The sequence below is a fragment of the Phenylobacterium zucineum HLK1 genome, assembly GCF_000017265.1.
In the GTDB taxonomy this organism is placed as follows: domain Bacteria; phylum Pseudomonadota; class Alphaproteobacteria; order Caulobacterales; family Caulobacteraceae; genus Phenylobacterium; species Phenylobacterium zucineum.
In genome coordinates, this window is the sequence record NC_011143.1 from 1 (window position 1) to 53,268 (window position 53,268).

General features: G+C 67.9%; 63 protein-coding genes (1 of these 63 only partly in view). 36 read left to right on the forward strand and 27 right to left on the reverse strand.

What is annotated here, in order from left to right; translation table 11 throughout:
- The 3 genes from PHZ_RS19525 (at position 1) to PHZ_RS19535 (ending at position 4,597) form a co-directional block, all read left to right on the forward strand.
- Positions 1-1,086: a replication initiation protein gene (locus tag PHZ_RS19525; protein WP_012520244.1), complete on the forward strand. Its 1,086-nt coding sequence runs from the start codon at positions 1-3 to the stop codon at positions 1,084-1,086.
- Between the two features lie 1,191 nt (positions 1,087-2,277).
- A complete protein-coding gene (locus PHZ_RS19530; RefSeq protein WP_012520245.1) occupies positions 2,278-3,483 on the forward strand; it encodes an AAA family ATPase in 1,206 nt (401 codons plus the stop codon).
- A gap of 94 nt (positions 3,484-3,577) precedes the next feature.
- A complete protein-coding gene (locus tag PHZ_RS19535; RefSeq protein ID WP_012520246.1) occupies positions 3,578-4,597 on the forward strand; it encodes a ParB/RepB/Spo0J family partition protein in 1,020 nt (339 codons plus the stop codon).
- Positions 4,598-4,606: 9 nt separating this feature from the next.
- On the opposite strand, the gene PHZ_RS19540 is transcribed toward PHZ_RS19535, so the two are convergent.
- Complete coding sequence (locus PHZ_RS19540) at positions 4,607-5,092, reverse strand: thermonuclease family protein (RefSeq protein ID WP_187149130.1); 486 nt, start codon at positions 5,090-5,092, stop codon at positions 4,607-4,609.
- A 137-nt stretch (positions 5,093-5,229) separates the two neighbouring features.
- Between PHZ_RS19540 and PHZ_RS19545 the strand changes: the two genes are divergently transcribed.
- The 9 genes from PHZ_RS19545 to PHZ_RS19580 all read left to right on the forward strand — a co-directional run bounded on the left by PHZ_RS19545 (position 5,230) and on the right by PHZ_RS19580 (position 12,491).
- Entirely contained in the window at positions 5,230-5,988 is a 759-nt protein-coding gene (locus tag PHZ_RS19545) for a LuxR family transcriptional regulator (protein WP_012520248.1), read from the forward strand.
- Positions 5,989-6,055: 67 nt separating this feature from the next.
- Complete coding sequence (locus PHZ_RS19550; protein WP_012520249.1) at positions 6,056-6,766, forward strand: acyl-homoserine-lactone synthase; 711 nt, start codon at positions 6,056-6,058, stop codon at positions 6,764-6,766.
- A 19-nt stretch (positions 6,767-6,785) separates the two neighbouring features.
- Positions 6,786-7,448: a lytic transglycosylase domain-containing protein gene (locus PHZ_RS19555; protein ID WP_012520250.1), complete on the forward strand. Its 663-nt coding sequence runs from the start codon at positions 6,786-6,788 to the stop codon at positions 7,446-7,448.
- Positions 7,449-7,473: 25 nt separating this feature from the next.
- Positions 7,474-7,803, forward strand: coding sequence for a TrbC/VirB2 family protein (locus tag PHZ_RS19560; RefSeq protein ID WP_041374460.1), 330 nt, complete (start codon positions 7,474-7,476; stop codon positions 7,801-7,803).
- 12 nt (positions 7,804-7,815) lie between these two features.
- Positions 7,816-8,151, forward strand: coding sequence for a type IV secretion system protein VirB3 (locus tag PHZ_RS19565; RefSeq protein WP_012520252.1), 336 nt, complete (start codon positions 7,816-7,818; stop codon positions 8,149-8,151).
- On the forward strand, positions 8,144-10,549 hold the full coding sequence (locus tag PHZ_RS19570; protein WP_012520253.1) for a VirB4 family type IV secretion/conjugal transfer ATPase: 2,406 nt from the start codon (positions 8,144-8,146) through the stop codon (positions 10,547-10,549). The genes PHZ_RS19565 and PHZ_RS19570 overlap by 8 nt, the downstream gene beginning before the upstream one ends.
- Positions 10,546-11,301, forward strand: coding sequence for a type IV secretion system protein (locus tag PHZ_RS19575; RefSeq protein WP_012520254.1), 756 nt, complete (start codon positions 10,546-10,548; stop codon positions 11,299-11,301). The genes PHZ_RS19570 and PHZ_RS19575 overlap by 4 nt, the downstream gene beginning before the upstream one ends.
- Positions 11,302-11,330: 29 nt before the next feature.
- Positions 11,331-11,549: a hypothetical protein gene (locus PHZ_RS23855; RefSeq protein ID WP_407946780.1), complete on the forward strand. Its 219-nt coding sequence runs from the start codon at positions 11,331-11,333 to the stop codon at positions 11,547-11,549.
- Between the two features lie 3 nt (positions 11,550-11,552).
- The gene (locus PHZ_RS19580; protein WP_012520255.1) at positions 11,553-12,491 is read left to right on the forward strand and encodes a type IV secretion system protein; all 939 of its coding nucleotides are present in this window, start codon (positions 11,553-11,555) and stop codon (positions 12,489-12,491) included.
- A gap of 131 nt (positions 12,492-12,622) precedes the next feature.
- On the opposite strand, the gene PHZ_RS23800 is transcribed toward PHZ_RS19580, so the two are convergent.
- A complete protein-coding gene (locus PHZ_RS23800; RefSeq protein WP_269079177.1) occupies positions 12,623-12,754 on the reverse strand; it encodes a hypothetical protein in 132 nt (43 codons plus the stop codon).
- 61 nt (positions 12,755-12,815) lie between these two features.
- Between PHZ_RS23800 and PHZ_RS19585 the strand changes: the two genes are divergently transcribed.
- Genes PHZ_RS19585 through PHZ_RS19605 form a run of 5 tightly spaced genes read left to right on the forward strand, consistent with a single transcriptional unit; the run spans position 12,816 to position 16,980 of the window.
- Complete coding sequence (locus tag PHZ_RS19585; protein ID WP_012520256.1) at positions 12,816-13,496, forward strand: virB8 family protein; 681 nt, start codon at positions 12,816-12,818, stop codon at positions 13,494-13,496.
- Positions 13,493-14,323, forward strand: coding sequence for a P-type conjugative transfer protein VirB9 (gene virB9 / locus PHZ_RS19590; protein ID WP_012520257.1), 831 nt, complete (start codon positions 13,493-13,495; stop codon positions 14,321-14,323). Before PHZ_RS19585 ends, virB9 begins: the two co-directional genes overlap by 4 nt.
- Positions 14,320-15,546, forward strand: a complete 1,227-nt coding sequence (gene virB10 / locus PHZ_RS19595) for a type IV secretion system protein VirB10 (RefSeq protein WP_012520258.1) — start codon at positions 14,320-14,322, stop codon at positions 15,544-15,546. Before virB9 ends, virB10 begins: the two co-directional genes overlap by 4 nt.
- Complete coding sequence (gene virB11, locus PHZ_RS19600; protein WP_012520259.1) at positions 15,543-16,541, forward strand: P-type DNA transfer ATPase VirB11; 999 nt, start codon at positions 15,543-15,545, stop codon at positions 16,539-16,541. Before virB10 ends, virB11 begins: the two co-directional genes overlap by 4 nt.
- Before the next feature lie 58 nt (positions 16,542-16,599).
- Positions 16,600-16,980 (forward strand): type IV secretory system conjugative DNA transfer family protein, encoded by a 381-nt coding sequence (locus PHZ_RS19605; protein WP_148217013.1) that lies wholly within the window; start codon positions 16,600-16,602, stop codon positions 16,978-16,980.
- 82 nt (positions 16,981-17,062) lie between these two features.
- Here PHZ_RS19605 and istB read toward each other — a convergent pair whose 3' ends face one another.
- Complete coding sequence (istB, locus tag PHZ_RS19610) at positions 17,063-17,821, reverse strand: IS21-like element helper ATPase IstB (protein WP_012520260.1); 759 nt, start codon at positions 17,819-17,821, stop codon at positions 17,063-17,065.
- Between the two features lie 20 nt (positions 17,822-17,841).
- Positions 17,842-19,377, reverse strand: a complete 1,536-nt coding sequence (istA, locus tag PHZ_RS19615; RefSeq protein ID WP_012520261.1) for an IS21 family transposase — start codon at positions 19,375-19,377, stop codon at positions 17,842-17,844.
- A 185-nt stretch (positions 19,378-19,562) separates the two neighbouring features.
- Here istA and PHZ_RS19620 point away from each other — a divergent pair, with 185 nt between their 5' ends.
- Positions 19,563-21,059, forward strand: a complete 1,497-nt coding sequence (locus PHZ_RS19620; protein ID WP_049758468.1) for a type IV secretory system conjugative DNA transfer family protein — start codon at positions 19,563-19,565, stop codon at positions 21,057-21,059.
- A gap of 10 nt (positions 21,060-21,069) precedes the next feature.
- On the forward strand, positions 21,070-22,164 hold the full coding sequence (locus PHZ_RS21950; protein WP_012520262.1) for an LPD7 domain-containing protein: 1,095 nt from the start codon (positions 21,070-21,072) through the stop codon (positions 22,162-22,164).
- A gap of 13 nt (positions 22,165-22,177) precedes the next feature.
- Here the strand turns inward: PHZ_RS21950 and PHZ_RS19630 are convergent, their stop codons facing one another.
- Positions 22,178-22,447 carry a hypothetical protein gene (locus PHZ_RS19630; protein WP_041374462.1) on the reverse strand — a complete coding sequence of 90 codons (270 nt, stop codon included), beginning with the start codon at positions 22,445-22,447 and terminating at the stop codon, positions 22,178-22,180.
- A gap of 168 nt (positions 22,448-22,615) precedes the next feature.
- On the opposite strand from PHZ_RS19630, the gene PHZ_RS19635 reads away from it, so the two are divergent.
- The gene (locus PHZ_RS19635) at positions 22,616-22,807 is read left to right on the forward strand and encodes a hypothetical protein (RefSeq protein ID WP_041374463.1); all 192 of its coding nucleotides are present in this window, start codon (positions 22,616-22,618) and stop codon (positions 22,805-22,807) included.
- Positions 22,808-22,865: 58 nt separating this feature from the next.
- Here the strand turns inward: PHZ_RS19635 and PHZ_RS19640 are convergent, their stop codons facing one another.
- The 11 genes from PHZ_RS19640 to PHZ_RS19690 all read right to left on the reverse strand — a co-directional run bounded on the left by PHZ_RS19640 (position 22,866) and on the right by PHZ_RS19690 (position 32,665).
- The gene (locus PHZ_RS19640) at positions 22,866-23,432 is read right to left on the reverse strand and encodes an Hsp20/alpha crystallin family protein (RefSeq protein ID WP_041374464.1); all 567 of its coding nucleotides are present in this window, start codon (positions 23,430-23,432) and stop codon (positions 22,866-22,868) included.
- Between the two features lie 180 nt (positions 23,433-23,612).
- Complete coding sequence (locus PHZ_RS19645) at positions 23,613-23,918, reverse strand: hypothetical protein (RefSeq protein WP_012520264.1); 306 nt, start codon at positions 23,916-23,918, stop codon at positions 23,613-23,615.
- A gap of 39 nt (positions 23,919-23,957) precedes the next feature.
- Positions 23,958-26,117, reverse strand: a complete 2,160-nt coding sequence (locus PHZ_RS19650; RefSeq protein WP_012520265.1) for an amylo-alpha-1,6-glucosidase — start codon at positions 26,115-26,117, stop codon at positions 23,958-23,960.
- 19 nt (positions 26,118-26,136) lie between these two features.
- Entirely contained in the window at positions 26,137-27,222 is a 1,086-nt protein-coding gene (locus PHZ_RS19655; protein ID WP_012520266.1) for a glycosyltransferase family 4 protein, read from the reverse strand.
- 85 nt (positions 27,223-27,307) lie between these two features.
- The gene (locus PHZ_RS19660; protein ID WP_041374465.1) at positions 27,308-27,727 is read right to left on the reverse strand and encodes a hypothetical protein; all 420 of its coding nucleotides are present in this window, start codon (positions 27,725-27,727) and stop codon (positions 27,308-27,310) included.
- Positions 27,728-28,040: 313 nt separating this feature from the next.
- A complete protein-coding gene (locus PHZ_RS19665) occupies positions 28,041-28,301 on the reverse strand; it encodes a hypothetical protein (RefSeq protein ID WP_041374466.1) in 261 nt (86 codons plus the stop codon).
- A complete protein-coding gene (locus tag PHZ_RS19670; RefSeq protein ID WP_049758469.1) occupies positions 28,298-28,768 on the reverse strand; it encodes a helix-turn-helix domain-containing protein in 471 nt (156 codons plus the stop codon). The genes PHZ_RS19665 and PHZ_RS19670 overlap by 4 nt, the downstream gene beginning before the upstream one ends.
- A 415-nt stretch (positions 28,769-29,183) precedes the next feature.
- The gene (locus PHZ_RS19675; RefSeq protein ID WP_012520268.1) at positions 29,184-29,783 is read right to left on the reverse strand and encodes an NADPH-dependent FMN reductase; all 600 of its coding nucleotides are present in this window, start codon (positions 29,781-29,783) and stop codon (positions 29,184-29,186) included.
- A 21-nt stretch (positions 29,784-29,804) separates the two neighbouring features.
- Positions 29,805-30,569: a gamma-glutamyl-gamma-aminobutyrate hydrolase family protein gene (locus PHZ_RS19680; RefSeq protein ID WP_012520269.1), complete on the reverse strand. Its 765-nt coding sequence runs from the start codon at positions 30,567-30,569 to the stop codon at positions 29,805-29,807.
- A 4-nt stretch (positions 30,570-30,573) separates the two neighbouring features.
- Positions 30,574-31,908, reverse strand: a complete 1,335-nt coding sequence (locus tag PHZ_RS19685; protein WP_236611939.1) for a carboxylate--amine ligase — start codon at positions 31,906-31,908, stop codon at positions 30,574-30,576.
- 49 nt (positions 31,909-31,957) lie between these two features.
- Complete coding sequence (locus PHZ_RS19690; protein WP_012520271.1) at positions 31,958-32,665, reverse strand: 2,3-bisphosphoglycerate-dependent phosphoglycerate mutase; 708 nt, start codon at positions 32,663-32,665, stop codon at positions 31,958-31,960.
- 117 nt (positions 32,666-32,782) lie between these two features.
- Here PHZ_RS19690 and PHZ_RS19695 point away from each other — a divergent pair, with 117 nt between their 5' ends.
- On the forward strand, positions 32,783-33,568 hold the full coding sequence (locus PHZ_RS19695; protein ID WP_012520272.1) for a ZIP family metal transporter: 786 nt from the start codon (positions 32,783-32,785) through the stop codon (positions 33,566-33,568).
- 90 nt (positions 33,569-33,658) lie between these two features.
- On the opposite strand, the gene PHZ_RS19700 is transcribed toward PHZ_RS19695, so the two are convergent.
- Positions 33,659-34,360 carry a class I SAM-dependent methyltransferase gene (locus PHZ_RS19700; RefSeq protein WP_012520273.1) on the reverse strand — a complete coding sequence of 234 codons (702 nt, stop codon included), beginning with the start codon at positions 34,358-34,360 and terminating at the stop codon, positions 33,659-33,661.
- Between the two features lie 185 nt (positions 34,361-34,545).
- Between PHZ_RS19700 and PHZ_RS19705 the strand changes: the two genes are divergently transcribed.
- Positions 34,546-35,238 (forward strand): diacylglycerol/lipid kinase family protein, encoded by a 693-nt coding sequence (locus PHZ_RS19705; RefSeq protein WP_236611940.1) that lies wholly within the window; start codon positions 34,546-34,548, stop codon positions 35,236-35,238.
- Positions 35,239-35,346: 108 nt separating this feature from the next.
- Here PHZ_RS19705 and PHZ_RS19710 read toward each other — a convergent pair whose 3' ends face one another.
- On the reverse strand, positions 35,347-35,625 hold the full coding sequence (locus PHZ_RS19710) for a DUF5961 family protein (protein WP_041374468.1): 279 nt from the start codon (positions 35,623-35,625) through the stop codon (positions 35,347-35,349).
- A gap of 107 nt (positions 35,626-35,732) precedes the next feature.
- Here PHZ_RS19710 and PHZ_RS19715 point away from each other — a divergent pair, with 107 nt between their 5' ends.
- The 3 genes from PHZ_RS19715 to PHZ_RS19725 are packed head-to-tail and all read left to right on the forward strand — an operon-like array spanning position 35,733 to position 38,826.
- Positions 35,733-36,146: an Hsp20/alpha crystallin family protein gene (locus PHZ_RS19715; RefSeq protein WP_012520275.1), complete on the forward strand. Its 414-nt coding sequence runs from the start codon at positions 35,733-35,735 to the stop codon at positions 36,144-36,146.
- On the forward strand, positions 36,143-38,521 hold the full coding sequence (gene lon, locus PHZ_RS19720) for an endopeptidase La (protein ID WP_012520276.1): 2,379 nt from the start codon (positions 36,143-36,145) through the stop codon (positions 38,519-38,521). Before PHZ_RS19715 ends, lon begins: the two co-directional genes overlap by 4 nt.
- A gap of 11 nt (positions 38,522-38,532) precedes the next feature.
- On the forward strand, positions 38,533-38,826 hold the full coding sequence (locus PHZ_RS19725; protein ID WP_041374469.1) for a hypothetical protein: 294 nt from the start codon (positions 38,533-38,535) through the stop codon (positions 38,824-38,826).
- A gap of 18 nt (positions 38,827-38,844) precedes the next feature.
- Here PHZ_RS19725 and trxC read toward each other — a convergent pair whose 3' ends face one another.
- Complete coding sequence (gene trxC / locus PHZ_RS19730) at positions 38,845-39,282, reverse strand: thioredoxin TrxC (protein ID WP_012520277.1); 438 nt, start codon at positions 39,280-39,282, stop codon at positions 38,845-38,847.
- A gap of 176 nt (positions 39,283-39,458) precedes the next feature.
- Between trxC and PHZ_RS19735 the strand changes: the two genes are divergently transcribed.
- The 5 genes from PHZ_RS19735 (at position 39,459) to PHZ_RS19750 (ending at position 41,753) form a co-directional block, all read left to right on the forward strand.
- On the forward strand, positions 39,459-39,974 hold the full coding sequence (locus PHZ_RS19735) for a BON domain-containing protein (protein WP_012520278.1): 516 nt from the start codon (positions 39,459-39,461) through the stop codon (positions 39,972-39,974).
- Positions 39,941-40,135, forward strand: a complete 195-nt coding sequence (locus PHZ_RS23860) for a BON domain-containing protein (protein ID WP_407946776.1) — start codon at positions 39,941-39,943, stop codon at positions 40,133-40,135. The genes PHZ_RS19735 and PHZ_RS23860 overlap by 34 nt, the downstream gene beginning before the upstream one ends.
- A gap of 94 nt (positions 40,136-40,229) precedes the next feature.
- Positions 40,230-40,601 carry a DUF5335 domain-containing protein gene (locus PHZ_RS19740; protein WP_231732259.1) on the forward strand — a complete coding sequence of 124 codons (372 nt, stop codon included), beginning with the start codon at positions 40,230-40,232 and terminating at the stop codon, positions 40,599-40,601.
- Positions 40,598-41,035, forward strand: coding sequence for a sigma-70 family RNA polymerase sigma factor family protein (locus PHZ_RS19745; protein ID WP_041374470.1), 438 nt, complete (start codon positions 40,598-40,600; stop codon positions 41,033-41,035). The genes PHZ_RS19740 and PHZ_RS19745 overlap by 4 nt, the downstream gene beginning before the upstream one ends.
- A gap of 337 nt (positions 41,036-41,372) precedes the next feature.
- Positions 41,373-41,753 carry a DUF6491 family protein gene (locus tag PHZ_RS19750; protein WP_049758471.1) on the forward strand — a complete coding sequence of 127 codons (381 nt, stop codon included), beginning with the start codon at positions 41,373-41,375 and terminating at the stop codon, positions 41,751-41,753.
- Here PHZ_RS19750 and PHZ_RS19755 read toward each other — a convergent pair.
- The 8 genes from PHZ_RS19755 to ligD form a co-directional block, all read right to left on the reverse strand.
- On the reverse strand, positions 41,750-41,956 hold the full coding sequence (locus PHZ_RS19755; protein ID WP_041374471.1) for a hypothetical protein: 207 nt from the start codon (positions 41,954-41,956) through the stop codon (positions 41,750-41,752). The genes PHZ_RS19750 and PHZ_RS19755 overlap by 4 nt on opposite strands.
- A 10-nt stretch (positions 41,957-41,966) precedes the next feature.
- On the reverse strand, positions 41,967-42,689 hold the full coding sequence (locus tag PHZ_RS19760; RefSeq protein ID WP_012520280.1) for a S1C family serine protease: 723 nt from the start codon (positions 42,687-42,689) through the stop codon (positions 41,967-41,969).
- Positions 42,690-42,700: 11 nt separating this feature from the next.
- Positions 42,701-43,426, reverse strand: a complete 726-nt coding sequence (locus PHZ_RS21955) for an NADH dehydrogenase ubiquinone Fe-S protein 4 (RefSeq protein WP_049758473.1) — start codon at positions 43,424-43,426, stop codon at positions 42,701-42,703.
- Between the two features lie 121 nt (positions 43,427-43,547).
- Positions 43,548-44,051 carry an Hsp20/alpha crystallin family protein gene (locus PHZ_RS19770; protein WP_012520282.1) on the reverse strand — a complete coding sequence of 168 codons (504 nt, stop codon included), beginning with the start codon at positions 44,049-44,051 and terminating at the stop codon, positions 43,548-43,550.
- 73 nt (positions 44,052-44,124) lie between these two features.
- On the reverse strand, positions 44,125-44,598 hold the full coding sequence (locus PHZ_RS19775; protein ID WP_012520283.1) for an Hsp20 family protein: 474 nt from the start codon (positions 44,596-44,598) through the stop codon (positions 44,125-44,127).
- Positions 44,599-45,291: 693 nt separating this feature from the next.
- Positions 45,292-46,047 (reverse strand): Bax inhibitor-1/YccA family protein, encoded by a 756-nt coding sequence (locus tag PHZ_RS19780; protein WP_012520284.1) that lies wholly within the window; start codon positions 46,045-46,047, stop codon positions 45,292-45,294.
- A 134-nt stretch (positions 46,048-46,181) separates the two neighbouring features.
- Entirely contained in the window at positions 46,182-47,369 is a 1,188-nt protein-coding gene (locus tag PHZ_RS19785; protein WP_012520285.1) for a phosphoglycerate kinase, read from the reverse strand.
- Between the two features lie 234 nt (positions 47,370-47,603).
- On the reverse strand, positions 47,604-48,605 hold the full coding sequence (gene ligD, locus PHZ_RS19790) for a non-homologous end-joining DNA ligase (RefSeq protein ID WP_236611941.1): 1,002 nt from the start codon (positions 48,603-48,605) through the stop codon (positions 47,604-47,606).
- Positions 48,606-48,841: 236 nt separating this feature from the next.
- Between ligD and PHZ_RS19795 the strand changes: the two genes are divergently transcribed.
- The 6 genes from PHZ_RS19795 to PHZ_RS19820 form a co-directional block, all read left to right on the forward strand.
- On the forward strand, positions 48,842-49,750 hold the full coding sequence (locus PHZ_RS19795; protein ID WP_041374473.1) for a DnaJ C-terminal domain-containing protein: 909 nt from the start codon (positions 48,842-48,844) through the stop codon (positions 49,748-49,750).
- The gene (locus PHZ_RS19800; protein ID WP_012520288.1) at positions 49,750-50,070 is read left to right on the forward strand and encodes a chaperone modulator CbpM; all 321 of its coding nucleotides are present in this window, start codon (positions 49,750-49,752) and stop codon (positions 50,068-50,070) included. The genes PHZ_RS19795 and PHZ_RS19800 overlap by 1 nt, the downstream gene beginning before the upstream one ends.
- A gap of 169 nt (positions 50,071-50,239) precedes the next feature.
- A complete protein-coding gene (locus PHZ_RS19805) occupies positions 50,240-51,070 on the forward strand; it encodes a universal stress protein (RefSeq protein ID WP_012520289.1) in 831 nt (276 codons plus the stop codon).
- A 13-nt stretch (positions 51,071-51,083) separates the two neighbouring features.
- Positions 51,084-51,455 (forward strand): YdbL family protein, encoded by a 372-nt coding sequence (locus PHZ_RS19810; protein WP_012520290.1) that lies wholly within the window; start codon positions 51,084-51,086, stop codon positions 51,453-51,455.
- Between the two features lie 67 nt (positions 51,456-51,522).
- Positions 51,523-52,488: a pyruvate dehydrogenase (acetyl-transferring) E1 component subunit alpha gene (pdhA, locus tag PHZ_RS19815; protein ID WP_041374474.1), complete on the forward strand. Its 966-nt coding sequence runs from the start codon at positions 51,523-51,525 to the stop codon at positions 52,486-52,488.
- Positions 52,489-52,706: 218 nt separating this feature from the next.
- Positions 52,707-53,268: the 5' portion of an RNA polymerase factor sigma-32 gene (locus PHZ_RS19820; protein ID WP_012520292.1), read on the forward strand. 371 nt of this gene lie beyond the right edge of the window; 562 of the gene's 933 nt are visible here — the first part of the coding sequence; it begins with the start codon at positions 52,707-52,709; the stop codon falls past the right edge of the window.

Below are 53,268 nucleotides of genomic sequence, written 5' to 3' on the forward strand. Positions count from 1 at the left end.
ATGCGGGTGGCGCACGCTTTGCGCGCGCGTGACGGCGAGGAGTTCGCCAAGCCCGGCAATCTCGTTGAGGTCCGGTTCGTCAAAGGCCAGTCGCTGAGCCTGACGGCGTCGCGGCTCCTGGCCCTGATGATCCTGACAGCGGGCGGCGACGCCTGGCGGCCCGTGGCGCACAAGATGCGCAAATCCGACATCCGTCGCGGCCACAAGGGCAACGAGCGCATCGCCGACATGCTCGAGGAGCTTCATCGCACCCTCTTCGCCATCGATGATCTGTCCTGGCGGGGTCGTAAGGCGACGAAGCGCTTTCCGTTGATCCAGTCGTCACGCGAAGAGGTCGAGGAGGACGGGGGCGAGCGGGGTTGGATCGAATGGGAGTTCACCCCTGACGCGCGCCGGCTCATCAAGGAGTCGGAGACCTACGCGGTGTTGAACCGCCAGGCGGTGCTGGGCTTCCGTTCGACCTACGCCCTCAGGCTCTACGAGATGGGCGCCCTGCGGATCCATCGACGGCAGTCCACCTGGCGCGGGGACATGACCGCCTTGAGGGCCGCCTTCGGCATTGCGCCCGAACTCTACAAGGACTTCGCGCAGCTGCGGCGCAAGGTGCTGGAGCGCGCCAAGGCGGAGATCGACCAGCTCGCCCACTTCACCGTGGACTGGCGCGAGATCCGCCGCGGCCGGGCTGTCGTGGAGATCGAGTTCTTCTTCCTGCCGAAGGATGCGCCCGAGCAGCTTGCCACCGTAGCTGAGAACGAACGTCATTCAGCGGGACGCCGCGCTCGGCGGGAGTATGCGGTCGAGGTGGTGGTCCCCGCAACGGCTCTGCCGGAGCCGGCCGCTGTGCCGGCGCGCGTGAAGGCGCCTTCGCCGCCCGCCTCAGACGGCTTCCCGGAGGGCTCGATCCGCTGGTCCAAGCCGTTCGCCGAGATCGCGCGGGTTCATGGCGGGGGCTGGGATCTCGACCTGATCGCAGGCGCCTACCGCGAGCAGATGGGCGAGCGTCTGACGAAGCTCTCGGGCGCCAAGCTCGTGAAGTCCTGGACCGGCTTCTGCCAAGCGTTCGCCGCGCGTCGGGGGCGCCCCTGAGCTGCAATTGTACGGGTGCAATTGCCGCGCGCCCTCGCCTGCCCTCGTTCACGCGTGGCTGGCCGCACCGAGGCTCGGCATCCAAAGCTCCGGCGCGAGCCTTCCGTCCGGCCTGCATTATTCCGCCGCGTGCTTCAGGTTCGCGTCGGGCGGAAGCTTCCGACAGCGAGACAGGGGCGCCAGATGATCTGAGCCGTCGGTCACGTTGCGCAGCCAGACCGTGTCACGATCGACCGCGACTACCTCGAAATGCGGGTAGAGGTTCTCGCCGCATCGGACCTGGTCTCCAGGTCGAATGTGTTGAGGGCCGTTAGGTTCGGGATGGATGGAGAAGACGTGTGAATAGCTGGAGGGGAACATACTGACCTCCGGCCAAATATGGGGTGGCGGGCGGGACAATGACAGGGCGCAAGTCCCCCGGGAGCGGGGTCGGGGCGTGCCCAGATGGCAGGATCGCCCGAATTGCACCGGTGCAAGAGCGGGCGATCTAGGCGCCCCCAGGCGGTCAGGGGCCGCGAGACTGGCGTTCAGTCTCCAAGGGCCACCGCTGCCATCTCGGCCAGGGCGATGCGTTGGCGAGCACGCCTAAGCCTGTTTCCAGTAGGCTTCGGCAGAGACGTGATTGCACCGGTGCAATCACGCCTTGGCGGCTCGGGAGAAGAGTGGCTCAGGCCTCGATCATCACCCAATTGCACCCGTGCAATCCGGACCTGCCCACGGCGCGAGGCAAGGAAAATCGATGTTGCTGCTTCTACGCCGGCGCGATGGCGACGATGCGGCCGGTCATGAGCCGGCGGATCGCTGGGCCCAACAAGGGCGCCGGCTGCGGCGACAGGCGCGGAGAGGTCGGCCTCGCTTGCACCGGTGCAATTCTTCGGCCGCGCTTACGGCCAATTCGCCGTTGGGGAGGTGCTGCACGCCTGTGCTCTACGCTTGGCCCCCACGAGGTCAGCCCGAAGGTGCCACGAGGGAATCGGCCTAAGCTCCACGCTCAGCTTGGCTGGTAAGATGGGGCGCTGACGCCCCCCGGGAGGTCAGGATGACGTCTCGTCAACATGCCAGAATCGGGCTTTCCTTGCCGACCAGCGTTAACGACTGGTTTACCAAGCGAAAATACACCGTCTTGCCGGCAGCTTTCGCTTTTCTGCGCCCGATGCGCAGATTTTCGAAAGTGGCGAGGAGGCCTAGCTGATGTCGACCAACCTGGCGGAAACCCCTGCAGCCTCCCTTGCGGGTCCGGTGGCCCAGCTGGCCCGCCGGGCGACGGCGGTCGTATCCAACCTTCGCGATACGGCGAGGGCCGCCCGGTCGGGCGCCCGACGCGAGCCGACGTTCTCCATCAGCGAAGCTGCGCGGCTGGTCGGCCGCACACCTGCGGCGATCCGTGAGGCGGAGAAGGACGGCCGGCTGCCCGAGCCGCCGAGGACCGAGACCAATCGGCGGGTCGGCTACACCCTGGCCCAGGTCAACGACATGCGCGGCGTGTTTGGCACGCGGCCCTGGCGTGCGCCGGACGATCCCTGCGCAGTCATCGCTGTGCAGAACTTCAAAGGCGGGGTCGGCAAGTCGACCCTCTCCGTCCATCTCGCCCAATACCTTGCCATCCAGGGCTACCGTGTCGCGCTGATCGACTGCGACAGCCAGGCTTCGGCGACCACGCTCTTCGGCTACGTGCCCGACCTCGACCTGGGCGAGGACGAGACCCTCTACCCATTCCTTCGCTACGAGGAGATGACCTCCCTCGACTATGCGCTGAAGAAGACGCATTTCGACGGGCTGGAGCTCATCCCCGCGAACCTGCGCCTCTTCCAGTCCGAGTACGAGCTGGCGGCGCGCATGGCGCGGGGAGGGGGACGTCTGCTGGATCGGCTCGCTCAGGGAATCGCTTCCGTCGCCGACCGGTTCGACGTGGTGATCCTCGACCCGCCGCCGGCGCTCGGAGCCATCTCCCTGTCGGTTCTGCGCGCCGCGAACGCCCTGGTGGTGCCCGTGCCGCCGACGGTCATGGACTTCTCCTCGACGGCCGCCTTCCTGGCGATGCTGGATGAGACGCTGGAGGAGCTGGCGACCCGCGATCTCGCGCCGGCCCTGAACTTCATCCGCGTCGTGGCCTCCAAGGTTGACGAGAACAAGTCAATGCAGAAGGAGCTCATCGCCCTGATGCGGCAGGTGTTCGGCCACGTGATGATCCGGACGCCGCTCAAGGACTCGGCCGAGATCGACAACGTCACCGCCCGTCTGATGACGGTCTATGAGCTCGACGGCCCCATGACCAGCAAGGCCGTGCGTGATCGCTGCCTGACCTATCTCAACGGCGTAAACGACGAGATCCTGGTGGATATCCGGGCGACCTGGCCCAGCCATGCGGGACGCCTTCGCAAGGAGGGCTTGGCATGAGGGCATCTATTAAGCGCGCCCCTGCCCACGGGGTGCAAAAGGCCTCGCACATCAGAAATTGCACCCGTGCAATCGCGCCGGGGAGGGAACGGCGATGAGCAAGAATCGCGGCTTTGCCGCCGGCTTGGCCGGCGCGCTGGACGACATCGAGGCGCCGCCGCCCGAACCTCAGGGCCGGCTCGGCATCGGCGTGCTCGCCGGACGGAGCAATCGTCTGGCCGAGCTGGCCTCGGGCGCCGTCGTGGCCAGGACCCTGGAGCAAGTGGACCCCGCGCGCTGCCGGATATGGGCGGAGCATAACCGCGACTACGCCCGTCTCGACGAGACGCGCTGCGGCGATCTGATCGAGAGCCTGAAAGCTCAGGGCCGCCAGGAGATGCCGGCCATCGTCCGGCGGGTGAAGGACGACCCCGCGTACGACTTCGAAGTCATTTGCGGGGCTCGCCGCCACTGGTCAGTGAGCTGGCTGCGGGCGCACAACTACCCGGAGTTCCGGTTTCTCGTCGAAATCCGCGAGATGACCGATGAGGAGGCTTTCCGGGTCTCCGACCTGGAGAACCGCGCGCGAGACGACCTCAGCGACATCGAGCGGGCGCGTGACTATCTCCGCGCCCTTGATCGCCATTACGAGGGCCGCCAGAAGACCATGGCCCAGCGCCTCAACGTCTCCGAGGCCTGGCTCAGTCGCTACCTGGACCTGGCGAGGCTGCCGGGCGACTTGGTCGCGGCCTTCCCGGATCCGCACGCCCTGCGCATCAAGCACATCACCTTCCTGAAGCCGCTGCTCAAACCCGACGATCGCCGGACGCGGGTTCTTGAAGCCGCGCGCGAGCTTGCGGAGCGGGGAGGGGAGGGCCTGTCGCCCCAGGACATCATCCGAAGGCTCGCACGGGCCGCGGACGCCCCCAAGAAGTCAGGATCCCCCAAGAAGTCAGGATCGGCCGAGCCGGCCGTGGTGCGCAACGCCGCCGGCGCGCCGGTCCTGCGCGTCGATGGGCGCAGGCGCAGGGAAATCCGCCTCACGCTCCTGACGGGCGCCGGCGCGACGCGCCAGGACGCGGAAGCCGCGCTTCGCGACCTCCTGGACCAGCACTGGCCTGCGACGACTGGCTGACCCAGCCGGCTAATCCGCCCGCGCCGGCGCGTTTAGCCCCAGCCGCGCTTTGCGAGCCGCCGATTCCGCGGGCGCGTAGTGGCCGCCGGAGAATTTCGGCCAGTCCACCGCCAGACCGGCCGCCACCACCTGCTCGGCGAGGTCCTCACCCGCCGCGCCCTGGCATCGCGCGACAATCCGGTCGTGCGAGCGCCCGCCCGTATCTATGCAGCGGACCGGCCCTTGGCTCAGAAGTTCGGACATCAGGCGGGTGGCTTGCCGGCCGAGCGGCGTGTCCGCCTCAGGCGCGTCGATGCCCCAGAGCCGGATGCGTGTCGGACCTAGCGCCAGGGTGTCGCCGTCGATCGGCCGCGCGGGGCCGGCCAGCGGGGGCGGGGAGGGGGCCGCGGCCGAGATGTCCCGGGTCAGCTGCGGACCGACCCAGACCGCGAGGAGCCCGAAACTCGCGAGGAACAGCAGGCCGCCCGCTGGACTCGCACGCCGTGCATGGCCCAACTTAGGAATCATTCGCAAATTAACCACGCCAGAGTATTGCCGCCGTAGCGCAACCCAGGGTACATCTTGTTTGTCGGCACAGCCGATGGGGTTGGAGGCTTCAGTCGCGCCGCGTGCGCCGGCGCAGGAGCTCGTCCGTGCTGCGTCCAGAGCATGATATCGCTCGCAGAGCCTTCGACACCATCAACGACGCCCAGCAGGTCGAGAGTATCCCAGAGCTTGAGGCGGTGTTCGCCAAGACCCTGGAGCCGCTGGGCGTCGACGTCTTCGTGGGCGTTCAGATCGCAGACCCGCTGCGCGAACGTCACGTGGAGGTGACCTTCGGGCGCACCCACGCGGCGTGGCAGGCGCATTACGAAGCCCAGGGCCACGCGGCGCGAGATCCGATCGTGCGGGAGATGCTGCGCTCGACCGAGCCGCTGTTCTGGAGCGACCTTCCCGCGCGGCGTGGCGCGCTCAAGCCCGACGAAGCCCGTGTCATGGAGGAGGCCCGCTCCTTCGGCCTGAACGAGGGTCTTATGACGCCGCTGCACCACGTCGACGGCTCTGTCTCGGCGGTGCTGATGATGGGCGAGCGCCTCGCGTCGGACGCGCCGGATACGCGCGCGGCCCTGCACCTGCTGTCGATCTACTACGGGTCTCTGGCGCGCAAGCTGCGGCAGAGGAACGACGGCGGCGAGCCCCAAAAGGCCAAGCTTAGCGCTCGGCAGATCGAGTGCTTGCGCTGGGCCCGTGAAGGCAAGAGTTCCTACGTGATCGGCCAAATCCTCAGCCTTTCCGCCCGCACCGTGGACGAACACCTGGCGAGCGCGTGCCGGAAGCTTGGTGTCCATACCCGAATGCAGGCCGTGGCGCAGGCCCTATTGCTCGGGCTGCTGGAAACGACAACCCCGTAGACTTGCGGGGTCGCCCGTTTGCGGCGGCCCGCACAACCATCGGCTGAACCCACACCGAGGTCCGCCGATGAAGGTCCACATCGTCACCGCCGCCAACCGCGACCGCTACGGCCGGGAGCTCGACCAAATGCACCGGCAGCGGCACGAGGTGTTCGTCGGCGGTCTCGGGTGGACCGAACTGGCGCGGCGGGACGGGCTGGAGCGAGACCAGTTCGACGACGTCTCCGCCGTCTACCTCCTGGCCATGGAGAACGGCGATGTCCAGGGCAGCCTGCGCCTGCTGCCCACCTGGCGCCGGTGCATGCTGACCGAATGCTGGCCCCAGTCCGTGACGCGCGGCCAGGCTCCGCGCGGGCCCGGCGTGTGGGAATGGACGCGCTGGTGCCCGGGCACCCTTGCGCGCCCCAAGACCCTTGTGCGGGCCCGTCGGGCCCTGATCCTCGCGGCGCTGGAGTTCGCGCGCAGCCGCCTGATCGAGACCTACCTCACCTACTGCGACACGAAGTTCCTGGGTCAGCTCGTGGAACTGGGCTGGTCTCCGGAGCCGCTGGGCCTTCCGCAGCCCTACGGGCAGGGCCAGGCCGTCGGGGTCGCGTGGCCCGTGGAGGAGGACCTTCTGGAGCGCACCCGGGCGCTCTTCAACGTCCGCGACCCTGTCGCGCTGGAGGTTCCGGCGAGAGGCCGCTTCTCGGCGCCGGTTTGGATGCTGGAGCAGCTGCTGGAGGCTCAACCGGACGCCGAGGTCACCTCGCCGCTCACCACCAGGCTGGCGGCCTGAGCCGAGGGGAGGGGGACCGATGCTCATCGAGCTTTCCGCGGCCCTGGCTCTGGCGCAGCAGTGCGCGCCTGGCGTCGCACCTGAGACGTTGCTCTCGGTCGTCCGCACCGAAAGCCGATTCAACCCCCTCGCCATCAACGTCAACAGCGGGGTGAGACTGGCTCGCCAGCCGCGCAGCAAGGCCGAGGCCGTGCGCATGGCCGAGACCCTTCTGCGCACGGGCGCCAACTTCGACCTCGGCCTTGGCCAGATCAACAGCAAGAACCTCGGCTGGCTGAAGCTCTCCATCGAAGACGCTTTCGAGCCCTGCGCCAACCTGGCGGCGGCCGGACGCGTCCTGCAGGCGAACTATGCGACGGCGTCGCGCAACTTGAGCGACCCGCAGGGCGCGCTCCGGGTGGCCCTCTCCCTGTACAACACCGGGGACGCTGGCCGCGGCTTCCGGAACGGCTACGTGGCGAAGGTCGAAGCGTCCGCCAAGACCGTGGTCCCGGCGATTGCTGTCGCGGCGCCCGCGCTCGCGGCCGACCAGCCGGCTGATCCAGCGCCTGCCCTGGCGGAGCCCCCAACGGCTGCAGTTCGACTGACGGCCGAGCCGCCGCCCCCACCTAGCTGGGACGTCTTCGCGCGCCAGGCCGGCGGCGAGCGCCTGGTGTTCGGCGGACAGCCGCAGGTGCGCTGACGTGATCGAGAAAGGGAGATCATCCATGAAGACCTTGGCCGCCTCGAGCGGTGGAGCCCTGCGGCGCTACGGCGCTATCGGGCTGATGGCGGGGCTCTTGAGCCTCGTCCTGTTCGAACCGGCGCTCGCCCAGACCGCGGGTTCGAACGTCGAGGGCTTCCTGCAGAACATCGTCGACTTGCTGACGGGCAACATCGCGCGGCTCATCGCGATCATCGCCGTGGTGCTCCTAGGCTTCAGCGTCATGTTCGGCCTGCTCGATGTCCGCCGCGCCGGCGTGGTCATCCTCGGGATCGTCGTCGTCTTCAGCGCTGCCTGGGTCGTGGGGCAGATCACCGGGGGGGCGGTCGCCTAGGGAACGTGCGCTATGCCGGACGAGCCGCTCACTGAAGACATGCTGTTCCTGGCCTGCACCCGCCCGGCGATGCTGCTCGGCGTGCCGCTGGAGGCCATGAGCGTCAACATGATCCTCACCGGGCTGATCTTCCTGGCCGGCGGCACGCCCCTCTACCTGCTCAGCGGCGTCGTGCTGCACGTCCTGTTCCGGGCGATCGTCAAGAACGACCACAACGCCTTCCGGGTGCTGTTCATCTGGTTCGACACCAAGGCCCGCGCCCGCAATGGCGGCTGGTGGGGCGGCAGTTCGATCGCGCCGCTCCCCGTGCGCCGCCGCTACCGTCCGGAGGAGGTCGCCCATGGCTGATGGCAGCCAAGGTCTCATCACCGAAGTCGTTCGGACGCCGCAGCGCGTAATTGGCCGAGAGCAGGCGCTCGGCCGGCAGCTGCCTTACGCCCGGCACGTGACCGACACCATCATCGCCTTGGACACCCGCGCGCTGATGATGTCCTTCCGGCTCGATGGCGTGTCGTTCGAGACCGCCGACACCCGCGACCTCAACGATTGGCACGCCAAGCTCAACGGGGCCTGGCGCAACCTGGCCGACGACCGGCTGGCCGTGTGGACGCACCTCGTCCGTCGCCTCGATACCGGCTATCCCGAGGGCGACTTCCGCTCGCCGTTCGCCCGCCGGCTCGACCACGCCTACCGCGAACGGATCTCGCGCACGCGCCTCTTCGTCAACGAGCTCTATCTCACCCTTGTGCTGCATCCGGGCTTCGGCGCAGGCGAACGGCTGACGGGGATCGTCGCGCGTTTGAAGCGCGCGCGAAAGGCCGGGGCCGAGGTGCAGCCCGAAGCGATCGAGCGGCTGCAGGAGAAGGGGAGGGACCTCGAGCAGTACCTCGCCCGATACGGCGCCCAGCCGCTCGGCCTCTACGAGCGTCGAGGCCTCGCCTTCTCCGAGCCCATGGAGCTCCTCCACCTTCTGCTCACCGGCCGCCATCAGCCGATGCCGCTGGTGAGCGGACACCTCGGGCGCGCGATCTATTCCAGCCGGGTGATCATCGGCCGCGAGAGCCTGGAGATCCGCGAGCCTGGCGAGCAGCGGTTCGCGGGCATGTTCGGGGTCAAGGAATACCCCGCCACCACCCGTCCGGGACTCTGGGACGAGCTCCTGAAAGCCAAGTACCCGTTCGTGGCCACCCAGTCCTTCAGCTTCCTCTCCAAGCCTGCGGCCAAGGCAGTGATGGAGCGGCGCCAGAACCAGATGGTCCGAGCGGGCGACCGGGCGGCCTCTCAGATCGAAGGACTCAGCGAGGCCATCGACGAGCTGGTCAGCAACCGCTTCGTCATGGGCGATCACCAGTTCTCGCTCCTGGTCTATGGCGAGACGCCGAAGCGTCTTCAGGACCACATGTCGCTCGCCCGCGCCACGCTAGCGGACTCCGGCGTGCTCGTGGCCCGAGAGGACCTGGCGCTTGAGGGCGCGTTCTGGTCGCAGTTTCCGGGAGCGTTCAGCTACCGCACGCGTCCGGCCGCCGTCACCTCGCGGAATTTCGCCGCACTGGCGCCGTTCCACACCTACCCTGCGGGGCGCCGGAGCGGCAATCACTGGGGCGCGCCGGTGGCGCTGCTCCGCACCTCGGCCATGTCGCCGTTCTACTTCAACTTCCACACCGGTGACATCGGCCACACCTTCATCTGCGGGCCGACGGGGAGCGGCAAGACCGTCGTCCAGAACTTCATGCTGGCCCAGATGGAGAAGCTTGGGGCTCAGCAGATCTTCATCGACAAGGACCGGGGTGCGGAGATCTTCGTGCGGGCCTGCGGCGGAGCCTACCTGCCCCTCCGAAACGCCGCGCCCACAGGCTTCGCGCCGTTCAAGGCGCTCGAGTACACGCCCGCGAACCTGCTCTTCCTGGGCCAGCTTGTCCGCAAGCTCGTGACGCCGGCCGACCGGCCGCTCACCGTGCAGGAGGAGCGGCGCATCGACGACGGCATTCAGGCCCTGGCGCCCCTGCCGCAGGCCAACCGCTCCTTGCAGGCGCTCAGGCAGCTCCTGGGCCAACGCGACCCTGAGGGGATTGGCGCACGGCTGGAGCGCTGGACCCGCACGGGGCCGCTGGGCTGGGTGCTCGACAACGAGGCCGACGAGATGAGCCTCGAGGGCCGGTTCCTCGGCTTTGACATGACGGACTTCCTCGACAACCCGGAGGTCCGCACGCCGATCATGATGTACCTCTTCCACCGCATCGACGCGCTCGCCGACGGCCGCCGCCTGGTGGTGGATATCGACGAGTTCTGGAAGGCGCTCGGGGACGAGGCCTTCCGCGGCCTGGCTCAGGACGGCCTGAAGACCTACCGCAAGCGTAATGCGATGATGGTGTTCGGGACGCAGAGCCCCTCCGACGTGCTCAAGTCGCCGATCGCGCCCACCATCGTGGAGATGTGCGCGACGAAGATCTACCTGCCGAACCCCTATGGCTCGGCCAAGGACTACGTCGAGGGCTTCGGGCTCACCAATGAGGAGTTCCGGCTGATCCGCGAGGAGTTGGCGCCGGAGTCGCGCCAGTTCCTGGTCAAGCAGGGTCACAACTCCGTTGTGGTGGAGCTGAACCTCAACGGCCTCGATGACGAGCTCGCCATTCTCAGCGGACGCACCGAAACCGTCGAACTCCTCGACCGCATCCGTGCCCGCCACGGCGACGATCCGGCTGTTTGGGAGCCGATCTTCCACATCGAACGAAGGAGCCTGCGATGAGGCGTCCCATCCTACTGACTGCGACCGCGCTGCTCGTCGTCACCGCGTCCGCCCCCGTCCGGGCCGAGATGGTCGTCACGGACCCAGGCGCTTACGCAAAGATGCTCGACCAGATCCGGGAGGCGCAGGCGCAGCTTTCCCAGCTCCAGGAGCAGGTTCGCCAGGGCACTGAGATCATCGGGCAAGGCCAGCGGCTCTACGACAGCCTCAACCAGATCTCGAACGTCAACAGCATCGGCGGGCTTCTGAACACGCCTGCCGTTCGCACGCTGCTGCCCGCTGAGTTCTCTGACGCCCGACGGCTGATGAGCGGCGATCTCCAGGACCTCGGGTCGCTTACCTCACGCGCGACCACCATCCGCGACTCCAATCGCATCTATTCGCCGACTGATAGCGCGGGGATCAGCCCGGCCGAACGGTTCTATCGCGACACGTTGGAGAAGGCGGGCGTCCGGGCAGCACGTGACATGGCGGTGGGCGAGCGCGTCACCCAAACCGCGGATCAACGTCTGCAAGGCCTCGAACAGCTTCGTGAGGCCCTCAGCACTGCACCCAATGCCCGCGCCGTCCTCGATCTCCAGGCGCGCATCGATGCCGAGACCGCCATGATCCAAAATGATCAAATGCGGCTTCAGGGGGTCGCGATCATGCAAGCGGCAGATGAGCGTTTGGAGGCGCAAAGGCAGAGGGAAGCCTCGGCCAGGCGGCACGATGAGGCCCAAGCCTTCTGGCGGAGCCTGTACTCAAAATGAGGCCGTGGGCGCTCCTAGTTTTTACGACGATGCTCTGCGGGTGTGAACGGTCAGCAACCTACTTTGCGGAGAACCCTGCCGTTGCGAAAGAAGTCTTAGAAGACTGCAAGCGAGGAGCGCATGGCGGTCCAGAGTGCCAGAACGCTCAAGCGGCTGAAGCTAATGCACGTCACGAAGCTGCTCAATCGGTGTGGCGGAGCATGCAGCATCCGACAAATCAAGGGTCAGAACCGCGGCGAGAGAGGTGATCTATGGCCGGCGTGTTCGATCCAGCCTACGACTACGTCGATGGTCAATTAGACCAATTTCTCAATCAGCGCCTGAGTGACGTAATAGCTGAGGTGGATGGACCACTACGCGCGGCCCTTCTGCTTTACGTGGTTCTCTACGGCTTGGCGGTGCTTCGCGGAATGATCAACGAGCCCATAATGGAGGGCGTTGGTCGGATGATTAAGCTCGCCTTCGTCTACACAGTCGCTACCACAGTTGCGTATTCGGACTGGGTCACCGAACCGCTCTTTCACGATCTTCCGAACTCATTGGCTCGAGCAATCAGTGGAGGAAACGTCCAGACGATCGGCCAAGCCTTCGACGACTTTCTCGGGCGCGGATTCGAGCTAGCAGAAAGCTGCAGCCAAAGCGCCAACATGATGGACCCTGTCCCGTGGATAGTGGCGCTGCTCATCTACGGCGTGACCGCCCTCGCGGCCGGACTTGGGTTCGGCATCACGATGCTTGCAAAGGTGGCTCTGGCGCTACTCGTCGCGGTCGGGCCGATTTTCATCGCGTGCATACCGTTCGAAGCGACGCGGAAGTACTTCTGGGGTTGGGTGTCGCAAGGCGTGAATTACTTGCTCGTCTTTGCGCTCATAATCGCTGTCTTCCAGCTTGTTCTCGCATTGGTGCAAAACCAATGGGGAATGATTACTGCTCAGCCAGATCCCAAAGTCGCTGGCCTTGTGTTCTCCGTATATGGCGTTCTAGCGGCGATCTTCTTCTTGCAGGTCCCCAACATTGCCACCGGTATTGCAGGTGGCGCAGCCGCTGGACTCCGCGACTTCGGCCGATCTGGAGTTTGGGCGACGCGAGCGGCCTCCAAGATTAACGCGCCCTCGCTGCCGAAGTGGGGCGGCGGAAGCGGCGGGTCCGTCAGCCGAAGCTCGTCAAACAACTCCCGACGCGCAGCTTAGGAACATGCCATGACTTCCAAGTTCCTCGTTGTTTGTGCCGCACTGCTCCTCGCTGCTTCCAGCACATCCAGCGCAGTAGCCCGCGACAAGCCGCGGGCGTGCAATGGGAAGGATCGGCGTCCCGCCAATCCTCACGGCTCGGTGCTGCCCGGCTCACCTATGCCCGCGACGGTCACCGCCCAGCCCGACACCAGCCCCGGCAAACCGCCGGTGATGAACACCGTGCCGAACGGCGCGCCGCCGAAGCCGGCTGCGTCGAACAACAAGCCCGCCAAGCCCCAACGGCTGTCCTCGCTTACCCCCTATCCGAGCTGCTGAATTGTCATGACTGGCGTCCCCGCAAACGACCTGCAGGCCTATTTCCGAGAAGCGCGCTCCTGGGACCAGGACCGGGCGTTGGCCGCCGAGCGATCGCGCCGTTTCGCCTGGATCGTGGCCGGCGTCGCCACCGCCACGGCCGTCGCGGCGATCGCTGCCGTGACAGCGCTTGCCCCGCTGAAGTCGGTCTCCCCCTTCGTGGTCCGGGTGAACCAGACCACGGGCGCTGTCGACGTGATGACTGCGCTCAACGGGACCAGGCCGACCCAGTACAACGAAGCCGTCGACAAGTACTTCCTCGCTCAATACGTCCGAGCCCGCGAGGGTTGGATTGCGCCGGCTGCCGAAGAGAACTTCCGCTTCGTCTCGATCCTTTCAACACCTGACGAACAGGAACGCTGGGCGGCTGCGGCGCGTCCGACAAACCCGCAGAGCCCTCAGGCCGTGTACGGTCCGACAGGCCTCGCCGACGTCCAAATCCGCAACATCAGTTTCATCAACGACAGGGTGGCGAACGTCCGCTTCCACCGCACCGTGCGCCAGGCCACCGCCACCACGGAGAGCGATTGGATCGCGACCGTCACGTTCAGCTACACCAAGGCTCCGATGCTGGAGTCGGACCGGCTCCGCAATCCGCTTGGCTTCCAGGTCGAGAGCTATCGCGCCGATCCGGAGATCCCGCGATGAAGACGCTTCTGCTCTCCGGCGTGCTGGCCGTCGCGCTGGTTGGAGCGCCCGCCCTGGCGGCGCAGACGCCCCGACCCGGCACCGCCGATCCGCGGATCAAGGTCGTCGATTACGATCCCTGGCAAGTCTACCAGGTCGTCGGCGCCTTCAGGACCGCGACCCAGATCATCTTCAGCCCGCAGGAGGAAATCCTGCACGTGGCCCTCGGCGACACGGTGGGGTGGGAAGTCGCGGCCGAGACCAACATCCTGTTCGTGAAGCCCCGTGAGAAGACGGGCGCCACCAATCTGATCGTCACGACCAAGCGCGCCGGTGAGACCCGCAACTACACCTTCGAACTCCGCACCCGCTCAGGTCCGATCTCCGCCAGCACCCCCGACACCTACTTCCAGGTCCGTTTCCGCTATCCCGAAGAAGAGCGCGTTCGTCAGGCGCTGGCGGCCCAGCGCGGGGCGGTCCAGACCGCGCTCGACATCGGCGTCACGACCGGCGTCCGCAACCTCAACTACACAGTCCAGGGCTCCTCGAAGATCCAGCCCTCCGAGGTCAGCGACAACGGTCAGTTCACGGTGCTGCGCTTCCCGGGTCAGCGGGAGATGCCGACGATCTACACAGTCTCGCCGGACGGCTCTGAGGCTCTGGTGCCCTTCGACGTCCGCGGCGAGTTCGTCGTCATCCACGGAGTCTCACCCCAGCTCCGGCTCCGGCGCGGCCGCGAGGTCCTCTGCATCTACAACGAGGCGGTTCAGCCCTACGGCGTGAATTACGGCACGGGCACCGGCTCCCCCATCGTCAAGCGCACCCAGTCCCAGGGAGGCAACCGATGACCGACACCCTCGCGACGTCGGGAGAGCCGCCGCGCCGGCCGCGCCTGCCTGACGAACTTGCGGCGCGCTACGGCGAGAGCGCGCCGGAGCCGCCGCCCGAAGATAATCTGCGCCGGGCGGCGAACGACGAGCCCGCCTCCGAGCGCGGCATATCTCCGGTCGGCCGCCGCTTCGCTGCCGGGACCCAGGGGAAGGTCCTCGGAATGGTCGGGATGGTGGCGGCCGCCGGCCTGCTCATCGTCGCCACCTGGGATCGGGGCGACGCCAAGCCTGACGACTCGCCCCTGGAGAAGACGCCAGCGCGCCAGGTCGTGAACTACGAAGGGCCGGATGCGGACTCGCCGCTGCTGGCGAAGGCGGCGCACGATCCCAATGCGCCAGTGCTCAATCCCGACGGAACGCTTACCGCGGGCGGCGATGGCGGGGGTGTGCCGCCGATGCAGCCCACGCAGGCGGCGGCCGGTCCAGGCGCGGCCGACCAGAGGCGCCAGCTGGCGGAAGCGGCCCGGCGCGCCCCCATCATCGCCTACTCTGCCAACCGTGGCCTGGGCGGCTTCAGCGGGCCCGCCGCCGCGGCTGGGGAGGGCGCCCGCGAGGCCAGCGAGCTCGACAAGCTCAGGCGTACGGCGGGTGTCGCGCAAGCGCGCGCCGAGATGCTCCCCGACCGCAATTTCCTGATTACTGCCGGATCGAGCATTCCGTGCGTCCTGCAGACCGCCCTGGACAGCTCGGTGCCGGGCTACGCCACCTGCCTCGTTCCCCGCGACGTCTACTCCGACAACGGACGCGTCGTGCTGATGGAGAAGGGCACCAAGGTGCTCGGCGAGTACCGAGGCGGCATCCGCCAGGGTCAAAAGCGGCTGTTCGTGCTCTGGACCCGAGCCGTAACCCCGAACGGAGTGGCCGTCAGCCTGGCTTCGCCGGCGGCGGACGGCCTCGGCCGGGCCGGGTTCGACGGCAAGGTCGACACCTTCTTCTGGGAGCGGTTCGGCGGGGCGCTGCTACTCTCGATCATCGACGATGCGGCCAACATCGCGGCCCAAAGCGCCGGGCGCGGCCGGTTCAACACCACCATGGATGTGCCGAGCGAGACCGCCAGCATCGCCCTGCAGAACTCGATCGGCATTCCCCCGCGGCTGCGGAAGAGCCAGGGCGAGGAGGTGTCGATCTTCGTGGCGCAGGACCTGAACTTCGCCGACGTCTACGGCCTGGCCCTGCGATGAGTGACACGGCCGTCCTTCGCCACCACCTGACGCCCCTCGCGCCTCTGCTCGAGGCGCCAGAGGTCACGGAGCTGGTCATCAATCGTCCGGGTGAGGTGGGTGTGGAAGGTCCGGGCGGATGGCGTTGGCATGACGCGCCGGATCTGACGCCAAGCTGGCTGTCGACCCTGGCGACAACCGCCGCCGCCTTCACCAATCAGGATGTCACCGCGTCCGAGCCTGTTTGCTCGACAGTGCTCCCTGGCGGCGAGCGCTGCCAGATCGTCTTGCCGCCGGCGGCGGAGACGATCTCGTTCACCATCCGCAAGCCCTCGGCGGCGGAGTTCGGCATGCAGGACCTGGTCGCCTCGGGATTGTTCGAAGGCGCGAAATCGGCGACCGAGGAGCTCGCTCCCGAAGAGACCGAACTGATGGCGCTCCGGGACGCCGGCCGCTGGCCGGAGTTCTTCGAACTCGCGGTGCGGGCTCGCAAGAACATCCTGATCAGCGGCGCCACCGGCTCTGGCAAGACGACCTTCTCGAAGACGCTGATCAAGCTGATCCCGCCTGGGGAGCGGCTCCTGACGATCGAGGACGCGCGAGAACTGGTGGTGCCTCACCGCAACGTCGTTCACCTGATCTACGCCAAGGACGGGCAGGGGCTCGCCAAGGTGGGCGCCAAGCAGCTGCTCGAAAGCGCTCTACGTATGAGGCCGGACAGAATCCTCTTGCAGGAGCTTCGGGACGGCTCGGCCTTCTTCTACCTGCGGAACGTGAACTCCGGCCACCCGGGATCGATCACCACGGTGCATGCCGACTCCGCCCAACTCGCGTTCGAGCAGCTGACGCTCCTGGTGAAGGAGTCCGAAGGCGGCCGCGACCTGTCGCGGACCGACATCCGCACGCTCCTCCTGCTGCTCGTAGACGTCGTCGTCCAGATGAAGCGCGAGGCCGGCCGCTTCCGCATGACGGAGGTCTATTATGACCCCCTTCGCAAGTGCGACCCCCGCCGGTAAGGCTTGGCTGGTCGGGGCAGGGGCGACGCTGCTCCTCGGCCTGTGGCTATCGCTGTGGATGTTGATCACCCTCGGCGGGCTTGGCCAGCTCTCCTCGAACGTCGATCTAGGGGTCCTGCCGCGCTGGCTCTGGTACTACCGCGGCGATCCTGAGGTGGTGCGGTGGCTGAAGATCGGCGCCGTCGGCTCTGGCCTCTTCGTGACGATGTTGGCCTTGGCGGCCGTGCTTCAAGTCAGGCGACCGCTGCATGGGGCAGCCCGCTGGGCCGGGGAGGGGGAGCTGCGAAAAGCGGGGCTCCGCGCCCGGCGAGGACTACTGCTCGGCCGCGCAAGCGGCGCCTACCTGCGCTTCGGAGGCTCCGAGCACGTGCTGCTCTATGCGCCGACGCGGACGGGGAAGGGTGTCGGCGTCGTGATTCCTAACTGCGCATTCCAGTGATCGTGGGCGCTCATTCCACGCGATGGCGGGCGCCTATTCCACGTGATCGTGGGCGGCGCAGTCGGCCGACGTGGGCATGGAGTCAGGCGTTGGTCTGAGCGTCAAGCTCGCGGTGGCCGGAGAGCCGTCGCATGCTGTCGCCGGCGAGGGTCAGCCGGTGAGCGTTGTGCACCAGCCGGTCGAGGATGGCGTCGGCCAGGGTCGGGTCGCCGATCACGTCGTGCCATTGGTCGACGGGGATCTGGCTGGTGACGATCGTCGAGCCGCGGCCCTGCCGGTCCTCGAGGATCTCGAGCAGATCGATGCGCTGGTTGGCGGTAAGCACGGCCAGGCCCCAGTCATCGAGGATCAGCAGATCGACGCGGCTGAGGGTTTTGAGCAGCCCGGCGTGGCGGCCGTCGCCGCGGGCGAGCGCCAGCGCTTCGAAGAGCCGCGGGACGCGCTGGTAGAAGACGGAGCGTCCGTCACGACAGGCCTTGTGGCCAAGCGCGCAGGCGATCCAGCTCTTGCCGACGCCGCAGGGCCCGGTGATCAGGCAGTTCTGATGGCGGTGGATCCAGTCGCCGGCCGCCAGGCGTGCGACGAGCGCGCGGTCCAGCCCGCGCGGCGTACGCAGGTCGATGTCCTCGACGCAGGCGTCCTGCCGGAGCGCAGCAAACTTCAGCCGGGCTGTGAGCCGCTTGGTGTCGCGCTCGGCCGCCTCGCGGTCGGCCATGATGCCGACGCGTTCCTCGAAGCTGAGCGCGGCGAGATCGGGCGCGGCGCGCTGCTCTTCGAAGGCCTTGGCCATGCCGGTGAGGCCGAGCGCGATCAGGCGCTCATGGGTGGGATGGGCGAGCATTGGGTCTCCTGGTTTGAGGATCAGTGGAAGTAGTTGCGGCCGCGGATGTTGCCGTGGCGCAGGGGCTCGTGATCCGGCTCGGGCTCGAGGAAGCCGCGGTCGAGGCCAGTCTGGAGGATCGAGCGGACGGAGCTCGCCGAGCGCGCCTTGATCTGGGCGGCGCGCTGGCAGGCCGCCTCGAGCCGGGCGCGGCCATAGGTCTTCTCCAGCGCGAGGATGCCCATGCAGCTGCGGAAGCCCTGCTCGGGATGCGGCCGCTCGGCCATGATGGCGGAGATCAGCGCCGCCGCGGCGGGACCGATCTTCCCGGCGCTCGCCATCAGCCGCGCCGGCGTCCATTCCGCGTGGCGCCGATGCGAGCTGGGCATGTGCTCGGGGATCGTCGTGTGTCCGCGACGTCCGGGAGATCGGGCGTGGCTGGCGACGCGTTGGCCCTTGTGGAAGATCTCCACCGTGCGCTCGCTGGCCCGCACGTCCACCTGCTCGCGGATCAGCCGATAGGGGACGGAGTACCAGGAGCCGTCGATCTCGACATGGTAGTCGAGCGCCACCCGGCAGATCTTCCATTCGGCGAAGGCGTAGGGCTCGGCCGGCAGCGGCTTCAGCGCCGGGACATCCACCGCCGCGAAGAGCTCCGCGCGGCTCGCGCCGTAGGCGCGCATCACCCGGGCATTGAGCTCTGCGACGAGCTCGGCGATCGCCGCGTTCAGCTCGACCAGGCTGAAGAAGCGTAGGTTGCGCAGCCGCGCCAGGATCCAGCGCTCGGCGAGCAGCACGGCCTGCTCCACCTTCGCCTTGTCACGCGGCTTGTACGGCCGGGCCGGGATCACCGCGGTTCCGTAGTGCCGCGCCAGGTCCTGGTAGGTCCGGTTGATCTGCGGCTCGTAGCGGTCGCCGCGCGCCACGCCGGCCTTGAGGTTGTCGCAGACGATGGTCGCCGGCACGCCGCCGAGGAAGGCGAAGAGCCCGACATGACAACCGATCCAGTCCGCCAAGCCTTCGCTGGGCCGCGCCTCGGCGTAGACGTAGCTCGACGCCCCCATGGCCGCCACGAAGAGCTTCATCGGCCGGGCCTCGCCGGTCTCGGGATCGATCAGCTCGATCGGATCGCCGGCGTAGTCGACGAAGACCTTGTCGCCCGCCAGGTGCTTCTGGCGCATCGTCGGCGATCGCCGCGCCTTCCAGGCTTCATAGTGCTCGCAAAACCAGGCGTAGCCGTACCCATCGGGATGTTCGGCCCGATATTCCTGCCAGAGCAGAGATCGGGTCACGCCTTTGCGCCGCAGCTCTCGGTCCACGGCGGCCCAGTCCGGCTCGGCCCGCGGTGCCTTGCTTGGCGGCGGCCCGGGGAAAAGCCGCCGCTCAAGCACCGTGTCGTCCAAGTCCTCGGGCAGCGGCCAGCCCAGCCCGGCGACTTGAACCCGCTGCAGGTAGTCGCCCACAGCGCCTTTGCTGATCCCCAGCGACGTCGCGATCAGCCTGGTGCTCAGGCCGACCTCGAACCTCAGGCGCAACAACTCTCTTATCCGGCGCATCGACAATCTCTCGGTCGGCATCGGGCCCCCTCTGCTCAGCACAGGGGACCTTTAGCCCTCAGATTGTCGGCCGAACCGCGCTCACCCCCTCAGATCAGAGGGCGCCCATGATCCCGTGGAATCCGTGCCCACCTTCGCGTGGAATCCGCGCCCACCTTGCCGTGGAATTCGTGCCCGCGATCGCGTGGAATTCGCATCCTAACCTCTTGGACTGGCCCGACTCCGCCGTCGTGCTCGACATCAAGCGGGAGAACTACGAGGCGTCAGCAGGCTTCCGGGCAGCGCACGGCCAAGCCGTGCACCTGTTCGATCCCCTTGCCCCGGATGGGCGGACGTCGCGCTTCAATCCGCTGGCCTACATCGACCGCGGCTCGCCGATCGAGGTGCTGGACGAACTGCAGAAGATCGCCGGCATGCTGTTCACCGCCCCCGAACGCACGGATCCGTTTTGGGCCGAAGCCTCTCGAACCGGCTTCGTGGGCGTCGGCGCCTACATCGCCGAGACGCCCGAGCTGCCCTTCACAATCGGGGAGATCTATCGGCAGCTCACCGTAGGCAACCCACGGACGCGCTTCCCCGACATCATCGCCGATCGCGCGGCCGGCAATCAGCCGCTCTCGGCGGGATGCGTCAACGCGCTGACGGACTTCTGCGCCGCATCCGAGAACACCTTCGCCTCGGTGCGCCAGACCCTCACGTCGCGCCTGAACCTCTGGCTCAATCCACTGGTCGATGCTGCGACCAGGGAGAGCGACTTTGATCTGCGTCGGCTGCGCGAGGCGCCGACGACCCTCTATCTGGGGGCCTCGCCGGACAACCTGGCGCGCGTCCAGCCGCTCTACAACCTCCTCTTCCAGCAGCTGGTCGACCTAAACACCCGTCAGCTGCCGCGGCAGGAGCGCGAGCCTCGCCAAATCCTCGTGCTGCTCGACGAGTTCGCCAGATTGGGCTCGGCGCCGGTGATCGCCCGAGGCTTCTCCTTCGTGGCCGGGTACGGCTTGAGGTTCCTCGCTGTGCTGCAGAGCCCCTCACAGCTGCGCGCCGAGTACGGCCACGACATCGCAGAGGAGATCATCTCCAACTGCGGGGTGGAGGTGGTCTTCGCGCCCAAGGAGCTAAAGGTCGCTCAGGAGCTGAGCGATCGTCTCGGCTACTACACGACGGGCTCGCAGTCGCGTAGCCGCCCGAGCGTGCTGCTGGCCGGCGGCCGCCGCACGACAACGGATTCCGAGCAGCGCCGCGCGCTCATGCTGCCCCAAGAACTGATGCAGCTGCCGCCCGACCAGCTCGTGGTGCTGCGCGCAGGTATGCCGCCGGTGCGCGGGCGCAAGCTTCGCTACTACGCGGAGGCGGATTTCGCTTCCCGGCTTCTGCCGCCGCCGATCCCGCCCTCGAGGCCAGTCGCGGGCCCCGCGCCGCACAGCTCGGCCGATGGCGGCGGAACGCTCGAACCGAGCCTGCGAGGCCTTACGGAAGGCGAAGCGGCCGGCGAGGAGATGCTGTCGCCAGAGATGATCTCCTTGGCCCTTGAGGCCGTGGACATGGACGCTCCGCCCGAACGGGCGAGCGAGGAAGAGGTGGCGCGATGGGCCGAAGCTTACATCGACCGGGCCGCGCTGGACCGGGCCCTCGAGGACGAGTTTGAAATCGACGTGCACCGCCAGCAGGAACGGGATGACCACGACGCGCTGATTGCGCGGTAGGAGGGCGAGGATGTCCGAGACAGCCGATGACACGGGCAAGGATCGGGAGCCGCAGGCGCCACCCGCCAAGCGACAGCGGCGAGCAGCCGACGGCGAGGTCGCGCCCACTCGCGAGACCCTGAAAGATGCCTCGGACCGGCGCATCTCGACGGAAAAGGGAGATGTGCCGGACGCGCTGCGCAAACGCTACTTCACGGAGGCGACCGTCAGCGCGCTCGCCTTCTACGCCGAGTACAATGCGCCAAAGCCCGCGTTCCGAGACACCGGCGGGCGGCTCTCGACGTCGGAAACCAACCCGAACACCATCCGGGACATGGTGGACATTGCCGAGCATCGGGGCTGGCGGGCCCTTCAGGTGCGCGGAACAGAGGACTTCAAGCGGGAGGTTTGGCTGGAGGCGCAGAGCCGCGGCCTGGAGGTCCGGGGCTTTCGCCCCAACCAGCGCGACTTCCAGGAACTCGAGCGTCGCAGCCACGCCCATGACAAAGGTTCGCTCAGCCCCGCGCCATCGCGGGATCGAAGCGAGCCCCGCTCGAAGGCTGGGACGCCCTCGTCGCGAGAGCGGATCGACTACGACGCGGGAGTCCGCGGTCGATTGATCGAGGTAGGGCGTGGGCCGTTTCGAGGCCGCGATGGCGCGCCGCCAGCGCCCTTCGTGCGTATCCAGCTAGCGGAGGGCCAGCCGGTGCAAGTCTGGGGGGTGTCGTTGCCGGCGGCGATCGCCCGATCCGGCGCCAAAGTCGGCGACGAGATCACCCTTCGTCGCGAGGGCGTGGACCGCGTCTCAGACCGCAACGGCGAGGCGCGTCAGCGCAACCGCTGGACTGTCGAGGCCGAGCGGCTTCGGCAGAGTACCCCCGCCAACGCGGCCCGCGACCCGGAGCTGAAAGCCGCGCAGGCGACCCTGGGCGTGATCGCCAGCGTAGCGCGTCAGCGCCTCGAGCCGGAGGCGGCTCAGCGGGTTGTCGCCGGGGCTCGGGCAAGGGCGGCGGAGCGGATCGAGAACGGCGCCAGGTTCGCCCAGCCTAAGGTGAAGAGCTCCACCCGGGAGCATGAGCGTCCTTCAGAGCGGGCCGAGGGCCCCGAACGAGTGAGACGGCGGTGACGCGGCGGACCCTCTACCAGTCGCTGCGGTCGCTCCGATATGAATCGAGGGTCTCACGGTTCTGCCATTCCAGCAGGCGCGACCCTTCGTCTTCGTCGTGCCGCCAGCGCCGTCCTCGGGGGTAGAGGATACTTCCCATAACCATGAACCCCAAAACAGACAGGACGAACACTCCGAGCGTCGCCAGTTGATCTCGGCTCATGCGCAAAATGACGGGCACAAAGCTGAGCGCGAACCACAGCACCAGCAGCCACACGGTCCAACGAGCGACTCGACCGAGCATCCCAACGCTCCTTCGCGGCGACGCCAGCGAATCTTAGCGCTCAAGGCCGATCTTGCGCCAGCTGAGCCGTACTGGAAGGTCATTGGCGTCGTTCGAGCGGCGTGCGAAACAGCGCTCTAACCGCGAAATGGTTGGCATCGACAAAGTCGTGAAGAGGACCAGACTTCGTTGGGCCGCTCCCAGAACAACGTCTGCAGCACAAGCGCCGCCTTCTACCGCCAGCGTGCCGAGGAAGCCGAGGCGCCGGCGCGGCGCATCACGACCGGATCGTTCGAGCAGGAAGCCCTGCTCAAGATCGCAGCCCAGTTCCGCGCTCTTGAGGAGAGCGCGTGCCGCCGCGAACAGGGACGAAGCTTCTAGCTATCCCCTTTTAGGCGGAGGGGAGGGGCGGCAGCGCCCCTTCCCGGCGTTGTTGGTGTCAGTGGGTGCCCGCCTGGCCCCGGTTCTCCTGCTCACCGGTCTGGGCTGTTGTCTGCGCCTGGCCTGTGGCCGATTGCTGGCCTGCCGACCCTTGGATCTGGATGCGCCGGGAGCGGGCCTGCTGGGCGCTCTTCGGCACTGTGACAGTCAAGACGCCGTTGTTGTAGCTGGCCTTCACCTCGTCAGGATTGGCCTGGAAGGGGAGCCGCAGCGAACGCTGGAAGCGGCCGTAGCCGCGTTCGACGAAATGATAATTGGTCTTCTCGTCGCCCTTCTCCTGCTCGAACTTCTTCTCGCCGCGGATGGTGAGCAGGTCGTTGTCCAACGTGACGTCGATGTCCTTCTCGTCGACGCCTGGGAGCTCGACACAGACGCGGACCTCCTTGTCAGTCTCGGCCACGTCCATGCTGGCGTTGAAGGTCGAGGGGGTGGACCCGCTGCCCTGTGTCGCCGGCGGTGCGAAGCTGCGCGATCCGCGGAAGACGTCGTCGAACAGGCGGTTCATCTCGCGGTGCAGGGAAAGCAGGGGGTCGGCGCCGCCGAAGGGCGTGAGCGATTGGGACATCTGGGCGTCTCCATTGGCCAGAAGAGGTCGCCGGAGCGGGCGTCCAGCGACGCGCGGTTCGTGATTGAGCTGCTCGCCGCAACTCGTCTGAAGAAGCGCCAGGCGGCGCAGCAGGTTGCAGCGGCCGAGCAATTAAATGCACGTTCCGCCCTTCACAAATGACGCCCTCAACCTCTCTCGTCAGCGATCGGGCGCTGACGCCTGCTCCGAGGCCGCAGAGGCGGCCAGAGCCTGGTGCAGCGCGTCGGGCGGCCGGCGGCAAACCACCTGGAGGAGGCTCACCGAGCCTGGAGGGTCGCCTTCAAGGAGGAGTTCCGTCGTCGTGGCCTCCACCGCCTGCAGCTGCCAGGTGATCGACTCCACGACGCCCTCTTCGAGGCCGTGCGTGGTGGCGATGCAGATGCGTTCGCCCACCCGCGGCGGACTCACCAGTTCGAAGTCCCGGGAGGGGCCATCAGGCCCCTCGATCCAAACTCTCACGCGCATCTCGCCACTTGCTCCGTTCGTTCAGTTCCTCGTCTGTCCTCAGGTGTGGGTGATCAAGGGAACGCCCTGTTCCTCGTTGCGCCCCGGGAGCACCATCACTCGACCATCGGCCTCGCAGAACACGAGGTCGAGCCGGCGCTCGCCGACGGGAAGGTTCTCCAGCCTGAGTTCGCTGATGCCCCAAGGCAGCCGCGGGGAGCGCACATGCAGCTCATGGCGCCAGCCGTCCACGTGCAGCCCGAGGCAGGCCTGCAGGATCCCGAACACTGAGGCCGCCGCCCAGGCCTGCGGCAGGCAAGCCACCGGGTAGGCCACCGGCGGCTCGCCGGCGTGCCGCGGGAAGCCGCAGAAAAGCTCGGGGAGGCGCATGTCGAAGTGGACCGCCGCCTCGAACAGCGCCGACAGCAGACGCGGGACGGCGTCGGCTCCGCCGTATCGCCGGAAGCCGATGGCGCAGAGCGCCGTGTCGTGCGGCCAGACCGAGCCGTTGTGATAGGACATCGGGTTGTACCGCGGCTGGTCGCTGGCCAGGGTGCGCAACCCCCAGCCGTTGGCGAAGCCGCCGCCCAGAAGCGTGCGCATCACCGCCTGCGCCCGATCCGGCGAGGGCAGTCCCACGAACAGCAGGTGCCCCGCGTTGGAGGCCTTCACCTCACAGAGGGCGTTCTCGCCATCGAGGGCGATGCCGTAATAGCTCAGCTCCGGCATCCAGAACCGCGCCTCTACGGCCTGGCGGATCTGCTCGGCGCGCCGCCGCCACGCCTCGGCCCGGTCGCGGTCGAAGCGGGTGGCGGCGAGGCGCGCCATGCCGCAATAGGCGGCGTAAGCGTAGCCTTGGACCTCCACCAAGGCGATGGGGCCCTCCGGGGTCCGCCCGTCGGCGTGGAAGATGGAGTCGTGGCTATCCTTCCAGCCCTGATTCAGGAGACCGGTCTTGGCGCCCCGCTCATAGCGGATGAGGCCCAGCGGATCGGACGTCGCGAAGCTGTCCATCCATTCCGTGGCCGCGAGCAGCGCTGGCCAGATCTGGTCGAGGAACGGCCGGTCGCCAGTCCGCTCGGCGTAGGCGGCGGCCAGGGCGACGAAGAGGCAGGTGGTGTCGACGCCGCCATAGTAGCGCCCGAAGGGCACCTCGCCCTGGGCGGCCATTTCGCCCCTTCGCGCCTCGTGCAGGATCTTGCCCGGCGCCGCGTCCCGGAAGCTTGAATGCTCTTCGGCCTGGGTGTGGGCGAGATAGGCCAGGACGCCCTTGGCGAGGCTGGGGTCGAGCCAGAGTAATTGCCAGGCCGTGATGATCGCGTCCCGGCCGAAGGTCGTCGAAAACCAGGGGATGCCCGCGTAAGGATAGGGACCGGTGGGGAGGTCCGTGGTGAGCAGCGCCAGGTCCGCTCGCGACTTGTCCAGCCAGGCGTTGAACAGCCGCCCGCAGGTCTGCACGCGACCGCCGCGACGCAGACGCCGCCGCATGGCCGCCTTGGCGACCAGGCTGGCGCGCCGGAAACGTCGTGCGGCGGGCGGCGGTCCCTCTTCCGGTCCCACCTCAAGATAGAGGTCCTTTGGGGCGCGGGGCGCGAGCTCGAGGCGAACGCTCGCATGGTGCGCGTCGAGATGCGCCGGCTTTTCCGAGAAGGCGATCACGCATTCGCGCCGCGCGCCGTCGAGGCCTTCGTACTGGAACTTCACCCCGTTCGGCAGAACGGTCGGCGCGCCCCTGCGCCCCCTCTGGGCGCGGGTCTGGCCCCGCACCTCGAACATGTCCTTGAAGTCGGCGTCGAAGCTGAAGTCGAGGGGCAGGGTGGCCGGCGCGTCGCCGTAGTTCACGCAGCGGATGCGCTCGTAGAGGCGACCGTCCCAGACCAGCCGCTTCCGCTCCAGATGCACCACCCCTTCGGGCGTGGTCACCGCGCCGATCGGCGTCAGCGGGCGGTTGGTGGCGTTGGCCGTAAAGATGACGTTGTCGCGCCCGACCGCGCTGCTCAGGAGCGCCGGCGGGCTGCCGTCCAGCCGCAGGATCAGCCGCGAGAGCAACCGCGTGTCATTGTGGAAGAGCCCGTCGGCGACGCCGTGGATATCCCCTGAGGCGTCGCAGACCAGGAAGACATCGCCCTCCTTCAGGGTGAAGAGGCGGTCGGGCGAGCGCTGCTCGCGCTCGCTCGCCGCCTCGAAGTGCGCCTCCGGCGCAAGCGCCAGATCATCCATCGAAGGTCCCCCAGCTCCTTCACGCGGCGACGGCTTTCACGGACGAGCCGGCCGCCTTGGCCACCGGCCCAGGCTCCGGCTGGCGGAGGCCGGCGTAAAGCGCGGCGTAACGGCGCGCCATGGCGAGCGCCGAGAAGCGCGTCTCAAAGCGCGTGCGGACGGCGCTGCGGCGCAGCTCGCCCACGCGACCGACGGCCGCCACCGCGTCCTCCAGGCTCTCGACGATGAAGCCGGTAAGCCCGGGCTCCACCACCTCCGGCACCGAGCCGCAGTTCCAGGCGATCACCGGCGTGCCGCAGGCCATGGCCTCGATCATTACCAGCCCGAAGGGTTCCGGCCAGTCGATGGGGAACAGCAGCGCGTCCGCGCCCCCGAGGAAGGCCGACTTCTGGGCGTCGTTGATCTCGCCGACGAACTCCACCAGGGGCTCGTTGCGGATCATGGGCTCGATCACCTCGTTGAAGTAGGCGCGGTCGGCGGCGTCGACCTTGGCGGCGATCTTCAGGCGCTTGCCGGCTCGTTGCGCGATCTGGATCGCACGGTCGGGACGCTTTTCCGGGGAGATCCGTCCGAGGAAGGCCAGGTATCCCTCGCTGCGGACATGGAAGGTGTAGTGCTCGGGCGGGAAGCCGTGGTGCACGGTCCCGATCCAGTTGGCGAAGGGCAGGGGCTTTCGCTGATCGTCGCTGATCGAGACCAACGGGAAGGCCGGCCAGCGCCGGTAGGCCTCCGGCAGATCCTTCAGGTCCAGCCGCCCGTGCAGGGTGGTGACGGTCTTTTCCGCCAGGTCCGCGAACATCGGGAAGTGCAGCAGGTCGGTGTGGAAGTGGATTATGTCGAACTCGTCGGCGCGGCGCTTGACCTCGGCGAGCTGCGCCAGATGGGCCGCGACGTCCGACTTCAGCGGCGCAGGATCCAGCCGGATCGCCTGGTCGCGGACGGGCACGAGCTTGGCGCGCGTCTGCGCCTCGCCGCTGGCGAACAGGGTCACTTCGTGGCCGAGCGACACCAGGGCGTCGGTCAGGTGGGCCACCACACGCTCCGTTCCGCCGTACAGCCGCGGCGGGACCGCCTCATAGAGGGGAGCGACCTGTGCAATCTTCATGCGGTTTTCCCTTCTGCTGCGAAGGGGGCGCAGCCCGCCCCCGAGATGCGCGCGCGCAAACGCGCCGAACGGCCAAGCTGTTCCCTTAGCTGGGCGCCTCGCGGCTATCGGTGCGCGCGTACTGGAGGCTGCGGTCGAGCTCGTCGGCCGAGAGCGCCAGGACGACGTCCTTGTCGGCGCTCAGGAGGACGCCAGCGTCCACCTCGATGGGGTCAACGGGGCCATAGAGGTTCGGAACGATGCGCAGCTTGCCCGGCGGCGTGTTCGCGGCGCACTGGCTGCCGGAGATCCAGCCGATCTCCCGGCCCAACCGGTCGCGCACCGTGTCCCCGATCCGCACCTTGCGTCCCTGAGCATCGACGAAACAGACGAGCGGATCGTGCGCCACCGATTGCGCAGCCGGAACGGCGGCCAGCACCGCGAGCGCGCCCGCAAGGCTGACACCGATCCGCGCCGCGCGCCGGTTGCGTCGCCGGCGGGCCGAGGGCCGCACCGTCGTGATCATCTCCCGCATCCTCGACAGAGTTCGACCGGCAGAGCCAGCCGAAGGCTGATCTATGGCGGCGGCTTCGTCGCGCAAGAGATGAAGTGCGGGGTCCCGCGCCGCCCTCTTGCTGCCCGAAAGCTCGCCGCCCTAAGGTGTGCTGGGACGCCTCCACCCCCCAAGCCCCGGCGTTCTACGGCGGCTCCGAGCCCGTGGCTCGGGGCCGCTTTTCGTCAGCCGCGAGGCCGTCGGTTTGCTGCGAGGCTGTCCTGCGGAATCCGATCCGCATCGAACTCATCGAGATCGTGGAGCAGGCGCGGGTCCCGTCGAGTCCTTAGGTCACGTCCCGCCCATCCTTGCGTCGGCGCTCGTCCTCGTCACTCGCGGTCTCGGGCCGACACGCCCGACCCTTGTTGTCCCGCGGGTCGGACTCGCGCCGCGCGATCAGCACATAGGCCCCGATCGCAAGAGCGGAGAGGCTGGTAATCGTCCACAGCAGCGGCTCGGCGAGCGGTTTCGGGCTGACGGCGAAGCTCGCCATCGTCGCGCCCACCAGAACGATCGGGGCGAGGAGGAGGCCGTCGCGCTTCCTCATTCGGCGGCGGCGCGTCCTGACGCGGAGGGGTCGTCCGCTTCATTCCCGACCTGTCCCGCCTCGTCGTTCGCGGCGATGGCCCGCACCAGATCGGTGACGCTCTTGCGGATCCCGCGCCGGCGGATGCTCAGGAAGGCTTCTGCGAGCGCGGGGCCGTTCGGCTCAAGGAGCAGATCCTGCAGGACCGTGTCGTAGACCTGGGCAAAGCGCTCGCCCGCCACCTTCGCGGGGTCATGCAGCCCGTCGAAAAAATAGCTTACCGGAACCTCCAACACCTGGGAGATGCGGAAGAGGGTGGAGGCGCTGATCCGGTTCGCGCCGCGCTCGTACTTCTGCACCTGCTGGAAGGTGAGATCGAGCGCCTCGGCCAGGCTCTGCTGAGTGAGGCCAAGCGCCTTACGCCGTAGGCGCACACGCAGACCCACGTGCACATCGATGGGATCAGGACCGGTGTCGGCGCGCGCCATGTACACTCCCCCTGGCCAACCCGGCCTGGCGCCGGGACGGTTCATCACGTGCACAGCTTTGGGCGAAGCACGCCCCACGTATTCCCCAAGGCGGCAAGCAGAGCCCGCCACTCGAACGGGTGTTGTATTCCGCGGGCCGCCCGACATAGGTCGGCCCAAAGCTGTTCCGCACCTCGGTGCGGGACGCAGACAGGTGATGAAGCCTTCCGCGTCAACTCAGGATTTAGCTCAGCCTGCGCGGGCTGACCAGCAACCTTGCAACCACGCGACTACACGCATCGAGCGCAGGACCTTGGCGATACGATCGCAAGCCGTCTAAGTTGAATGGGAGCGGCGTTCCACCCGACGACGACCGTTCGCGGACTCTCCAGTCTGGTGCTCGGCCCCGGCCCCCCCGGGCCGAGCATTCCGGAGGTTAGGCCGCCTTGGCCGCCGACGGTTCACCCTCGCGGGCTTGCTTCAGGACCCGCGCCCACCAGGCCAGGTCGTCGAACATTGTGTCCGCCATCTTCTCCAGATGCGGCAGTTCCTTGAGCGCCGTCTCGCCCTTCATCACGGCATAGAAGTCGCCGCCGCCGATGTGCACCGCATGCCGGATCGGCGCCATCTGCAGCTCGATCGCGATCAGGCGCAGCTGCTCCACGGCGCGCGCGCCGCCGACGCTGCCATAGCCCACGAAGGCGACAGGCTTGCGGTTGTACTCGCGGTAGGCGTGGTCCAGGGCGTTCTTCAGCACGCCGGTGGGCCCGCGATTGTACTCGGCCGCGGTCATCAGGTAGCCGTCCAGCTCAGCCATCTTCGCCTGCCATCGCCGGGACTCCGGATGGGGGGACGGCGCATAGGCCGGAGACACCGGATCGGAGAAGAAGGGAAGGGCGTAGTCCTTCAGGTCGACGAGCTCGAGGGCGAGGTCGTCGCGGCGCGCCGCCAGCTCGGAGATCCAGGGCGCCACCTTGTCGGCAAACCGGTTCTCGCGGACCGATCCGACGATGAGGCCGATCTTCGGCTTGTCCAAGGCATCACCTCTGCGTTCAGCTCACGCGGAGCGATGTAGGTCCCGTGATCCGCCGCGCCAGCCCAAAGGTGCGTGGTCGCCCGCCTGGCGGAGCCGATGGTCCTGGTAGGCGCGCGCGGCCATAACCAGGGCTTCGAAGAGCCGCCGGAAGGGTCTGCGGTGCAGCAGCAGCTCGGGATGGAACTGGACCCCGATGCAGAAGTCGCGGTCGGTTCGCTCGATGGCCTGCGGCACGCCATTGGCTTCTCGCGCGCAGATGGTCAGACCCTCGCCCAGCCGGTCGACGGCCTGGCTGTGGATGGAGTTCACCCATAGCCGCTCGCAGCCCAGGATGGCGTGAAGGCGGCTGCCCGGGGTGATCGAGACGACCTTGCGGAAATGGATCTGTCGAAACCAGTGCTGCGGATAGGGGGTCGGGTGAAAGCGCTCGGCCACGTCCATGTGCAGGGAGCCGCCCGCGGCCACGTTCATGAGCTGGGCGCCGCGGCAGATGCCGAGGATCGGCAGGTCTTCGGCCAAGGCGCGCTCGAGCAACGCCAGCTCCATCTGCTCCCGGGGATGGTCATACCGGTAGCCGGCCTTCGGCAGGGTCTGGAACCGTTTGGGGAACACGTCCGACCCGCCGCTCAGCACGAGGCCGTCCAAGGCCACCCCCTCCCAGGCGGTGGAGCTCAGGCGTACCGGCCGGCCTCCGGCTAGGCGGATCGCCAGGGCGATGGCGAGATAGGACAGCAGGTCGCCGACGCTCGGGCGGGTGACGCCGATGATCGGGCGGCGGCGGTCCATGGCCTCACTCCACCACCAGGCCCCGCGCGTCGGGATCGTATTTGAGTTCCGGCGGCAGCTTGCCGTGACGGATCAGCGAGGCCACGACGAAGAGCGCGCCGAGGCTGACCAGCGGATCGTCGGAGCGGAAGAGCTCGTTCGGCGCGTTCTTGGCCGTGCGCAGCGCCTCGCGCAGGCGCTGGGCGGCGCGCCCGAGGTCTGGCCCCGCCGCCAGGCCTCGGGCGAGCTCGCGCGAGGCGTCCAACAGCCGGCCCGATTGGAAGAGGTGCACGGATTGACCCCACGCCTCCCGCAGGCCCGCGAACCCCTCTTCGGAATCCGCGACCTCCTGGATTGCGGAAAGGAGGTGCAGCGCCCCGACCTTGGTGCGTTGGCCAAGCTTGGGAGCGGCCGGGGTCGCCACCCGCCCGGTGACGGCGAGCTCGTAGAGCATCCAGGGAAAGTCGACGCCGGACTCGACTGTGTGGAAGAGGCCGGCCCAGAAGCGCGGATTGACCTCGATCAGGAAGGGATCGCTTGTCCCGTCCCAGCGGAAGTCGACCTCGACGACCCCTGTCCAGCCGAGCGGGCCGAAGAGGGCGTCGGCCGTCGCTAGGAACGGCCGATCGTCGACCGTCTCGCGCAGCACGCCGGCGCCGGCCCCCCGGGGGAACTGCGACAGGTTATGGTAGGCGGCGCTCGCCAGCCGGACGCCCTGGTCGTAGAGCGCGGTCAGGCAGAAGTCTTGTCCTGTGACGTAGTCCTGGATGAGCAGGGGCTCGGTCGGGCCAGCCAGCGTCAAGTCCAGCGCTGCGGCGTCCGACAGCCGTCGCACGCCCCGGCCGCCCACGCCCCGAACGGGCTTGGCGACCAACGGGAACCGGTCGGGCCGCGCGCCGCCGGCGCGGAGCTCGGCGTCCGTCCAGGTGCGCGGGGCGTTGAGCCCCATGGCGTGGGCCGTGCGCATCAGCGCGTCCTTCGGGTCGACCGCGGCGATGGCGTCGATCGGCGGCGCCGCGACCCGAATGTGGCGTGACAGGCGCTCGGCGTGCCGCGCGATGATCCGCGTCTCCTGGAAGCAGGGGATGAGCACATAGGGGCGGTCATCCTGGGGCTTGTGGCGGACGATCGCCGCTTCCAGCTCGTCGATGAAGCGCTCCGGTTCCTCGGCGGCCGGCGCGTGCGTGAAGTGCTTCTTGGCGAACCGGGAGAAGGAGACGGCGGTGAGACCGACGTCGTCGCAGCCGATCACCTCGACGCCCCGCCGGCCGAGGGAATGGGCGATCGTCAGGGCCATCAGGCTGCGCCCGTAGGTGACGATCACCCGTCCGGATCTCAGATCTGCGTTCGTCGTGTCCATTCGTCGTCGCGCTGAAGATGGTTCAGGCCACTGCGTGCGCAAGCGGGCGTCACGCCGGGTGCGGAAGCCGGGCGGCGCGGTCGGCGTCGAGGTAACGCGGCTCGCGCGCCCGGCCGTCTGGGTCCAACTCCATAAGCAGCGGATTTGCGAGCGGGATCTCGAAACCGGGGACCTGGGCCGGGTCCAGGCGCAACAGCTGGCTCACCAGGGCGCGCAGGCTGTTGCCGTGGGCGACGACCAGAACCGGCCCGGCCTCCAGCGCGCGATCCAGCTCGGCGCGCCATGGCCCGAGCCGTGCGACGACATCCTTGAGGCTTTCGGTCCGCGGCACAGGCGTGTCCCGGTAGCGGCGATCGGCTTGCAGACGCGCGTGTTCTGGGTCGTTCATCGGCGGCGGTCGGTCGGCGTAGCCGCGCCGCCAGCGGGCGACCTGCTCGGCGCCGAACCGCTTCGCCGCCTCGGTCTTATCGAGCCCTGTGAGGCCGCCGTAGTGGCGTTCGTTGAGCCGCCAGGTCTTGTGTTCGGGCACGAAGGCCTGGCCGCTGGCGTGTAAGGCGATCCAGAGCGTGCGGATGGCCCGCGTCAGCACCGAGGTGAACGCCGTCGCGACCCGCAGCTCGTGCGCAGCCAGCAGGCGCCCCGCCCACAGCGCCTGCGCTTCGCCCGCCGCGGTCAGGTCGACGTTAGCCCAGCCGGTGAACCGGTTGGTCGCGTTCCACTGGCTCTCCCCGTGGCGGAGGAGGATCAGGCGGGCCATGGCGAAGCTCGCGGCGAAGGCGGGTCGCCCGCCGAACACGCCGCGGCGGCGCCAGTTCCACGGCACCGTTTGTCGCCTCCGTCGTTTACCGACCGCTTTCTTCCATCGTGAGGCGTCATGGATTGGCCGCTCGTGCTGACCGGCCTGGCGGGAAGCACGGCGGCGGGCGTGGCGACCGGCGTCGGCGCCTTGCCGGTCTTTTTCATCCGCACCCTTTCGCCGCGCCTGCAGGGCGCGTTCCTGGGCTTCGCCGCGGGCGTCATGCTGACGGCCGCCTTCCAGTCCCTCATCTCGCCAGCGCTCGACTTGGCCGGGGCGCATACGGCCGGGCCTGTGGTCGGCCACCTGGAGGTGGTCCTGGGCCTGGCGCTCGGCGCGTTCGCCGTGCAGCTCGCCAACCGCTATGCGCCGCACGAACACTTCGTCATCGGCATCGAAGGCGTGCCGGCCGAGTCGCTGCAGCGGATCTGGCTGATCGTCATCGCGATCGCGCTCCACAACGTCCCGGAGGGATTGGCCGTCGGGGTGAGCTTCGGCGGCCCCGATATCTCGAACGGGACGAGCGCGGCGCTGGGGATCGGCCTGCAGAACTTGCCCGAGGGCCTTGCGGTCGCCGCCGCCCTGGCCAGCATCAACTACCCCCGCTGGGTGGCGTTTTCGGTGGCGCTGCTGACCGGTCTTCTGGAGCCCGTCAGCGGCTTCGTCGGCATCGCCCTCGTGTCCTGGATTGAGGGCCTGTTGCCTTGGGCGCTGGCGTTCGCCGCCGGCGCCATGGTCTGGGTCGTCAGCGCCGAGATCATCCCGGAGACTCACACCAAAGGCCATCAGGGGACCGCCACCAGCGCCCTGATGGGCGGCCTCATCCTGATGGTGGTGATCGACGCCGTGCTGGGCGGTTCGTGAATCGCCCCGTTGGCGCGAGCATGTGATGGGCGGCCGGCGCCCTATCCGTGGAGGGATATCCGTTGGTCAGGCCCGCCCGCCTGGTTGCGGTTAGTCCCGCGCCGCGTGCCAGCCCCGGATCATGAAGGCTTGGAAAAACGGGATCGGCGCGCGAAAATCCGCTGCTTTCCACAGGCTCTCCGTCTCCGCGGGGGTGAGGACGCCCAGCACCTCCCGCATCATCGCTTCCAGTTTCGCCAGCGACTCCGGCGTCGCGCCCATCAGGCGCTGAATGCGTCTCCAGTCCTGCAGCATCTCTGGGAAGTCCGGGGCCGCCAGGTCGCCGCTGATCTCGGCGCTCACAAAGCAGCCGCGCGGCTTCAGGCGATCATGGATGGCCGCATAGAAGGCGGGTCGGTCTTCTCGTGGGATGAAGTGCGCGACCAGCAGGCTGACGGCGGTGTCGAACTCCTCGCGAGGCGCGTCACCGGCATAGCCTTGCAGGAGCTCGCAACGCTGCAGGACGCCCGCTTGCTCGAGCCGGCGCCTCCCGACGGCCAGCATCTCTGGCGAGGGGTCAACGCCGACGAACGACCACCCTGGGAAGGCTGCGGCCAGGGACAGGATCTCCGCGCCCGTCCCGACGCCGACGGATAACACCCGGGCATCGACCGGTAGATCCTCCAGAACGAGGCGCAGGAGGAAGTGCAGACCATCGGAAATCGGCGCAAGCGCGCTGTTCCGCTGGTCGTAAGCGTCCGCCACGTCCTGGTTGAAGATGGCGCCAGGGGCAAGCGTGTTCGGCTGCTGCATTGTTATACTATAACACCTTGGCAAGGGCGGAGGCTACCCGTTGCGCCCGCTTCGAGCCCAGGCGCGGCGCCCGCGGGCTATCGCCGCTGTCGGGAACCTTGCGGCCAGCGACAAGGCTGAGACGCAACACCTGCGATCCGCAGCGGAACCAAGGCGGAGGCTTGCCCCGTTTTCGCGGCATGTTGATGAGCTGGACCCCCGCCGTGGACCTGAAGTCGGCTAAGATCGCGGCCGTGGTGAACGTCGCCAGCGGCCGGTGCAGCCGCGCGACGGGCGCGGCCCTGCGCGGTCAGCTGGCGCGCCACGGCCTGGAGCCGGCGCACCTCTGGTGCGGTCTGGGCGCGGACCTGCCGGGCGTCCTCGACGAGGTGCTGGCGGACAAGCCCGATGTGCTCATCGTGCTGGGCGGCGACGGCACGATCCGGACCGCCGCCGAGCGCTGCGAGCCCGGCGGGCCCCTCCTGATGCCGCTGCCGGGCGGGACGATGAACGTGTTGCCGCGCGCGCTCTATGGCGGCCGCACCTGGCGCCAAGCCCTCGACGCGGTGGCCGCCCGGCCGCAGGTGCGCCCAGTGACAGGGGCCGAGGTCGCCGTCCTCTGCCCGTTGGCCTCCGCACGGCTCGACCCCGGCGAGGCCCGCCTGGAGGCGGCGGTTATCCACCCGGAGGGGCCCATCGACGCCGTTCGGCTGGTGTTGAGCGCGGCCTTCCGCGACTGGCGGGCCGATCCGGACGTCCATTGCGCCATGGCCGAAACCATTGAAGTGCTCGGCAATGGTCCCTTTCCCGGCCTGCTCGATGGAGAGCGCTTCACGTTCGAAGGCTCGCTGAAGGTCCGGCTCGTCCCTGAGGCGTTTCTGGCGCTGACCCCCGGCTGAGATCCCGAAGAGCGAGCGCATGGCGTCCGCTGTTCGCGAAGCGTTCGGCGCCGGGCCAGCAATTGAGGGACTCTCCATTGCGCGAGGTTGGCCGCTTGTTCTGCAGCTTCAACAGGCCCACATCGCCCCGGTCGCGACGGCGATCCGGAAGCACTGCTCTTCGCCCCTCTCGCAATCGATGACGGTGACCGAGACCTCCTCGGCGGCCTCGTCGGCCAGACCCCAGCACTCGAGGAACCCGATCGCGGCGTCCGTGAAGGTGTCGGCGTCCTGAACCTTGTGACCCGAGCAGGGGCCCTCGTTGGTCGCGTAGGCGTAGAAGCGCCCGGGCGCGGGGCTCGAACAGGGCTCGGGCTTGCGGCGCGATTGAGAGGACGTGGGACTCATCGGCGGTTTACTGGCCTGAAGCGCTGCGCAGAACGCTCGCGCCGGGCCTGCGTTTCCGCGGAACCGGCGCTACCGCGCACGGCGTTCATGCGCCACGGAGCAGGGGAATGGCGAACCGAAACGCGCGCGATTGGATGTGGTCCGAAGCCGTGCAGATGCTGGCGCGCGCCGACCGGCTGCACCGACAGGTGTTCCGGCCGGGGGCGAGCGCACATACCACCTATTGGGAGCCGCCCATCGACCTCTTGGAGACGGCCGGCGACGTGCAGATCATCGCCGCCCTGCCCGGGGTCGATCCTAGCGGCGTGCAGGTCTTCATCGACGGGGACGCTCTGGTGATCACGGGGCGCCGCGACCCCTCTCCGTGCATGCGTCGGGCGGTGATCCATCACATGGAGCTGCCGCAGGGCCAGTTCGCCCGCCGGGTCCCGCTTCCGGCGGGACACTACGGCCGGATCGACTGGCAGGCGGAGCATGGGTGCCTGACGGTTACCTTGCGCAAGGCGGGGCAGAACCGATGAACGGCGAGCAGTCCGCCAACGGCGCGCGAACCCTGCCGGACGATGCGGTTGTCGTCGTTCCGGTCTCCAACGTCATCTTCCCGGGCGTCGTGTTTCCGATCGTGCTCGACCGCCCGAGCGCGGTCGCGGCCGCCCAGCAGGCGCTGCGCGAACAGCATCCCCTCGTGCTCGTCCTCCAGCAGGACGTCCAGGCGCCCGATCCAGGGCCACAGTCGCTGCATCGCATGGGGACCTTGGCGAACGTCCTGCGCTACGTCACAGGACCCGACGGGGCGCCGCACGTGGCCTGCCAGGGCGTCGAGCGTTTCGAGATCGACGAATGGGTGGAGGGCTTCCCCTTCCTCGTCGCCCGCGGCCGCCGCATTCCTGAACCGGAGGCCGAGGGCGCGGCGATCGAAGCGCGCTTCCTGCATCTGCGAAGCCAGGCGCTGGAGGCGCTGCAGCTGCTCCCGCAGTCCCCGCCCGGTGAGCTGGTGGCGGCGGTGGAAGGCGCCAGCTCGCCGGCGGCGCTTGCAGACCTCGTCGCCGCCTACCTCGACCTGCAGCCGCCGGAAAAGCAGCAGATCCTCGAGACGATCGATCTTGAGGCGCGGCTCGACAAAGTCTCGGCCTTCCTCGCGCAACGGCTCGAGGTCCTGCGGCTGACCAGCGAGATCGCCCAACGTACGCGCCAGTCCCTCGGGGAGCGCCAGCGCGAGACGCTGCTGCGCGAGCAGATGGCCGCGATCCAGCGAGAGCTCGGCGAAGGCGAACGCGAGGAGCTGGTCGAGCTCGAGGCGGCCATCGAGAACGCCGGCATGCCGGAGGAGGTGGTGCAGCAGGCGCGCAAGGAGCTGCGCCGGCTGGCCCGAACCCCGGAAGCGGCGGCCGAGTACGGGATGGTGCGCACCTATCTCGAATGGCTGGTGGAGCTGCCCTGGGGCGTTCCTGAGGCCGCGCCCATCGACCTCGCCGAGGCCCGCCGCATCCTGGACGAGGACCACTTCGGGCTGGAGAAGATCAAGCAGCGGATCATCGAGCATCTGGCGGTCCGGCGACTGGCGCCAGAAGGCAAGGCGCCGATCCTGTGCTTCGTGGGCCCGCCCGGCGTCGGCAAGACCTCCCTCGGCCAATCCATCGCGCGCGCCATGCATCGGCCGTTCGTGCGGGTCAGTCTTGGCGGGGTGCACGACGAGTCCGAGATCCGCGGCCATCGGCGCACCTACGTCGGCGCCCTGCCGGGCAACATCATCCAGGCGATCCGGAAAGCCGGCCGGCGCGACTGCGTCATGATGCTGGACGAGATTGACAAGATGAGCGCCGGCATCCACGGTGATCCGTCGGCGGCCCTGCTCGAGGTGCTCGATCCGGAGCAGAACGTCGCCTTTCGCGACAACTACCTGGCCGTTCCGTTCGACCTCAGCCGCGTCGTCTTCATCGCCACGGCCAACATGCTGGACACCATCCCCGGTCCGCTCCGCGACCGCATGGAGGTCATCCAGCTCTCGGGCTACACGGCCGGTGAGAAGCGGCAGATCGCCGAGCGCTACCTCGTCCGCCGTCAGCTGGAGGCCAACGGCCTGACCGCCGAACAGGTCCAGATCGAGCCCGCGGCGCTGGAGACCCTGATCGCGCGCTATACGCGCGAGGCCGGCGTGCGGTCCCTGGAGCGGGAGATCGGGCGGCTGTTGCGCCACGTGGCGGTTCGATTCGCGGAAGGCCACACTGAGCCGGTCCGCATCGGCCCGACCAATCTCGAACCGATCCTGGGCCCGCCGCGGGTGGAGAACGAGGTGGCGATGCGCACCAGCGTGCCCGGCGTCGCCACGGGCCTCGCCTGGACCCCGGTGGGCGGCGAGATCCTGTTCATCGAGGCCACCCGCACCCCGGGCGACGGTCGCCTGATCCTGACCGGCCAGCTCGGCGAGGTCATGCGCGAGAGCGCCCAGACCGCGCTCAGCCTGGTGAAAAGCCGGGCTGAAGCGCTCGGCGTCACGCCGTCGCTCTTCAAGGAGAGCGACATCCACATCCATGTGCCGGCGGGCGCCACGCCCAAGGACGGGCCGAGCGCCGGCGTCGCCATGACCATGGCGCTGATCTCGCTGCTGACCGACCGAACCGTGCGCAGCGACACGGCGATGACGGGCGAGATCAGCCTGCGGGGCCTGGTGCTGCCGGTCGGCGGCATCAAGGAGAAGGTCGTGGCCGCTGCGACGGCAGGCGTTCGGCGGGTGCTGCTGCCGGCGCGCAACCGGGCCGACGAGCGCGACATTCCGGAGGAGACGCGCCAAACGCTCGAACTGATCTGGCTGGAGCGGATCGAGGATGCGATCGAAGCGGGGTTGGATCCGCGGCGTGGGGACGTGCGCCAGACGCAGGTCCGGGCGGCGAGCTAGGACGAAGGACGATGGCCGAGGTCGTCAAACTGAAAGCGGGCGACGCCTTGCCCCAGGCGGGCGAGTTTCTGGTGGTGACCCGGCTCAGTCGTCCGCGCGTTTTCGAGTATTTCATCGACGTCAGCCCAGCGCTGGAGCCGATGGTCGGCCGGCGCCTGCCCCCGGGCGGGCCCGGGTACGCGAGCCTGGAGACCGCGCTGCACGCGGCGCAGGAGCTGGCCGAACAGCATCATGTGCCGACCATCTATGTGCAGCACGAATCGATCCTGGTGCGGCCCTACTACCCTGGGCTCAACCTTCCGTAGGAAGCCGCCCGCGGCCAATCAGGCCGCCAGGCGCTCCACCCATCCGCGGAGGACGCCCAGGTCGGCCACGCCGGATTGGCGCGCCGCCACCTGACCCTTCTGGAAAGCGAACAGCGCAGGGATCCCCTGGACGCCGTATTGCGCGGCAAGGTCCGGGTTCTCGTCGACATTGATCTTCACGAACCGGGCCCGCGGCTCGAGCGCCTGGGCGGCCCGCTCGAAGATCGGCGCCATGGCCCGGCAGGGCCCGCACCAGGGCGCCCAGAAGTCTACGATCACCGGCACATCGGAGTTTTGAAGGTGTTTGCGCGCCCGATCGCCGCTCAGTTCGATGGGGGCGTGCGGGAAGAGCTTGGCGTGACAGCGCCCGCACTTGGCCGCGTCGGCCGGCCGGTCGGCAGGCACGCTATTGGTGCTGTCGCAGTTGGGACAGACAACACGGCGTCTCTCGGCCATCTCATCCTCCCGTGTCTTGGCTGCATCACACCTTAGTTCGGTCCGCCAAGCCGCGCCAGCCACGCCGCGGGTGCGGCTGTCTTGTCCAGACGCGCGGCCGCTCTAGTTTTCAGGGAAGGGGCGGCGAGAGCGAACGCCGGCCTGCAGCGAGATGTGTGGCTAAGGAGTACAGGGCAATGCGTGGAGATTCGGAGGTCCGACGCGATGTCGAGGCCCAGTTGGCGTGGGAGCCGGGTCTCGTCGATGACGATATCGCAGTGAGCGTCAAGGATGGTGTCGTCACCCTGGCGGGGTTCGTCAATAGCTACGCCGATTATTATGCGGCGGAGGCCGCAGCCAAGCGTATCAAGGGCGTGCAGGCGATCGCCAATGAGATCGCCGTTCGGCTGCCGGATGTCGATCAACGACCTGACCCCGAAATCGCCCGGGACGCCGTCGCAGCGTTGAAGCGAAGTTTGCCGACCATCGCCGAGCGGATCAAGGTTGTGGTCAAGAACGGCGACATCAGCCTGCAGGGCGATGTGGAGTGGAAGTTCCTCAAGGATTGGGCTGAGCGCGCGGTGCGCGACATCAAAGGGGTTCGCGCGGTCGCCAATGCAATCCTTGTCAAGCCCAAGGTTCAGCCCATCGACCTGAAAAAAAGATCCAGGAAGCCTTCTTGCGGAGCGCCGAGGTCGACGCCCAGCATCTGATCGTCGAGGCCGATGGGAGCCAGGTCACTCTCAAGGGTCATGTCCGCTCTTGGGCGGAGCGGCAGGAGGCGGAACGCCAAGCCTGGTCGGCGCCCGGTGTCACGGAGGTCCGCAATGAACTGACGATCGATCCTTGGCCGTTCGCAGCCCAGGCGCTCTAGCCTGCGCGCGGACATCGCCAAACATGGTCGCGCGGGCGATCAGGCGTGGAAGGCAAGGAACTGAAAAGGATGAGGTTTGGAGACGCGCACAGCCATGGAGGTGCCGAACATGAACTGGTCTGACCATACCATCGCCAGGAGCCAATGGCAGGCGTTCTGCGATCAACTCACCCGTCAACTTGAAGGCGCTCAAGCCGAGATCGAGGTGGCCAGCCTGGGGCTCGGCGACCAGATTCAGGCGCAATGGGTGTCGCTGGTCGGCGTGGCTTACGATCCGAAAGACGACATCCTGGAGGTCGCCGTCGAAGGTCTCGACCATATCATCCGGGCGCCGACCGCACTGACCGCGCAGCGGGAAGGGGCCATGGTGGAGAGCCTGGCTGTCGACACGCGTACAGGCGAGCGGCATATCGTCAAATTCAGACGCCCGCTCAGCCTTCCCCCGCCGGAAGGGAGCGCTGCATGACGGACGCCGATACGGGTTCGGGCGCGTCGCTGGCGGGGCCATGGCGCGTGGTGTTGGCCGGCGACAAGGACGCCTACCGGCGCGCTGTCGAGCCGCACCTGCCCGAGCTCCTGGCCGCCGCGGCTCGCGAACTGCGCTACCGCCGCGCGGCGGGCGATCTGCGACCCCAGTACCTGACAGCTGACGAGCTGGTGGGCGAGACCCTGGCGCGAGGCTGGCGTGATCGCGCGCGCAAACCCGCTGGGCTAGGGGTGCGAGCTTGGCTGTTGGGCCTGGAGTTCAAGGTGCTTGAGTCGATCGTCCGCTCCGAACGACGGGCCCGGAAGCTGGCTGGCGTTTCGCTCGAGGCTTCAGTCGAGGAGGAGGCGCAGGCGCTGGACGCCTCGGACGAGGCTTTGTGGGAGTGGTACCAGCCGGACGACCTCCTGCGTTGAGAGGACACGATCCCGGCGCATGACGTCACGCCCGCGGACCTGGACGCAGCAGACGCCTATGCCTTGAGCCGGCAGGAACGCGAAGCCCTGGTCTTGGTCGTCGAGCATCAGTTCAGTCTAAAGGCGGTATCCATGGTGATGAATCTTCCACCCGACCAGGCGCTGCGCTTGCTTCAGGGCGCTGAGCGTCGGGTGGCCGCAGGCCGGCTGGCGGCAGAAGGCGCCAAGCGCCCGGTGACCATGGAACCGTCGCCACCGGTGCGCGTCAAAGGTTCCACTCGGCATCGACCTCGCTCCATCTCCCCATCGGATTGTCTCAGCCGCAAGGACTAAGCTAATGGTCGTAAGAACGTTTGCCGTTGCTGTTGTCGGGCGCGTGGCAGCGGTCACATCGGCGGCCGCCCAGCAGCCGATCTCGGCTCGCCAGTGTTTCTGGAGCCACCAGGTCAATAGTTTCGCCGCGCAGGGCGACCGGCTTGTGAACCTGCGCGTGGGGGTTAAGGACTATTTTCAACTGGAGCTCATGGGACCGTGCCCGGATGTGGACTGGACTCAGAAGATCGCTCTCGTGTCGCGCGGCGGCTCCACGATCTGCTCGGGTCTGGACGCGGAGATCGTGACGCCGTCGCCCATTGGGCCGCAGAAATGCCCGGTGAAGAGCGTTCGGAAATTGACGCCAACCGAGGTGGCGGCGCTCCCGAAGGGGGCTAAGCCCTAGCCGGTGTCTGCTGGACCTTGATCGCGGCTGGGCGGCTCGAGGCCGTCCGGATCGTGCGGCTGGACGAGGGTTGGCGGGTCGCTGGCCGGGAATGTCTCGTCCAGCGCTTCATCCAGCAATCTGTCGATCCGCTCCGCGGCCGCAGGCGCTTGGGGCTCGCCTGACAGGGGTGGCCAGAGCAGGTCGGCGGCTTGGCGCGCCATTTCGGCCTCCTCATTGGTAGGGATCACCCACCCGGCCCTGCACGTCGAAGGCGGGGCCGCCGGAGTTACCCCGATTGATCGGCGCGTCGATCTGGAGGTAGTCGACATAGGCCTCGCCGATGTCCCGCCCGTCAGCCGAGACAATCCCCGCCGAAGCGGTGCCGCCGAGGCCGAAGGGGTTGCCCATGGCGCCGACCCAATCGCCGACCCTGGGCCGCGCGGTCGTCTCGAAGGTCACGAAGGCGAAGCGCGAACCGCTCACCTTCAGGACCGCCAGGTCGGTTAGTGGATCGCGTCCGATGATACGCGCCGCAAGTTCGCGCCCGTCATTCGTTCGCACGGTCACCTTGGTGGCGTTCTCGACGACGTGATTGTTGGTGACGATATAGCCGTCCGGCGCGATAAAGAAGCCCGAGCCCGACACCCGAGCGAGGGGTGGTGTTCGCGGCTCTTCGTCGCCGTCGGGCGCGCTCGGAAACCCGAAAAAGAACGGCAAGCCAGGAAACCTTTCAGGCAGATAGGGACTGGCCGGAGCGCTGCGGGTGACGTCGATAGAGACGACAGCCGGCGCCACGCGCGCGATGATGTCTGCAAAGCTCGACGGCGGCCGAACCGGCAAGCTTCGCGCCGGCTGTGCGGCGGCGAAGCAGACGGTGGGCGAGAGACCGCCGGTCGCGAGGGCGAGGGCGAGGGCCGCTGAGGCCAGGAGGGTCGCTTGGGGCTGCTTGGGCATCGCGGCTGCTCCTAGTCGGCTTGAACCGGGACGGCGGTTGACACATCGCGGGCGGCTGGCGCAGCTTCCCATTGATACAGGGGCGCGGGCGGCGGCGTTCTTGCGTCGAGGCCGGCGAGTGCTGTTCGCACTTCGTCGAGGCGGGACACATGTTCGCGCACCGGCGCTTCCGTAGCCTCCACCTCCAGCAGGTATTCATCCCATTCCCAGGAGCGCAGGATTCTGCGCTTCTGCGCGGTCGTCAGCGACGGGTCGGCGACAATCGCCGCCGGCGTCCGGTAGATCGCCTGGGGACTGAGGTAGAGGGCTTCGGCCTCCGCCGGCGTGAGGGGATCGAGCGGCTTTTCCGGCCGCTTGGGGGCCCCCATTGGGGGCGGATCCGCCGCGGTGTCGGACCCGTAGGGCGCAGCGCCCTCGCCCGCGTGGACCTCGAATTCGAGGCCATGCCGGCGGCAGTAGCCGATCGCGGCTTCCGCTGTGGGGAAGCGCAGGTTCACCTGCTGCAGCGGGTCGGTGCTTTCCAGCCAACCCATCAGGGGCTCCACGCGGGGCGCGGATCGTGCGGCGAAGCGCAGGGTCCATGCCTTCGCCTTGCCCTGTCCCCCGGTGACGGGGGCGGAGGGCTCGTCCTGCTGGATGATCGCGAATGCGTCAGCCGGCAGAGCTGCCGCGTGACGACGCGCGGCGATGGATTGAACCCCTGTTTCGCCTTGCCGAAAATCGTCGTGCCGGGGCATGTCTGGACCTCTGGTCTGGCCCGGGAACACAGGTTCCCGGGCAGCTTCACTGGGCGTGACCGGCCAAGTTACTGGCGTCGCGGATGACCGGGCCGGACAGGAGCTCTTCGGGAACCCCACCTCAGCCCTTGTCGATCGCGATCCGGCGAACGCCGTCCTGCTGGGCCCGGGTTTTCGGGAGCGTTACGGTGAGGACGCCCTTTTTGAACTTGGCCTTGATAGCATCCTCGTCGATCGCCACGGGCACGGGGATCACGCGTTCGAAACGGCCGTAATAGTGCTCGCTGTAGCGTCGGTCGTCGTCTTCGACGTCCTTGCGCTTCTCTCCACGCAGAACCAGCACGCCATCGTCGAAGACCACATCCACGTCGTCCTCCTCCATTCCGGGCAGCTCGGCGGAGACACGGATCGCCTTGTCGTCTTCCGACACTTCGAGGCTTGGCCAAGCCTGGCGGCCAAGCGTCGGCGCCCCGAAATCACGGAACACGTCGTCGAAAAGCCGATTCATCTCGCGATGCAGCACGAGAAAAGGATGACCGTCATCGTTGCGCTCGGCGGTCGTCAGCGCGTTCTCGCCGGGGCGTCGGCCGCCGCGGGTCCAAGGGATCAAGTCGCGAACATTCATGTCTTGTCTCCTTTGATCATCGGGCGATCCGGTGCAGAGGACCAAGCCGCCCGGGAAGGTGTTTGGGGCCGGTTCAGTTCGCCGGGGTCTGGGCCGTCTCGGCAGCGCTATCGGCAGCCGAAACCTGACCCTCGACCTGGATCCGCCTGGGCCGGGCGGCCTCCGGGATCTCGCGGACCAGGTCTATGGACAGGAGCCCGTCCGCAAGGCGGGCGCCTTGGACCTGAACGTGATCAGCCAGGGCGAAGATCCGCCTGAACGGTTGGGTCGCAAAGCCGCGATAGACGACCTGTCCGGGCTCTGTCGTGTTCGAAGGCTGGCCGCTGATCGTCAGGCGGTTGGGTTCGTAGGTGATCTCGATGTCCGCATCCCGGAAGCCGGGTGTCGCCAGGACGATCCGGAAGTGATCATTGTCGAGGGTCACCACATTGTAGGGTGGCCCGGCCGTCTGCAGTTCGGGGCCGGCCGCCGATCGGTCGAACAGACTGAGCGCGTCTTCGACGCCCGGCGTCAGCCGATAGGGGAACATCGGCGTGATGGTGCTCATTCTCATGGCGACTTCCTGCCTGATCGTGTGAATCCGGGAGGAGCCGGGGTCGGCTCGCCTCCGGCGCCAGAGCCCGCGAGTGGCCTGGCCACAGAGGACGTAGGGCGCAAGCGGCGCCCTTCAAGGCAGAATTTTCGGCGATCGAGACGAAGCCCCTGGCGCCCCGCTCCCCGCGCCAATCAATCCCGGCGACGACGGGCGTCAGAACAGCGGGCCGTCAATCTCCAGCAGCTTGGAGGGTGGCACCTTCAAGCCGCGCCTGCCAGCGCATTGGTGCGTTGATCGATGCAGTTTTGAGCGGCCCATTCCGCATATCGCTGGGCGTAGTCTCGATCATACCACTGGGCCTGATCGTCGTAGACCGCCCCCTGCGCTCCGCGCCCGGGGGCGGCGGCGCATGGTGGCCCGTAGGCGGGGCGGACGCGGGGGGAGGCGCCGCCGAGGCGGAGGCGGCCGGATGGGCTTCGGCGACGGCGCCGTCGGCAAAGATCAGGCCGATCGCGGCGAGGAGCGCTGGTCCGTCGAGCCGTCGAGTCGTCGAGGTCATGGCGTCGGTCTCCTTGCTCCTTGAAACGGGCGTTCGCCCCGGCGCTGCAATCCCCTACCGGTATGGCTCCCGAGCAAAAACTAGGGCGCGCCTGTCGCAACCCAAACTTCCCCCACCTTGTTCGGAGCGCGGCTGCGATCGCCTGCCTAGTCCCGTCGTTGCCCGAACAACGACAGCAGAAATTGAAACAGGTTGATGAAGTTGATGTACAGGTTGAGCGCACCGTAACTGGTGGCGACACTCCGGGCGGCTTCGGCTCCCCCGAGTTCGTAATAGGCGATCTTCAGGCGCTGGGTGTCGTAAGCGATCAGGCCCGCGAAGACGAAAACGCCGATCACGCTGATCATAAACTGCATCAGCTCCGACCTCAGGAACAGATTGACGAGAGAGGCGATCACCAACCCGACCACGCCGACGATAAGAAAGGATCCGAAGCCGGTCAGATCCTTCTTTGTGACGTAGCCGAAGAGGCTGAGGGCGCCGAAAGCCGTGGCCGTGATCAGGAACATCGAGACGATGGACGCCCCCGTATAGACAAGTCCGACGACCCCCAGGGACGCGCCGATCAGGGCCACGATCGTCCAGTAGAGCGCGCTTGCGGCTCCGCTTGTTGGATTGCGCATAGCAAACCCGGACACCAGCAGGATCCCGAGCGGTGCGATGGCCACGATCCAGCCGATCGGCGTCATGCCGGCCAGATGGCCATCGGCGCTTGTCACGAACATCAGGTCGCGGACCGGGGGGACGCTGGAGGTGAGGTAGGCGAGGGCGGCCGAGACCAAGAGCCCCAGGGCCACCTTATTGTAGACGCCGATCATGAAGGATCGCAGGCCGGCGTCGATCGCCATGTCGGCGCGTGTGCTCAGGATTGTCGCGTGGCGGGCGCGCTGGAAGTCGCTCATGGCTGGTCGTCTCCAGGATGTGGTTCTCCAGCCAACTCCATCTAGGTCGAACGCCCAATGGAACAAGAGGGGCGCGCGGCGGTGATGCGGCGGGCCTCCGCTCAACGGGCCTCCGCGCAAAGGTCAAGTCGCCGCTAGGACAGCGCCTCGATGCCTGGAAGAGTGCCTTTCGCCAGGAACGTCAGGCAGGCTCCGCCACCGGTGGAGACATGGCTGAACCGCTCCCCAAGCCTCAGCCTCTGAGCGGCCGCGACGGTGTCGCCCCCGCCAAGCACTGTGAAGGCGGCCGGGAGGCCGGCGATGGCGCGGCCAATCGCCTGCGTCCCCCCCTGAAAGCCGTCGATCTCCGCCGCCCCCATCGGCCCGTTCCAGAATACGGTTCTGGCGCCCTGCAACGCCTCGACGAAGCGCTGGCGCGTCTGGGGGCCGATGTCCAGGCCCTTCCAGCCCGCCGGAATGTGGTTGGCTGGAACGATTCTCGCCTCAGCGCCCACCGCGGGCTTGGGGGCCGCCACCACATCGACGGGGAGCAGGAGCTGTACGCCCCGATCGTGGGCCATGCCCAAGAGGCTTTTGGCCAAACCTGCGGTTTCCGCAGCCACCAGGGAGTTCCCCACCTGGCCGCCCTGAGCCTCGATGAACGGAAAGGCCAAGGCGCCGCCGATCAGCATGCCGGTCACGCGCGGCAGCAAGCTCTCCAATGCGCCAATTTTATCGGCTGCCTTCGAGCCGCCGAGCACAACCCAAAAGGGCTTCGCTGGGCGCTGGATGAGTCTGGTGAGGTTGGCGACTTCCTTCTCCATCAAAAGGCCAGCGCAGCTCGGTAGGAACCTGGTGGCCCCGGTAACCGACGCGTGGTCACGGTGGGCGGACGCAAAGGCGTCGAGCACGAACGCTTCGCCCAGCCTGGCATAACGCCGCGCCAGGGCCGCGTCGTTCGACCCTTCACCCGGTTCGAATCTCACATTGTCCAGCAGCGCCACTGAACCTTGGGGCAAAGGTAGGACTTGCCTGAGCGTGGCGTCGGAAGCTGGTGTGCGTTCGGCGCTCCCGCCGATAAAGGTCACGGGGCGCTGCAACTGCGCCGCCAGCACCGGCGTCACGGGGGCCAGACTGCTCGTCGCTTCGAAGCGGCCATTGGGACGTCCGAGATGGCTCAGGAGCACGATGCTCGCGCCCTGCTCGAGCAACCGCTGCAGCGTCGGAAGACTCGCCTTCACCCGGCTCACGTCGGCGATCTTGCCGGCCTCCATCGGCACGTTGTAGTCCGCCCGGACGATGATGCGCTTGCCGGCGGCGCTAAGATCCTTGAGCGTTCGCAAGTCGGCCTCCAGGCCTGCATTTAAGTCGAGGTCTGCAGAACGACACGGCGCCCCGGAGGGCCTCAGGTCGATCTGCGGGCGCAATCGACTCGTCCGGCATGTTGCAGAGAGGACCCGCCATACGAGCAATTAGGGCGGGCCGCATCCATGCTCAATGGTCCGTCACCCACCGGCCCCCAGCTGCTGGCGAGGCGCCTCAGCCCGAGCGAACCGCCCTCTCGCTCGTGTGTGGACTCACTCTGCTGGGCTCTCGGAAATCTCTGCGACCACGTCCTGCGGGGACTTGCCCGACCGCAAGCCCTTGAAGCTTGCCTGCCGAATGCGGCCATGCTCAGTCCATTCGGCGAAGTCGATGTTCGCCACCAGTACCGGCCGGGTCCACTGAACGGCCGGATCCTTGCGCGGCGGATCGCCGGCCTCGAACGGACAGGTCTCGGATCGCACGGCGCGGAGTCGCGCGAGCAGCTCGGGCATCACCCGGCGCGGATAGCCGGTGTGTACGCGTCCGACATAGCGCAGGACCCCGTCGTCATAGACCCCGACCAGTAGGGATCGGAACTTGCGCGAACCGGTCATGGCCCAGCCGCCGATCACGACCTCCTGGGACGGGCGCCACTTCGACTTGCGCCAGCTGTCGTTCCGTTCGCCCGGGGCGTAGGGAGAATCGAGCCGTTTGGAGACCACGCCTTCGAATCCCTCGCGCCTCGCCCAGCCGAGGGGATCCGGGTCGGTGATCGCGGCCGCCGACCGGATCGGCCCATCAAGCGGCGCCCGCCGCAAGAGGCGCCCGAGCGCCTCGTGTCGGGCGGCGAGCGGTCGCCGCAGCAGCGCCTCGCGGTTCAGGTGCAGCAAATCGAAGGCGAAGAAGACCAGCGGATCGCGGGCCGCGTGGCGCTGACGCGCCCCTAGTCGCGCCCGGAGGAGGCTGAAGTTCGGCCGTTCCGCTCGGTCGAGCGCGCAGAGCTCGCCGTCCAAGATGCAGTCGGGCAAGTCGGCGAGCCGCGCGCTGAGATCAGGAAGCAGAGCCGATCGGTCGACGCCGTTTCGACTACGCCACCGGACCTCGCCCTGCAGGACTCGGGCCTGGAAGCGGTCGCCATCAAGCTTGACCTCATGAAGCCAATCCGGACCTGACGGCGGCGCGCGGACGAGCCGCGGATGCTGGAAGGGGATGAAGATCGGCGGCCCGGATCCGGTCCAAGATCCGTCGACGGGCCTGTCACGCGCCGTGGCCACGACAGTCACTCTTCGCCAGATCGCATTCTCTCAACGTGACACCTCGGTTTGGCGGCGGTTCAATGAGCCTATGGAGCAGGCTCGAGCGGGAACGACGACCCTATGACCATGCGGATGTCGACAGATATCAAGTTCGAGAATGGCCGCGGCAGCATGATCTCCAGATCGTGTTCGCGACCAGGGCCGTCGCCAAGACCGCGAGCGGGGGCTAAGGCGAGCCGTTCAGGAGAGGCCAATTGAACGAAGACCCTTACAAGGTGCTGGGGCTGAGCTCCGACGCGACCCAGGACGACATACAGAAAGCCTATCGAAGGCTGGCCAAGAAGCACCATCCCGACCTCAATCCGGGCGATCGGGCCGCCGAGGAGAAGTTCAAGCAGGTGTCGGCCGCCTACGATCTCCTAGGGGACGAGGAGAAGCGGCGCCGCTTCGATCGCGGCGAAATCGACGCGCAGGGGGCCGAGCGACCTCGGCACCGCTACTACCGGGAGTACGCTGATGCGGCCGCCGATCATCCCTACGCCAGTCGCACCGGTTTCCAGGACTTCGCAGACGAGGACATCTTCGCACAGTTCTTCAGCCGGGGAGGGGAGCGCTTCCGTGAAGTCCGGATGCGTGGCGCCGACCTCAGATTCCACCTCAGGATCGACTTCCTTGATGCTGTGCGCGGAGCGCGCCGCACGCTGACGCTTCCCGACGGCGCGTCCATGAACCTCAACATTCCCGCGGGAGTGGAAGACGGACAGGTGCTCCGGCTGCGGGGCAAGGGCGCTGCGGGCGTCAACGGCGGGGAGCCGGGAGATGCGCTCATCGAACTCGAGATCGGAACGCACCCGTTCTTCAGCCGCGAGGGCCGGGACATTCACCTTGATCTGCCGGTTACCCTCGATGAGGCGATCCTGGGCGGTAAGATCGAGGTGCCGACGCCCACCGGGCGGGTCACCATGACAGTGCCTGCAGGCGCCAACACTGGTCGCACCCTGCGCCTGCGCGGCAAGGGGGTGCAGGGCAAGCCGAAGGGGGACGAGCTGGTGCACCTCAAGATCGTCCTGCCGGAGCGGATCGACCCGGAGCTGGAGGCGTTCATGCGCCGCTGGCGCGAGCAACACCGGTATGATCCCCGTCAAGCGATGGGAGCAGCGTGATGAGGGAAGAGGCCGAGGTCCTGCAAGAAGTTCGCGGGCTAAGCCGCCGCAAGCTGCGCGCGTGGGTGCAGGCGGGCTGGGTGCTTCCCGCGCGGGGGGAGCAAGGCGCGATGTATAGCGACATCGACATCGCGCGGGTTCACCTGATCCACCATTTGCAGGCGGACCTCAATATCGGAACCGAAGCGCTGCCCGTCGTTCTGTCGTTGGTTGATCAGGTCTATGGCCTGCGGCGCGAGCTTCGGCGGCTGGCGCGCGCCGTCGAGGCGCAGCCGGACAGGGTGAAGCAGGCGATCCTGAGGGCGAACGACCAAGGCTGAGGGGCCGCTCCGGGGTGCGCCACGCCCCTCCTGGTCACCCCCGACGGGCGACGGATGCGCGCCCGGGCGCCAGGGGCGCGACTTGACCGCGGTCAAGTCGGCATGCCGATGGGGCGGCATGTTGAATCGCCAATGGAGAAGAAATTCCGCGGCGCTCCAGGAGGGTTCGATGAGCATCAAACATATTGTCGTGCAGGCGGCCGGGAAGGCAGAGGACGCGCGGCGCGTCGCCATGGCGGTCGATCTCGCGAACCGGTGCGAAGCCACGCTTGGTGGCGTATTCCTGGAGCCGGCGCCGCCCTGGCTCTTCGTGGGCGGGGACCTTGCAGCCCCCGCCGCCCTCGCCGATTTGACTGAATCTCACCGCAAAGCGGTGCAGACAGCTTCGGCGGCGGCGCGGGCGAACCTTGAGGCGGCGGCGCAGGGCAAGTCGTTCGAGTGGCGCCAAGTCGACGGCTCCGCCCCTACCGCGTTGGCCGAAGTGGCGCGGGAGGCGGATCTGCTCTTCATGGCGGGGCCTCCACTGACCAGTCGCGATGGCGTGTTCGCCCCAGCGGACGCCGTGGCGCTTACTGCCGGCGCGCCGATCATCGCGGTGCCAGAGACCGCGACCGGGACGTGTGTCGGACACCGCGTGCTCGTTGCTTGGAACGGCGCGCGCGAGAGCGCGCGCGCCTTGCGCGACGCCCTGCCATTGCTGCAGCGCGCCGCGCAAGTCGATGGCGTGATCGTCGACCACCCGGAGGCGGCCCGCGACGGAGAACGCGTCCTGAAGGCGTTCCTCCAACGCCACGGCTGCCCGGCGATAAACGTGATCCGGCTTCCCGCCGGCGGGCGGCATGCCAGCGAGGTGATCCTGCAGCACGCGGCGCACGTTGTGCAGGCCGACCTGATCGTCATGGGACTGTACGGCCACTCGCGCCTACGGGAGTTCGTTCTGGGCGGGGTCAGCCGGGACATGCTCGACGACTCGCCCATTCCGCTGCTCCTGTCGCACTGACGGAGGCGCGGCTGTGCTCCGATCCCACCCGACGCGTCGAGCGCTTGCTAGCTTGTTGCTGGCCGCGATGGGAACGCCTGTGCGGCCGGCCCTGGCGCAGTCCTCGTTGTCCAAGGCGCTTGTCGAAGCGGCCAAGACCGCCGGGACCGTCGGCGAGCAGGCCGACGGCTACCTCGGTTTCGTGGCGCCCCAGGACGACCCCGGGCTCACCGCCGCCGTGGCGGAGATCAACACCGCGCGCGCTCGGCTGTACGCGGAGACGGCGCGTCGTCATGGCGTGAGCCCTGAGGTCGCGGGCGTCGCCGCCGCGAAGGCCCTGTTCGAGACGAAGCTGCGGCCCGGTGACTACTATCGTGACGCCACGGGCGTGTGGCGCAGGAAGTAGGGCTGCGTCTGCGGGCGCCGCCAGGTCGACGGATGAGGGCCGGGATCGACTCCGCCGGGAGGACGTCATGTCGCAGACCCTCGCGACGCTGTTGGCCGACTATCAGCAGATGGCGCTGATCCGGCGGTTCGAGGAGGAGGCTGCGCGCCTCTACGGCATGGGATTGATCGGCGGGTTCTGTCACCTCAGCATCGGCCAGGAGGCGGTCGCTGTGGGCGTGGTCGGCGCCCGTGCGCCAGGCGATCAGGTGATCACAAGCCACCGCGACCACGGCTATGCGCTGGCGTGCGGAATGGAGCCGCGAGCGGTCATGGCGGAGCTGACCGGACGCATCGGCGGCGCCTCGCGGGGCAAGGGCGGATCGATGCACATCTTCGCGCCCGACCAGGATTTCTACGGCGGCCACGGCATCGTCGGAGCCCCGGCCAGTCTCGGTAGCGGCTTGGCCTTCGCCAACCGCTACCGGAGCAATGGGAGGGTGGCGTTTGTCGTCTTTGGCGAGGGCGCCGCCAATCAAGGCCAGGTTTATGAATGCTTCAACATGGCCGCGCTCTGGCGATTGCCCGCGCTCTACATCATCGAGAACAATCGCTACGCGATGGGGACGGCGGTGGAGAGGTCCGCCTCCGAGCCCCGCTTCTATCGGCGCGGTCTCTCGTTCGGAATTCCCGGAGAGGCGGTCGATGGAATGAACGTTGTCGCGGTCCGCGAGGCGACGGCGCGGGCCGCACGGCATGTCCGGGCGGGGGAAGGCCCCTATCTCCTGGAAATGAAGACCTATCGATACCGCGGCCATTCGATGAGCGACCCGGCGAGGTATCGGCCGCGAGATGAGGTGGAACGGGTCCGGCGCAGGCGCGATCCCATCCAGCAGCTGAAACGTCTCGTGTTGACCCGCGATCCCGACCTCGCCACCGAGCTGGACGACATCGACAAGACGGTCCAACAGCGCATTGAGGATGCCTCCGCCTTCGCGAAGGCGTCTCCAGAGCCACCCCCCGAACACCTGCTGCGCGACATCTATTCCGCCTGACGTCGTCAGGGTCAGGTCCGCGGGCTCCTGGCGAGCAATGCGCAGAACACGCACGGCCGAAGGGCCACGGCGCGGCGCAGGACCAGCGGCGCTCGGCCGGCGAACTGCCGAAGCTTCGCGCTGGCGCGCGGTGCGGGCGGCACTTGATGACGGTCAAGTCATGGCGGCGCGGAGCCACCACTCTGGTCACGGCAGCACCATCAGGAGCATCGGGTCCCGTGTCCTATCCATTCCTCGCCGGCGGCGTGGTCGCGTCGCCCTACGCCGCCAGTCTGCGGCAGTATCTCTCGGCCGTGCGACGCTATCCGGTGCTGACGCGCGATGAGGAATATGCGCTCGCCAGACGCGTGCGCGACGAGGTCGATTTGGCGGCGGCGCATCGGTTGATGACCAGTCACCTCCGCCTCGCAGCCAAGATCGCCTGCGGCTATCGCGGCTATGGGTTACCGCTCGAAGACATGATCTCCGAGGCCAATGTCGGGCTTCTGCATGCCATTTACAAGTTCGACTTGGAGCGGGATTGCCGGCTGTCCACGTACGCCGCCTGGTGGATTCGCGCCGCCTTGCAGGACTACATCCTGCGCCACTGGTCTATCGTCAAGCTCGGCACGAGCGCGACTCAGAAGCGCTTATTCTTCGGTTTCAGGCGGGCCCGCGCGCGCGTCGAGGCGTGTCCGTCCGAATTGCTCGCCGGCGACAGCATCGCCAAGATGGCCGAGCTGTTTCATGTTCCGCCCGGAGACATCACCGGGATGGAGGCCCGCCTCGGCTGGCGCGACC

Coding starts and splice junctions, on each gene's coding strand:
- PHZ_RS19525 (WP_012520244.1), top strand. CDS start 1: ATGCGGGTGGCGCACGCTTTGCGCGCGCGTGACGGCGAGGAGTTCGCC.
- PHZ_RS19530 (WP_012520245.1), top strand. CDS start 2,278: ATGTCGACCAACCTGGCGGAAACCCCTGCAGCCTCCCTTGCGGGTCCG.
- PHZ_RS19535 (WP_012520246.1), top strand. CDS start 3,578: ATGAGCAAGAATCGCGGCTTTGCCGCCGGCTTGGCCGGCGCGCTGGAC.
- PHZ_RS19550 (WP_012520249.1), top strand. CDS start 6,056: ATGAAGGTCCACATCGTCACCGCCGCCAACCGCGACCGCTACGGCCGG.
- PHZ_RS19555 (WP_012520250.1), top strand. CDS start 6,786: ATGCTCATCGAGCTTTCCGCGGCCCTGGCTCTGGCGCAGCAGTGCGCG.
- PHZ_RS19560 (WP_041374460.1), top strand. CDS start 7,474: ATGAAGACCTTGGCCGCCTCGAGCGGTGGAGCCCTGCGGCGCTACGGC.
- PHZ_RS19565 (WP_012520252.1), top strand. CDS start 7,816: ATGCCGGACGAGCCGCTCACTGAAGACATGCTGTTCCTGGCCTGCACC.
- PHZ_RS19570 (WP_012520253.1), top strand. CDS start 8,144: ATGGCTGATGGCAGCCAAGGTCTCATCACCGAAGTCGTTCGGACGCCG.
- PHZ_RS19575 (WP_012520254.1), top strand. CDS start 10,546: ATGAGGCGTCCCATCCTACTGACTGCGACCGCGCTGCTCGTCGTCACC.
- PHZ_RS23855 (WP_407946780.1), top strand. CDS start 11,331: ATGCTCTGCGGGTGTGAACGGTCAGCAACCTACTTTGCGGAGAACCCT.
- PHZ_RS19580 (WP_012520255.1), top strand. CDS start 11,553: ATGGCCGGCGTGTTCGATCCAGCCTACGACTACGTCGATGGTCAATTA.
- PHZ_RS19585 (WP_012520256.1), top strand. CDS start 12,816: ATGACTGGCGTCCCCGCAAACGACCTGCAGGCCTATTTCCGAGAAGCG.
- virB9 (WP_012520257.1), top strand. CDS start 13,493: ATGAAGACGCTTCTGCTCTCCGGCGTGCTGGCCGTCGCGCTGGTTGGA.
- virB10 (WP_012520258.1), top strand. CDS start 14,320: ATGACCGACACCCTCGCGACGTCGGGAGAGCCGCCGCGCCGGCCGCGC.
- virB11 (WP_012520259.1), top strand. CDS start 15,543: ATGAGTGACACGGCCGTCCTTCGCCACCACCTGACGCCCCTCGCGCCT.
- PHZ_RS19605 (WP_148217013.1), top strand. CDS start 16,600: ATGTTGATCACCCTCGGCGGGCTTGGCCAGCTCTCCTCGAACGTCGAT.
- istB (WP_012520260.1), bottom strand. CDS start 17,821: ATGCTCGCCCATCCCACCCATGAGCGCCTGATCGCGCTCGGCCTCACC.
- istA (WP_012520261.1), bottom strand. CDS start 19,377: ATGCCGACCGAGAGATTGTCGATGCGCCGGATAAGAGAGTTGTTGCGC.
- PHZ_RS21950 (WP_012520262.1), top strand. CDS start 21,070: ATGTCCGAGACAGCCGATGACACGGGCAAGGATCGGGAGCCGCAGGCG.
- PHZ_RS19630 (WP_041374462.1), bottom strand. CDS start 22,447: ATGCTCGGTCGAGTCGCTCGTTGGACCGTGTGGCTGCTGGTGCTGTGG.
- PHZ_RS19640 (WP_041374464.1), bottom strand. CDS start 23,432: ATGTCCCAATCGCTCACGCCCTTCGGCGGCGCCGACCCCCTGCTTTCC.
- PHZ_RS19645 (WP_012520264.1), bottom strand. CDS start 23,918: ATGCGCGTGAGAGTTTGGATCGAGGGGCCTGATGGCCCCTCCCGGGAC.
- PHZ_RS19650 (WP_012520265.1), bottom strand. CDS start 26,117: ATGGATGATCTGGCGCTTGCGCCGGAGGCGCACTTCGAGGCGGCGAGC.
- PHZ_RS19655 (WP_012520266.1), bottom strand. CDS start 27,222: ATGAAGATTGCACAGGTCGCTCCCCTCTATGAGGCGGTCCCGCCGCGG.
- PHZ_RS19660 (WP_041374465.1), bottom strand. CDS start 27,727: ATGATCACGACGGTGCGGCCCTCGGCCCGCCGGCGACGCAACCGGCGC.
- PHZ_RS19665 (WP_041374466.1), bottom strand. CDS start 28,301: ATGAGGAAGCGCGACGGCCTCCTCCTCGCCCCGATCGTTCTGGTGGGC.
- PHZ_RS19670 (WP_049758469.1), bottom strand. CDS start 28,768: ATGGCGCGCGCCGACACCGGTCCTGATCCCATCGATGTGCACGTGGGT.
- PHZ_RS19680 (WP_012520269.1), bottom strand. CDS start 30,569: ATGGACCGCCGCCGCCCGATCATCGGCGTCACCCGCCCGAGCGTCGGC.
- PHZ_RS19685 (WP_236611939.1), bottom strand. CDS start 31,908: ATGGACACGACGAACGCAGATCTGAGATCCGGACGGGTGATCGTCACC.
- PHZ_RS19690 (WP_012520271.1), bottom strand. CDS start 32,665: ATGGCCCGCCTGATCCTCCTCCGCCACGGGGAGAGCCAGTGGAACGCG.
- PHZ_RS19695 (WP_012520272.1), top strand. CDS start 32,783: ATGGATTGGCCGCTCGTGCTGACCGGCCTGGCGGGAAGCACGGCGGCG.
- PHZ_RS19700 (WP_012520273.1), bottom strand. CDS start 34,360: ATGCAGCAGCCGAACACGCTTGCCCCTGGCGCCATCTTCAACCAGGAC.
- PHZ_RS19705 (WP_236611940.1), top strand. CDS start 34,546: ATGAGCTGGACCCCCGCCGTGGACCTGAAGTCGGCTAAGATCGCGGCC.
- PHZ_RS19710 (WP_041374468.1), bottom strand. CDS start 35,625: ATGAGTCCCACGTCCTCTCAATCGCGCCGCAAGCCCGAGCCCTGTTCG.
- PHZ_RS19715 (WP_012520275.1), top strand. CDS start 35,733: ATGGCGAACCGAAACGCGCGCGATTGGATGTGGTCCGAAGCCGTGCAG.
- lon (WP_012520276.1), top strand. CDS start 36,143: ATGAACGGCGAGCAGTCCGCCAACGGCGCGCGAACCCTGCCGGACGAT.
- PHZ_RS19725 (WP_041374469.1), top strand. CDS start 38,533: ATGGCCGAGGTCGTCAAACTGAAAGCGGGCGACGCCTTGCCCCAGGCG.
- trxC (WP_012520277.1), bottom strand. CDS start 39,282: ATGGCCGAGAGACGCCGTGTTGTCTGTCCCAACTGCGACAGCACCAAT.
- PHZ_RS19735 (WP_012520278.1), top strand. CDS start 39,459: ATGCGTGGAGATTCGGAGGTCCGACGCGATGTCGAGGCCCAGTTGGCG.
- PHZ_RS19740 (WP_231732259.1), top strand. CDS start 40,230: ATGGAGGTGCCGAACATGAACTGGTCTGACCATACCATCGCCAGGAGC.
- PHZ_RS19745 (WP_041374470.1), top strand. CDS start 40,598: ATGACGGACGCCGATACGGGTTCGGGCGCGTCGCTGGCGGGGCCATGG.
- PHZ_RS19750 (WP_049758471.1), top strand. CDS start 41,373: ATGGTCGTAAGAACGTTTGCCGTTGCTGTTGTCGGGCGCGTGGCAGCG.
- PHZ_RS19755 (WP_041374471.1), bottom strand. CDS start 41,956: ATGGCGCGCCAAGCCGCCGACCTGCTCTGGCCACCCCTGTCAGGCGAG.
- PHZ_RS19760 (WP_012520280.1), bottom strand. CDS start 42,689: ATGCCCAAGCAGCCCCAAGCGACCCTCCTGGCCTCAGCGGCCCTCGCC.
- PHZ_RS21955 (WP_049758473.1), bottom strand. CDS start 43,426: ATGCCCCGGCACGACGATTTTCGGCAAGGCGAAACAGGGGTTCAATCC.
- PHZ_RS19770 (WP_012520282.1), bottom strand. CDS start 44,051: ATGAATGTTCGCGACTTGATCCCTTGGACCCGCGGCGGCCGACGCCCC.
- PHZ_RS19775 (WP_012520283.1), bottom strand. CDS start 44,598: ATGAGCACCATCACGCCGATGTTCCCCTATCGGCTGACGCCGGGCGTC.
- PHZ_RS19780 (WP_012520284.1), bottom strand. CDS start 46,047: ATGAGCGACTTCCAGCGCGCCCGCCACGCGACAATCCTGAGCACACGC.
- PHZ_RS19800 (WP_012520288.1), top strand. CDS start 49,750: ATGAGGGAAGAGGCCGAGGTCCTGCAAGAAGTTCGCGGGCTAAGCCGC.
- PHZ_RS19805 (WP_012520289.1), top strand. CDS start 50,240: ATGAGCATCAAACATATTGTCGTGCAGGCGGCCGGGAAGGCAGAGGAC.
- pdhA (WP_041374474.1), top strand. CDS start 51,523: ATGTCGCAGACCCTCGCGACGCTGTTGGCCGACTATCAGCAGATGGCG.